This window comes from Rhodococcus sp. B10, from assembly GCF_011770055.1.
GTDB lineage: Bacteria > Actinomycetota > Actinomycetes > Mycobacteriales > Mycobacteriaceae > Rhodococcoides > Rhodococcoides kyotonensis_B.
In genome coordinates this window covers 1-56,795 of sequence record NZ_JAAFYV010000012.1, presented here as the reverse complement: position 1 = coordinate 56,795, position 56,795 = coordinate 1, and the positions used below count along the sequence as shown (strand labels likewise).

General features: G+C 65.4%; 56 protein-coding genes and 1 tRNA gene (1 of these 57 running past the window's edge). 39 read left to right on the top strand and 18 right to left on the bottom strand.

Annotated elements, in window-relative coordinates; all coding sequences use genetic code 11:
- Positions 1-585, top strand: partial view of a dihydroxyacetone kinase family protein gene (locus RhoFasB10_RS10265; RefSeq protein ID WP_167676289.1) — the final stretch only. The gene continues 1,146 nt to the left of window position 1, outside the view; 585 of the gene's 1,731 nt are visible here — the last part of the coding sequence; its start codon lies beyond the left edge, outside the window; its stop codon occupies positions 583-585.
- Complete coding sequence (locus RhoFasB10_RS10260; RefSeq protein ID WP_167676287.1) at positions 582-1,082, top strand: ribose-5-phosphate isomerase; 501 nt, start codon at positions 582-584, stop codon at positions 1,080-1,082. The genes RhoFasB10_RS10265 and RhoFasB10_RS10260 overlap by 4 nt, the downstream gene beginning before the upstream one ends.
- A 1-nt stretch (position 1,083) precedes the next feature.
- On the opposite strand, the gene RhoFasB10_RS10255 is transcribed toward RhoFasB10_RS10260, so the two are convergent.
- The 3 genes from RhoFasB10_RS10255 to RhoFasB10_RS10245 all read right to left on the bottom strand — a co-directional run bounded on the left by RhoFasB10_RS10255 (position 1,084) and on the right by RhoFasB10_RS10245 (position 3,602).
- Positions 1,084-1,899 carry a shikimate 5-dehydrogenase gene (locus tag RhoFasB10_RS10255; protein WP_167676285.1) on the bottom strand — a complete coding sequence of 272 codons (816 nt, stop codon included), beginning with the start codon at positions 1,897-1,899 and terminating at the stop codon, positions 1,084-1,086.
- A gap of 16 nt (positions 1,900-1,915) precedes the next feature.
- Positions 1,916-2,584: an HNH endonuclease family protein gene (locus RhoFasB10_RS10250; protein WP_167676369.1), complete on the bottom strand. Its 669-nt coding sequence runs from the start codon at positions 2,582-2,584 to the stop codon at positions 1,916-1,918.
- 112 nt (positions 2,585-2,696) lie between these two features.
- Positions 2,697-3,602, bottom strand: a complete 906-nt coding sequence (locus tag RhoFasB10_RS10245) for an NADP-dependent oxidoreductase (RefSeq protein WP_167676283.1) — start codon at positions 3,600-3,602, stop codon at positions 2,697-2,699.
- A gap of 127 nt (positions 3,603-3,729) precedes the next feature.
- Between RhoFasB10_RS10245 and RhoFasB10_RS10240 the strand changes: the two genes are divergently transcribed.
- From RhoFasB10_RS10240 to RhoFasB10_RS10210, 7 genes are all read left to right on the top strand, one after another.
- Complete coding sequence (locus RhoFasB10_RS10240; protein ID WP_167676368.1) at positions 3,730-6,540, top strand: DEAD/DEAH box helicase; 2,811 nt, start codon at positions 3,730-3,732, stop codon at positions 6,538-6,540.
- Positions 6,540-7,292 (top strand): SWIM zinc finger family protein, encoded by a 753-nt coding sequence (locus RhoFasB10_RS10235; protein ID WP_068426958.1) that lies wholly within the window; start codon positions 6,540-6,542, stop codon positions 7,290-7,292. Before RhoFasB10_RS10240 ends, RhoFasB10_RS10235 begins: the two co-directional genes overlap by 1 nt.
- 139 nt (positions 7,293-7,431) lie before the next feature.
- A complete protein-coding gene (locus tag RhoFasB10_RS10230) occupies positions 7,432-8,940 on the top strand; it encodes a CoA-acylating methylmalonate-semialdehyde dehydrogenase (RefSeq protein WP_068426956.1) in 1,509 nt (502 codons plus the stop codon).
- A gap of 3 nt (positions 8,941-8,943) precedes the next feature.
- Positions 8,944-10,083: an isobutyryl-CoA dehydrogenase gene (locus RhoFasB10_RS10225; protein ID WP_068426954.1), complete on the top strand. Its 1,140-nt coding sequence runs from the start codon at positions 8,944-8,946 to the stop codon at positions 10,081-10,083.
- Positions 10,080-11,159: an enoyl-CoA hydratase/isomerase family protein gene (locus tag RhoFasB10_RS10220; protein ID WP_068426951.1), complete on the top strand. Its 1,080-nt coding sequence runs from the start codon at positions 10,080-10,082 to the stop codon at positions 11,157-11,159. The genes RhoFasB10_RS10225 and RhoFasB10_RS10220 overlap by 4 nt, the downstream gene beginning before the upstream one ends.
- Entirely contained in the window at positions 11,156-12,064 is a 909-nt protein-coding gene (gene mmsB / locus RhoFasB10_RS10215; RefSeq protein WP_068426948.1) for a 3-hydroxyisobutyrate dehydrogenase, read from the top strand. The genes RhoFasB10_RS10220 and mmsB overlap by 4 nt, the downstream gene beginning before the upstream one ends.
- Positions 12,061-12,837 carry an enoyl-CoA hydratase gene (locus RhoFasB10_RS10210; protein ID WP_068426944.1) on the top strand — a complete coding sequence of 259 codons (777 nt, stop codon included), beginning with the start codon at positions 12,061-12,063 and terminating at the stop codon, positions 12,835-12,837. Before mmsB ends, RhoFasB10_RS10210 begins: the two co-directional genes overlap by 4 nt.
- Positions 12,838-12,907: 70 nt before the next feature.
- Here the strand turns inward: RhoFasB10_RS10210 and RhoFasB10_RS10205 are convergent, their stop codons facing one another.
- Both RhoFasB10_RS10205 and RhoFasB10_RS10200 read right to left on the bottom strand, forming a co-directional pair.
- Complete coding sequence (locus RhoFasB10_RS10205; protein WP_068427079.1) at positions 12,908-13,441, bottom strand: MarR family transcriptional regulator; 534 nt, start codon at positions 13,439-13,441, stop codon at positions 12,908-12,910.
- A 66-nt stretch (positions 13,442-13,507) separates the two neighbouring features.
- Entirely contained in the window at positions 13,508-13,729 is a 222-nt protein-coding gene (locus RhoFasB10_RS10200) for a hypothetical protein (RefSeq protein WP_167676281.1), read from the bottom strand.
- Between the two features lie 92 nt (positions 13,730-13,821).
- Here RhoFasB10_RS10200 and RhoFasB10_RS10195 point away from each other — a divergent pair, with 92 nt between their 5' ends.
- Positions 13,822-14,598, top strand: coding sequence for a VOC family protein (locus RhoFasB10_RS10195; RefSeq protein WP_167676279.1), 777 nt, complete (start codon positions 13,822-13,824; stop codon positions 14,596-14,598).
- On the opposite strand, the gene RhoFasB10_RS10190 is transcribed toward RhoFasB10_RS10195, so the two are convergent.
- Positions 14,589-15,023, bottom strand: a complete 435-nt coding sequence (locus RhoFasB10_RS10190) for a DUF1707 domain-containing protein (RefSeq protein WP_167676277.1) — start codon at positions 15,021-15,023, stop codon at positions 14,589-14,591. The two genes, RhoFasB10_RS10195 and RhoFasB10_RS10190, sit on opposite strands and share 10 nt — an antisense overlap.
- A gap of 104 nt (positions 15,024-15,127) precedes the next feature.
- Between RhoFasB10_RS10190 and RhoFasB10_RS10185 the strand changes: the two genes are divergently transcribed.
- On the top strand, positions 15,128-15,652 hold the full coding sequence (locus tag RhoFasB10_RS10185; protein WP_308115252.1) for a helix-turn-helix transcriptional regulator: 525 nt from the start codon (positions 15,128-15,130) through the stop codon (positions 15,650-15,652).
- Positions 15,653-15,659: 7 nt separating this feature from the next.
- Here RhoFasB10_RS10185 and RhoFasB10_RS26635 read toward each other — a convergent pair whose 3' ends face one another.
- The 6 genes from RhoFasB10_RS26635 to RhoFasB10_RS10160 all read right to left on the bottom strand — a co-directional run bounded on the left by RhoFasB10_RS26635 (position 15,660) and on the right by RhoFasB10_RS10160 (position 20,136).
- Positions 15,660-15,998, bottom strand: coding sequence for a GvpL/GvpF family gas vesicle protein (locus RhoFasB10_RS26635; RefSeq protein ID WP_308115253.1), 339 nt, complete (start codon positions 15,996-15,998; stop codon positions 15,660-15,662).
- Positions 15,973-16,377 carry a GvpL/GvpF family gas vesicle protein gene (locus RhoFasB10_RS26630; RefSeq protein WP_308115254.1) on the bottom strand — a complete coding sequence of 135 codons (405 nt, stop codon included), beginning with the start codon at positions 16,375-16,377 and terminating at the stop codon, positions 15,973-15,975. Before RhoFasB10_RS26630 ends, RhoFasB10_RS26635 begins: the two co-directional genes overlap by 26 nt.
- A 63-nt stretch (positions 16,378-16,440) precedes the next feature.
- Positions 16,441-17,019 carry a class I SAM-dependent methyltransferase gene (locus RhoFasB10_RS10175; protein ID WP_167676273.1) on the bottom strand — a complete coding sequence of 193 codons (579 nt, stop codon included), beginning with the start codon at positions 17,017-17,019 and terminating at the stop codon, positions 16,441-16,443.
- Positions 17,020-17,042: 23 nt separating this feature from the next.
- Positions 17,043-18,188 carry a sulfotransferase gene (locus RhoFasB10_RS10170; RefSeq protein ID WP_167676271.1) on the bottom strand — a complete coding sequence of 382 codons (1,146 nt, stop codon included), beginning with the start codon at positions 18,186-18,188 and terminating at the stop codon, positions 17,043-17,045.
- 8 nt (positions 18,189-18,196) lie between these two features.
- Positions 18,197-18,979 (bottom strand): SDR family oxidoreductase, encoded by a 783-nt coding sequence (locus RhoFasB10_RS10165; RefSeq protein WP_167676269.1) that lies wholly within the window; start codon positions 18,977-18,979, stop codon positions 18,197-18,199.
- Entirely contained in the window at positions 18,976-20,136 is a 1,161-nt protein-coding gene (locus RhoFasB10_RS10160; protein ID WP_167676267.1) for a hypothetical protein, read from the bottom strand. The genes RhoFasB10_RS10165 and RhoFasB10_RS10160 overlap by 4 nt, the downstream gene beginning before the upstream one ends.
- A 132-nt stretch (positions 20,137-20,268) precedes the next feature.
- Between RhoFasB10_RS10160 and cysD the strand changes: the two genes are divergently transcribed.
- The 3 genes from cysD to RhoFasB10_RS10145 are packed head-to-tail and all read left to right on the top strand — an operon-like array spanning position 20,269 to position 24,103.
- Positions 20,269-21,174: a sulfate adenylyltransferase subunit CysD gene (cysD, locus tag RhoFasB10_RS10155; RefSeq protein ID WP_346764376.1), complete on the top strand. Its 906-nt coding sequence runs from the start codon at positions 20,269-20,271 to the stop codon at positions 21,172-21,174.
- Positions 21,174-23,012 (top strand): adenylyl-sulfate kinase, encoded by a 1,839-nt coding sequence (cysC, locus tag RhoFasB10_RS10150; RefSeq protein WP_068429424.1) that lies wholly within the window; start codon positions 21,174-21,176, stop codon positions 23,010-23,012. The genes cysD and cysC overlap by 1 nt, the downstream gene beginning before the upstream one ends.
- Positions 23,013-23,020: 8 nt before the next feature.
- Positions 23,021-24,103 carry a 3'(2'),5'-bisphosphate nucleotidase CysQ gene (locus RhoFasB10_RS10145; RefSeq protein WP_068429454.1) on the top strand — a complete coding sequence of 361 codons (1,083 nt, stop codon included), beginning with the start codon at positions 23,021-23,023 and terminating at the stop codon, positions 24,101-24,103.
- Here RhoFasB10_RS10145 and RhoFasB10_RS10140 read toward each other — a convergent pair.
- Both RhoFasB10_RS10140 and RhoFasB10_RS10135 read right to left on the bottom strand, forming a co-directional pair.
- Positions 24,087-24,983 (bottom strand): hypothetical protein, encoded by an 897-nt coding sequence (locus RhoFasB10_RS10140; protein WP_167676263.1) that lies wholly within the window; start codon positions 24,981-24,983, stop codon positions 24,087-24,089. The genes RhoFasB10_RS10145 and RhoFasB10_RS10140 overlap by 17 nt on opposite strands.
- Before the next feature lie 35 nt (positions 24,984-25,018).
- A tRNA-Arg gene (locus RhoFasB10_RS10135) sits at positions 25,019-25,091 on the bottom strand.
- A 98-nt stretch (positions 25,092-25,189) separates the two neighbouring features.
- Between RhoFasB10_RS10135 and RhoFasB10_RS10130 the strand changes: the two genes are divergently transcribed.
- Positions 25,190-27,580, top strand: coding sequence for a phosphoketolase family protein (locus tag RhoFasB10_RS10130; protein WP_068429418.1), 2,391 nt, complete (start codon positions 25,190-25,192; stop codon positions 27,578-27,580).
- On the opposite strand, the gene RhoFasB10_RS10125 is transcribed toward RhoFasB10_RS10130, so the two are convergent.
- The gene (locus RhoFasB10_RS10125) at positions 27,573-28,256 is read right to left on the bottom strand and encodes a DUF305 domain-containing protein (RefSeq protein ID WP_068429416.1); all 684 of its coding nucleotides are present in this window, start codon (positions 28,254-28,256) and stop codon (positions 27,573-27,575) included. The two genes, RhoFasB10_RS10130 and RhoFasB10_RS10125, sit on opposite strands and share 8 nt — an antisense overlap.
- A complete protein-coding gene (locus tag RhoFasB10_RS10120; protein WP_068429413.1) occupies positions 28,256-29,161 on the bottom strand; it encodes a DUF3105 domain-containing protein in 906 nt (301 codons plus the stop codon). Before RhoFasB10_RS10120 ends, RhoFasB10_RS10125 begins: the two co-directional genes overlap by 1 nt.
- Positions 29,162-29,348: 187 nt before the next feature.
- Between RhoFasB10_RS10120 and argS the strand changes: the two genes are divergently transcribed.
- From argS to RhoFasB10_RS10005, 22 genes are all read left to right on the top strand, one after another.
- Positions 29,349-31,001: an arginine--tRNA ligase gene (argS, locus tag RhoFasB10_RS10115; RefSeq protein ID WP_068429410.1), complete on the top strand. Its 1,653-nt coding sequence runs from the start codon at positions 29,349-29,351 to the stop codon at positions 30,999-31,001.
- Complete coding sequence (lysA, locus tag RhoFasB10_RS10110; protein ID WP_068429407.1) at positions 30,998-32,419, top strand: diaminopimelate decarboxylase; 1,422 nt, start codon at positions 30,998-31,000, stop codon at positions 32,417-32,419. Before argS ends, lysA begins: the two co-directional genes overlap by 4 nt.
- Positions 32,416-33,717: a homoserine dehydrogenase gene (locus RhoFasB10_RS10105; protein WP_068429404.1), complete on the top strand. Its 1,302-nt coding sequence runs from the start codon at positions 32,416-32,418 to the stop codon at positions 33,715-33,717. The genes lysA and RhoFasB10_RS10105 overlap by 4 nt, the downstream gene beginning before the upstream one ends.
- Positions 33,714-34,781: a threonine synthase gene (gene thrC, locus RhoFasB10_RS10100; protein WP_068429402.1), complete on the top strand. Its 1,068-nt coding sequence runs from the start codon at positions 33,714-33,716 to the stop codon at positions 34,779-34,781. Before RhoFasB10_RS10105 ends, thrC begins: the two co-directional genes overlap by 4 nt.
- A 17-nt stretch (positions 34,782-34,798) precedes the next feature.
- Entirely contained in the window at positions 34,799-35,731 is a 933-nt protein-coding gene (gene thrB, locus RhoFasB10_RS10095) for a homoserine kinase (RefSeq protein ID WP_068429452.1), read from the top strand.
- 308 nt (positions 35,732-36,039) lie between these two features.
- Positions 36,040-38,094 (top strand): transcription termination factor Rho, encoded by a 2,055-nt coding sequence (rho, locus tag RhoFasB10_RS10090; RefSeq protein WP_167676261.1) that lies wholly within the window; start codon positions 36,040-36,042, stop codon positions 38,092-38,094.
- Between the two features lie 203 nt (positions 38,095-38,297).
- Positions 38,298-38,531 (top strand): 50S ribosomal protein L31, encoded by a 234-nt coding sequence (rpmE, locus tag RhoFasB10_RS10085; protein ID WP_068429399.1) that lies wholly within the window; start codon positions 38,298-38,300, stop codon positions 38,529-38,531.
- A gap of 91 nt (positions 38,532-38,622) precedes the next feature.
- Positions 38,623-39,702 (top strand): peptide chain release factor 1, encoded by a 1,080-nt coding sequence (gene prfA / locus RhoFasB10_RS10080; RefSeq protein ID WP_068429396.1) that lies wholly within the window; start codon positions 38,623-38,625, stop codon positions 39,700-39,702.
- Between the two features lie 22 nt (positions 39,703-39,724).
- Positions 39,725-40,624 (top strand): peptide chain release factor N(5)-glutamine methyltransferase, encoded by a 900-nt coding sequence (gene prmC / locus RhoFasB10_RS10075; RefSeq protein ID WP_068429393.1) that lies wholly within the window; start codon positions 39,725-39,727, stop codon positions 40,622-40,624.
- A 55-nt stretch (positions 40,625-40,679) separates the two neighbouring features.
- Entirely contained in the window at positions 40,680-41,348 is a 669-nt protein-coding gene (locus RhoFasB10_RS10070; protein ID WP_167676259.1) for an L-threonylcarbamoyladenylate synthase, read from the top strand.
- On the top strand, positions 41,345-42,628 hold the full coding sequence (glyA, locus tag RhoFasB10_RS10065; protein ID WP_068429387.1) for a serine hydroxymethyltransferase: 1,284 nt from the start codon (positions 41,345-41,347) through the stop codon (positions 42,626-42,628). Before RhoFasB10_RS10070 ends, glyA begins: the two co-directional genes overlap by 4 nt.
- A complete protein-coding gene (locus RhoFasB10_RS10060; protein ID WP_167676257.1) occupies positions 42,625-43,833 on the top strand; it encodes an MraY family glycosyltransferase in 1,209 nt (402 codons plus the stop codon). The genes glyA and RhoFasB10_RS10060 overlap by 4 nt, the downstream gene beginning before the upstream one ends.
- A gap of 31 nt (positions 43,834-43,864) precedes the next feature.
- Entirely contained in the window at positions 43,865-44,317 is a 453-nt protein-coding gene (locus RhoFasB10_RS10055; RefSeq protein WP_068429381.1) for a hypothetical protein, read from the top strand.
- A gap of 279 nt (positions 44,318-44,596) precedes the next feature.
- A complete protein-coding gene (gene atpB, locus RhoFasB10_RS10045; RefSeq protein WP_174551474.1) occupies positions 44,597-45,418 on the top strand; it encodes a F0F1 ATP synthase subunit A in 822 nt (273 codons plus the stop codon).
- A 73-nt stretch (positions 45,419-45,491) separates the two neighbouring features.
- On the top strand, positions 45,492-45,743 hold the full coding sequence (locus tag RhoFasB10_RS10040) for an ATP synthase F0 subunit C (RefSeq protein WP_019667280.1): 252 nt from the start codon (positions 45,492-45,494) through the stop codon (positions 45,741-45,743).
- 6 nt (positions 45,744-45,749) lie between these two features.
- Positions 45,750-46,313: a F0F1 ATP synthase subunit B gene (locus tag RhoFasB10_RS10035; protein ID WP_068429375.1), complete on the top strand. Its 564-nt coding sequence runs from the start codon at positions 45,750-45,752 to the stop codon at positions 46,311-46,313.
- A 7-nt stretch (positions 46,314-46,320) separates the two neighbouring features.
- Positions 46,321-47,148 carry a F0F1 ATP synthase subunit delta gene (locus tag RhoFasB10_RS10030; RefSeq protein WP_068429447.1) on the top strand — a complete coding sequence of 276 codons (828 nt, stop codon included), beginning with the start codon at positions 46,321-46,323 and terminating at the stop codon, positions 47,146-47,148.
- A 91-nt stretch (positions 47,149-47,239) separates the two neighbouring features.
- Positions 47,240-48,883: a F0F1 ATP synthase subunit alpha gene (atpA, locus tag RhoFasB10_RS10025; RefSeq protein WP_068429372.1), complete on the top strand. Its 1,644-nt coding sequence runs from the start codon at positions 47,240-47,242 to the stop codon at positions 48,881-48,883.
- Positions 48,884-48,938: 55 nt separating this feature from the next.
- Positions 48,939-49,913, top strand: a complete 975-nt coding sequence (locus RhoFasB10_RS10020) for a F0F1 ATP synthase subunit gamma (RefSeq protein ID WP_068429369.1) — start codon at positions 48,939-48,941, stop codon at positions 49,911-49,913.
- Between the two features lie 3 nt (positions 49,914-49,916).
- The gene (atpD, locus tag RhoFasB10_RS10015; RefSeq protein ID WP_068429366.1) at positions 49,917-51,365 is read left to right on the top strand and encodes a F0F1 ATP synthase subunit beta; all 1,449 of its coding nucleotides are present in this window, start codon (positions 49,917-49,919) and stop codon (positions 51,363-51,365) included.
- A gap of 30 nt (positions 51,366-51,395) precedes the next feature.
- Positions 51,396-51,755, top strand: a complete 360-nt coding sequence (locus tag RhoFasB10_RS10010; RefSeq protein ID WP_068429363.1) for a F0F1 ATP synthase subunit epsilon — start codon at positions 51,396-51,398, stop codon at positions 51,753-51,755.
- A 32-nt stretch (positions 51,756-51,787) separates the two neighbouring features.
- On the top strand, positions 51,788-52,225 hold the full coding sequence (locus tag RhoFasB10_RS10005) for a DUF2550 domain-containing protein (protein WP_068429360.1): 438 nt from the start codon (positions 51,788-51,790) through the stop codon (positions 52,223-52,225).
- A gap of 33 nt (positions 52,226-52,258) precedes the next feature.
- Here the strand turns inward: RhoFasB10_RS10005 and RhoFasB10_RS10000 are convergent, their stop codons facing one another.
- Complete coding sequence (locus tag RhoFasB10_RS10000; RefSeq protein WP_068429357.1) at positions 52,259-52,840, bottom strand: cob(I)yrinic acid a,c-diamide adenosyltransferase; 582 nt, start codon at positions 52,838-52,840, stop codon at positions 52,259-52,261.
- Between the two features lie 55 nt (positions 52,841-52,895).
- On the opposite strand from RhoFasB10_RS10000, the gene murA reads away from it, so the two are divergent.
- On the top strand, positions 52,896-54,149 hold the full coding sequence (gene murA / locus RhoFasB10_RS09995) for a UDP-N-acetylglucosamine 1-carboxyvinyltransferase (RefSeq protein WP_068429353.1): 1,254 nt from the start codon (positions 52,896-52,898) through the stop codon (positions 54,147-54,149).
- A 54-nt stretch (positions 54,150-54,203) separates the two neighbouring features.
- Here the strand turns inward: murA and RhoFasB10_RS09990 are convergent, their stop codons facing one another.
- On the bottom strand, positions 54,204-55,610 hold the full coding sequence (locus RhoFasB10_RS09990; RefSeq protein WP_167676255.1) for a PLP-dependent aminotransferase family protein: 1,407 nt from the start codon (positions 55,608-55,610) through the stop codon (positions 54,204-54,206).
- 90 nt (positions 55,611-55,700) lie between these two features.
- Between RhoFasB10_RS09990 and RhoFasB10_RS09985 the strand changes: the two genes are divergently transcribed.
- Positions 55,701-56,390 carry a pyridoxamine 5'-phosphate oxidase family protein gene (locus RhoFasB10_RS09985; protein ID WP_254303586.1) on the top strand — a complete coding sequence of 230 codons (690 nt, stop codon included), beginning with the start codon at positions 55,701-55,703 and terminating at the stop codon, positions 56,388-56,390.
- The last annotated feature ends 405 nt before the right edge of the window (positions 56,391-56,795 follow it).

The following is a 56,795-nucleotide window of genomic DNA, read 5'->3' as shown; positions in this document are numbered from 1 at the left end:
GACGAGCTCGGACGGATCGACGCCGTGGCCGGTGACGGCGATCATGGCCGCGGAATGGTCAAGGGCACAGCTGCGGGAAGCAAGGCGGCCGACGAGGCTGTCTCGCGTCGGGGTGGAGCCGGTTCTGTTCTGGCCGCGGCCGGATCCGCGTGGGCTGCGAAAGCCGGAGGCACATCCGGCGTCTTGTGGGGCGCCGCCCTGACCGCCATCGGAAACCGACTCGGCAACAAGGGAACTCCCGACGACCGTGCCGTCGCCGAGGCGCTCCGAGCAGGCTACGACGCGCTGACGTCGCTCGGTGGGGCGGCGCTCGGAGACAAGACGATGCTCGACGCGTTCGACCCGTTCGTGGGCGCGATCGAGAAATCGGTGGCCGGCGGAAACGAGTGGCGAACCGCATGGACCGATGCAGTTGTCGTGGCGCGAACGGCAGCCGACGACACGGCCGAACTACGCCCGAGGGTAGGACGGGCACGCCCGCTCGCCGAGAAAAGCGTCGGTACACCCGACGCGGGCGCGATCTCACTGGCGATGTGTGTAGCCACCGTCGCCGAACTCTTCACGACACGAGGACTCCGATCATGAACAAACTCCGCATCGTCGTCGGCTGTGACGACGCAGGTCTCCAGTACAAGCAGGCACTGCTGGCCGATCTTCGGAACGACGAGAGAGTCGAATCGGTCGCCGATGTAGGCGTCGGCGACGACGAGCACACGGCGTACCCCCATGTCGCGGTCACGGCAGCCCGCATGATCGCCGACGGTACTGCCGACCGTGCGCTGCTCGTCTGTGGTACCGGCCTCGGAGTTGCGATCAGCGCCAACAAGGTACCCGGTGTTCGGGCTGTGACGGCCCACGACAGTTTCTCGGTCGAACGCGCGGTGCTCAGCAACGACGCCCAGGTGTTGTGCATGGGACAGCGCGTGATCGGTATCGAGCTCGCTCGACGTCTGGCCAAGGAATGGCTCGGCTACACGTTCGACCCGGCGTCGGCGTCCGCGGCGAAGGTCGCGGCGATCGGCGAGTACGAGTCCGGCGCACTCGCGACCGCCGAGGACGAGGCCAAGGCGGTCTGCGACTGAGCTAGCGTCGCGAGAATTCCGACGCCCGTCGCACCTGCTCGTCGGTCGGCCGGACCCCGGTGTACAGGTGGAATTGCTCGGCCGCCTGCAGCGCGATGACCTCGGCGCCGGTGACGACGGGTTTGCCGGCCGCACGAGCCGCGACGATCAACGGTGTCTCCGACGGCATGGCGACGACGTCGAACACGGCCTGCGCGGCGGAGATTCGATCGTCCGAGAACGGGGATGCGTCGGCGTCGGGGCCGCCGTCCATGCCGATGGGGGTGACGTTGACGAGGAGGTCTGCGTCGACGGTGTCCTGGGAATAGGCGTATCCGTACGCGTCGGCCAAGGCTCGTCCGGTGTCGGTGTTGCGGGCGACGACGGTTCCGTCGGTGAAGCCCGAATCACGAAGTGCGGCAACGACGGCCTTGGCCATTCCTCCGCTTCCGGTGACGGCGACGGACCAGTCGGTCGCGAACCCGGACGACGCGAGCAGATTCGCGACGGCCTGATAGTCGGTGTTGTAGGCGTGCAGTACGCCGTTCTCGTTGACGATGGTGTTGACCGAGTCGATGGCGCTCGCCGAATCGTGCATCACGTCGACGAGTGCGATGACGTCCTCCTTGAACGGCATCGACACGGCGCACCCGCGGATGCCCAGTGCGCGAACTCCACCGATCGCGGCGGAAAGATCGGTCGTCGTGAATGCCTTGTAGACGAAGTTCAGGTCGAGTTCGTCGTACAGGTAGTTGTGGAATCGCGTACCGATGTTGCTCGGTCGTCCCGACAACGACATGCAGAACTGAGTTTCACGGTTGAGGAAGCTGCGCGACATCGTCAGTACTTTACGCTCAGCACTTCTCGGAGATCGACGCCAATGCTCGCTGGTCGGCCTGGGTGATCGACAGCCCGTACTGGGCCGCGACGGACAGGTATTTGCCTGCATAGAAGCAGTGGTACGCCGCATTCGGCGGAAGCCACTGTGCCGGAGTGCTATCGCTCTTCGACTGGTTGTCGGTACCGCCGACCGCCAACAGATTGAAGTCGATGTCGTTGGCGAACTGGACGCGCTTCTCGGGCAGCCATCCGTTGGCTCCCATGTCCCACGCCGCGGACAACGGGTAGACGTGGTCGATCTGGACCTTGCTCGCGTCGGACTTGCTGAACTTCATGACGGTGCCCGAATAGGGATCGGCGAGAGTGCCTTCGAGCACGACGCAGTTACGCGTGCCCGGCTTGAACACGAGGTCGGTCATGTCCTTGGCGAGAACGTTGTCTCGGGTACCGCAGCCGTCGTGACCGCCGGGGCCGTCGTAGTCGTCGGTCCATGCAGGCCCGAACACGCACCCCTGACCGCTCTTGCATCCTCGCTCGTAGCCGACCGCGTCGGGGCGTGCCGCGACGACGTGCACTCGACCGAGAAGCTCGTCTATCTGTGCGCGCGTGGGGCTTCCGGGCGCAGGAGGGGGCGCGGAAAAACCGGGGATGTTCGACGTGTCGCACGACCCGAACGCCGACATCGCCAACGTGACGACCACCAACAGCAGCGCAATACGCAGCTTCTTCACACACACCCAATCGTCGGCGATTTCGAACCTTCGGCAAGAAGTGTGCCGTACGGGTCCGACACGGTCAGCTCACCTCGACGACGACCTTGCCCGTCGCGTGTCCGCTCTCGACGGCTGCCAGTGCCTCGCCTGCACGCTCGAGCGGGAACGTCGATTCGATGTGCGGCCGAAGAACTCCCGACGCGACCAGTTCGGCGAGCCGGGTGAATGCCGCGGCGCTGCGATCGCGTGCGACTCCCGATCCTCCGAGTGACGCGGCGAGCACCGGATCGGCGACGCTGATGATCGGTGCGCCGGGCGTGGTGTGCGCTGCGGCGGCGCGCAGGGTATCTCCTCCGACCAGGTCGAAGATTCCGTCGACGGCACGGTCGAGCGAGTCCGTGAAGTTCTCGCCGGATTCCACGAACGTCGCACCGAGGCTGTTCACCCAGTCCTTCTTGCGCGCACTGGCGACGCCGATGGTCGAGATGCCGTCGGCGCGTGCCAGTTGCAGCGCCGCCGAGCCGACGCCACCGCCCGCACCCAGAACGAGCAGCGTGTCCTTCTTGTGCAGGGCGAGTTGGTCCAACGCGTCGTACGCGGTACCTGCCGCGACCGGCAACGTGGCGGCGACGGCGAACGACACGGATTCGGGCTTGGCGGCCGCGTTCGCGGCGTTGAGCACGGTGTACTGCGCGTATCCGCCGTGTCCAGCTGCGGTCGACCCGAACACCTCGTCGCCGACCGAGAAGCCGTCGGTGTGGGTGCCGACCTGAACGACCGTTCCTGCTACCTCGCGGCCGAGGACCGCGGGCAACTGCGTCTGCACGGTGTCCTTGCGATTGCCGGATCTGACTTTCCAATCGGCGGGATTGACGCCCGCGGCGTGGACCGCGATCAGGAGCTGACCCTGTCCAGGATCCGGGATCGGAATGTCGAGAAAATACTCGGTTTCGGGCCCGCCGTACTCGCTGAATCCATACGCGATCATGCATCCACTGTGCCAAAAGCAAGCAAAGGATGGGCATGGTGTTCCACTTTCGCGTGTCTCGGAGCGGGAATCCGCACCCCGCGGGTCACCACTGGAACACCATGCCCAACCTGATTGGATGGACACCATGCTGCACGGTCTCTGGTCCACGGAAGAGGGCCTGATGCTGTGGAACGACGAGCTCTCCACCGGACACGAGCCCGAACTTCCCGCTGCACATGCACGCGCGCTGACCAGGACTTTTCGCGCTCGTGCAACCGTCGCGTTCCCGTCGGCTTCCGGTCGGGCCGACACAGCGCAGATCCCGGCCATCGCTCTTGCTCCCATGAATGCCGCGGAATTGCTGCTGCGCACTCCGTCGTCGCACTCCGGAATCTCCGGGGACCTGCGCTACCTCGGTCACGTCGCCCGCGGAATCGAAGCGTGGGCGAAGGCCGGGCGCGTCGTCCCCACACTGACGCGCGCCGACGGCCAGTGGTGGCCACGATGGACGCTCGTCGGTGGGGAGCGTCAGCGCGCCTGGCTCAGCGAACTCGCTGTCGCGATGCCGCCCGCGCTGCGTGCCACGGGTCGACCGAGGCAGCTGCTCGGCAGCATTGTCGACGAGCTCACCGACCCGATCGTGAGATCGATTCTCGGCAAACCGAATACGGAACATCCGATGTGGCAGGCGCTCGTCGACGACGAGCCCTACCTCGAGGGCGTTCAACAGACTGCGACGCTGCTGGACACCTGGCGAGCCAGCCTGACCGTCGACGAGCCGTCGCTCGTGCTGCGGCTGCTCGAGCCCGACGACGACGAGGACACCGAGGACACCGAGGACGAGCTTCTCTGGACTCTCCAGGTGTGCCTGCGTGTCGGCGACGACGCGCCCATGCCCGTTCCGATGAACCGACGCGTCGACGCGTCGCTGCTCAGCACGGCCGTCCGCAAGGTGGGTGAGGCCGTCGCCGCGTATCCGCGCCTGCGGGATCTGCCGAACGCCCCGAACTCGCTCGACCTGTTGCTGCCGACGTCGGTCGTCATCGACCTGGTCGAGCACGGTGCGACCGCGCTGCAGTCCGCGGGCGTCGCCGTGCTGCTGCCGCGCGCGTGGACACGTCTCGATCCGTCGATGCGGTTGCGCGTCGACGTACCCGTCAGCAAGGCCGCGGACAATCGGGCCGTCGGGATGGACGAACTCGTGTCGTACGACTGGCAGCTGCAGCTCGGCGACATGGTTCTGACCGAGGCCGAGATGAATCGGCTCGCCGTGGCCAAGGGAGATCTCGTTCGTCTCCGGGGCACCTGGGTCATGGCCGATGGAAGCCAGCTCGCGCGGGCCGCGAGGTACGTGGCCGAACACCATGGCGACGGCACCCCGTTCGGCAAATTGGTGCGAGAGATGACGATCGCGGAACCGCCGCCGGTGCCCGTCGGGGAGGTGCAGGCGTCGGGTTGGGCGGCGACGCTGCTCGAACCCGGCGCGTCCCCGGAGCAGATTCCGACGCCCGAGACCGTCGACGCCGTGCTGCGGCCGTACCAGGAGCGGGGCCTGTCCTGGCTTGCGTTCATGAGTCGTCTCGGCCTCGGTGCCGTGCTCGCCGACGACATGGGCCTCGGTAAGACACTGCAGGTCCTGGCCCTTCTCGCGCACGAGAGCAGCCCGTCGCCGACGCTTCTCGTCGCGCCGATGTCCGTGGTCGGAAACTGGCAACGGGAGGCGGCGAAGTTCACCCCGCACCTGCGTGTGATGGTCCACCACGGGCCGACGCGGCTGCGGGCCGACGACTTCGACAAGGCCGTCGGCGAGCACGATCTCGTCGTCACCACGTATGCGCTGATGGCGAAGGACCGTGAGCGGCTCGCAGCGCAGACCTGGCGCCGGATGGTGCTCGACGAAGCCCAGCACATCAAGAACTCGACCACGTCCCAGGCCAGGGCCGCCCGGGCGATTCCCGCCGAACACAAGCTCGCGCTGACGGGCACACCCGTCGAGAACCGACTGGACGAGCTGCGATCCATCCTCGATTTCGCCAACCCGGGGATGCTGGGAAAGCCGTCGGATTTCCGGAACCGCTTCTCGGTGCCGATCGAGCGGGAGGGCGACGAGGGTGCGGTGACGCGGCTGCGGGCGATCACGTCGCCGTTCATCCTGCGACGCGTCAAGACCGATCCGGCGGTGATCTCGGATCTGCCGGAGAAGAACGAGATGACGGTGCGGTCGAATCTCACGGCCGAGCAGGCGGCGTTGTACAAGGCAGTCGTCGACGAGATGATGGCGCAGATCGCCGACAAGAAGGGCATGAAACGCAAAGCCGCGGTGCTGGCGGCAATCACGCGACTCAAGCAGGTGTGCAATCACCCCGCGCATTTTCTGTCCGACGGGTCGCCGGTGCTGCGGCGCGGGCAGCATCGTTCGGGGAAAGTCGGACTGATCGAAGACATTCTCGACGCGGTGCTCGGCGACAACGAGAAAGCGTTGCTTTTTACGCAGTTTCGCGAGTTCGGTGACATCGTCGCCCCGTACCTCGCCGAACGGTTCGGTACCGAGGTTCCGTTCCTGCACGGGGCGGTGACCAAGTCGAAGCGTGACCGCATGGTCGAGAACTTCCAGCGCGACGACGGTCCGCCGATCATGATCCTGTCGCTGAAAGCCGGTGGTACGGGCCTGAACCTGACGAAGGCCAACCACGTCGTGCACATGGATCGATGGTGGAACCCGGCGGTGGAGAACCAGGCGACCGACCGTGCCTTCCGTATCGGTCAGCGCAAGAACGTGCAGGTCCACAAGTTGTTGTGCGTCGGCACGATCGAGGAGCGCATCGTCGGAATGCTCACGTCCAAGCAGGAATTGGCCGACATGACCGTCGGCACGGGGGAGAACTGGGTCACCGAGATGGACACCGGTGAGCTGCGCGAGCTGTTCCGGCTGGGTGACGACGCGGTGGGTGAGTGATGGCCGACTTCAGTCAGTACGGGAAACGTCGACAAGCCAAGGGCGGCATCGAAGCTCGCAACAAGCGAGGAGCATTCGGGCAGACGTGGTGGGGCCGTCATTTCGTGACGGCGATGGAAGAACTCGCCGACCCGGGGCGCATCGCGCGCGGCCGAACGTACGCGCGTGGGGGACAGGTGCTGAACCTCGGCGTCGAGCGCGGGCAGATCTACGGCGAGGTGCAGGGCAGTCAGCTCGAGCCGTTCTCGGCGTCGGTGATGGTCGATCCACTGTCCTCGGGGCAGATCGACGCGCTGGTGGATCGAGTGTCGTCGAATCCGGGGATGCTCGCGGAACTCGCATCCAACGCGATACCGCAGGCGTTGGCGTCGACGTTGCTGCCGCACGACAAGGGGCAACTCGACTTCGACTGCACCTGCCCCGACGACGGGTGGCCGTGCAAGCACGCGGCCGCGCTGATGTACATCGCGGCCGAGCACATCGACGCGTCCGCGACGACGATCCTGACGCTGCGCGGGGTGGATCTCGACCAGTTGATCGAGGGAGTCGGTGAGGCGGAGGTCGAGGTCGGGACGGACGACTGGTTCGGCGACGAGATGGAGTTCCCGGCGCTGCCGAAACCCGACTTCGCACCCGCCGTGGACGACCTCGACATGATGGTGCTCAGGCGGGCCCTGCGGTCGACGGGATCGGACGAGCACGAGGTCACGCGGGGTGTCGAGGATCTGAGGGCGTTCTATCGACGGCTGTAGGGGGCTTCGCCCCACGTGCGCGCGAATGTATAGCCCGCTATACATTCGCGCGCACGTAGCGAGACCCCTCGACATACATGGAAGTCCGACTATAGGATGAGCACACTTCACCTTCTCGTACCTGTTAGGACGGATTTCAATGGCTCGCGAACTCACGCATTTCATCGGCGGCAAGCATGTCCCCGGAGAGTCGGGCAACTTCGGCGACGTCTACGACCCCAACACCGGTGAGGTTCAGGCCAGGGTGCCTCTCGCCAGTGATGCCGAGGTCGAGGCCGTCATCGCCGACGCCGAGCAGGCGCAGGTCGAGTGGGCGCGCTGGAACCCGCAGCGCCGTGCCCGCGTGTTGATGAAGTTCCTGCAGCTGATCAACCGCGACATGGACGAGCTGGCACGTTTGCTGTCGTCCGAGCACGGCAAGACCATCGCCGACGCCAAGGGCGACATCCAGCGTGGCCTCGAGGTCGTCGAGTTCGCGACCGGTATCCCGCACCTGCTCAAGGGCGAGTTCACCGAGGGCGCGGGCGGCGGCATCGACGTCTACTCGATGCGTCAGCCTCTCGGCGTCGTCGCGGGTATCACCCCGTTCAACTTTCCGGCGATGATCCCGCTGTGGAAGGCAGGCCCGGCCATCGCCTGCGGTAACGCGTTCATCCTCAAGCCGTCCGAGCGTGACCCGTCCGTGCCCCTGAAGCTGGCCGAGCTGTTCCTCGAGGCAGGTCTGCCCCCGGGCATCTTCAATGTCGTCAACGGCGGCAAGAACGCCGTCGACGTGCTGCTGAACGACGACCGTGTCAAGGCCATCGGCTTCGTCGGCTCGACGCCGATCGCGCAGTACATCTACGAGGAAGCCGCCAAGAACGGCAAGCGCGCCCAGTGCTTCGGCGGTGCGAAGAACCACGCTCTCGTCATGCCCGACGCCGACATGGACCAGGTCGCCGACGCTCTGCTGGGGGCTGCGTACGGCTCGGCGGGCGAGCGGTGCATGGCCATCTCCGTCGCAGTGCCCGTCGGCGAGGAGACCGCTGATGCGCTCGTCGCCAAGCTGAAGGAACGCGTCGCGACGCTGAAGATCGGTCGCAGCGACGACGAGGACGCCGATTTCGGTCCGCTCGTCGGAGCCGACGCGTTGAAGCGAGTCAACGACTACACGCAGATCGGTATCGACGAGGGCGCCGAGCTCGTCGTCGACGGCCGCGACTTCCGTCTCGAAGGCCACGAGAACGGATTCTTCGCCGGTGCAACGCTGTTCGACAAGGTCACCACGGACATGCGCATCTACAAGGAAGAGATCTTCGGCCCTGTCCTGATCGTGGTGCGCGCCAAGGACTACGAGGACGCGCTGCGTCTGCCGACCGAGCACGAGTACGGCAACGGTGTCTCGATCTTCACCCGCGACGGTGACACCGCCCGCGACTTCACGACGCGTGTGCAGGTGGGCATGGTCGGCGTCAACGTTCCGATCCCGGTGCCGATCGCGTACCACACCTTCGGTGGCTGGAAGCGTTCCGGCTTCGGCGATCTCAACCAGCACGGCCCCGACTCGGTGCGCTTCTACACCAAGACCAAGACCGTCACGCAGCGGTGGCCGTCCGGCACCAAGGAGGCAGCTGCCTCGAACCACTTCGTCATCCCCAACATGGACTGATCCATGTTCACATTGACCGAGGACGAGAAGGCCATCAACTCCACGGCGAGGGATTTCGCCGACGAGTTCCTGGCGCCGAATGCCGTCGAGTGGGATCAGAACAAGCACTTTCCGGTGGACGTGTTGCGTAAGGCAGCGGGTCTGGGAATGGGCGGAATCTACGTCGACGAGGAAGTCGGCGGGTCGGGTCTGACACGTGTGGACGCGGCCAGGATCTTCGAGCAGTTGGCGACGGGTGATCCGTCGCTGGCGGCGTACATCTCGATCCACAACATGGTGACGTGGATGATCGACACCTACGGCACCGACGAGCAACGTCGTCAGTGGGTGCCGGGGTTGTGCTCGATGGACGAGCTCGGCAGCTACTGCCTCACCGAGCCGGGGGCGGGCTCCGACGCATCGGCCCTGTCCACCAAGGCTGTTCGCGACGGCGACGACTACGTCCTCAACGGGGTCAAGCAATTCATCTCCGGTGCGGGAACGTCGGATGTCTATGTCGTGATGGTGCGTACCGGGGATGCGGGTCCGAAGGGGATCTCGGCGATCATCGTGCCGAAGGATTCGGCGGGCCTGTCGTTCGGTGCGAACGAGAAGAAGATGGGCTGGAACGCGCAGCCGACGCGTCAGGTCATCTTCGAGGACGTCCGAGTGCCTGCGGCGAATTTGCTCGGCGGTGAGGGCGAGGGCTTCCGCATCGCGATGAACGGCCTCAACGGCGGCCGTCTCAACATCGCGGCGTGTTCGATCGGTGGCGCGCAGAGCGCGCTGGAGAAGGCTGTCGCGTATCTGTTGGACCGTAAGGCGTTCGGTAGCAGACTGCTCGATCAGCAGGCCTTGCAGTTCCGGTTGGCGGACATGAAGACCGAGCTCGAAGCAGCACGCACCATGCTGTGGCGTGCTGCGGATGCTCTGCAGAACAACGCGCCGGACAAGGTCGAACTGTGCGCGATGGCAAAGCGATTCGCCACCGACACAGGCTTCGAGGTCGCCAACGATGCGCTGCAACTGCTCGGTGGCTACGGGTATCTTGCCGAGTACGGTGTCGAGAAGATCGTCCGCGATCTCCGCGTGCACCAGATCCTCGAAGGAACCAACGAGATCATGCGAGTCGTCGTGGCTCGCTCGATAGTAGGAGCAGCATGACAGCAGTAGAGCCGGCGGAACGACCAGGGGGCACAGAGCCCGAAGTTCTGTTCGACGTCCGCGGCGGCGTCGGCCGGATCACGCTGAACCGACCGAAAGCCATCAACGCGCTCAATCATGCGATGGTGCAACAGATTGCGCCGAAGCTCGACGAGTGGGCATCGAACGACGAGGTCGAACTGGTGCTCCTCGTCGGCGCCGGCGAGCGTGGGCTGTGCGCGGGCGGCGACATCGTGTCGATCTATCACGACGCCAAGGACGGCGGTAGCGGGTCCAAGGACTTCTGGCGCGACGAGTACGTCCTCAACGCGGCGATCGCGCGCTTCGACAAGCCTTACGTCGCCATCATGGACGGCGTTGTCATGGGTGGAGGCGTCGGATTGTCGGCGCACGGCAACACCCGCATCGTCACCGAACGCTCGAAGATCGCGATGCCCGAGGTCGGGATCGGCTTCGTTCCCGACGTCGGTGGCACGTACCTGCTCTCGCGTGCCCCCGGCGAGCTCGGAACACATCTCGGTCTGACGACCGCTCGCATGGATGCAGGCGACGCCATCGCCGCCGGCTTCGCCGATCACTACATGCCGTCGGAGAACCTCGAGAAGTTCTACGACGCGCTCGAGACCGGCTCGTTGTCGGCGGCGCTCGAGGAGTTCACCGACGAGGCTCCGGCGTCGTCGCTCGCCGCGTCGCGCGAATGGATCGACCGCTACTACGGTGCGGACATCGTCGAAGCGATCGTGGAAGGGCTGCGCGGCAGTGGAATTCCCGACGCGGAGAAGGCGGCGTCGGACATCGAGTCGAAGTCGCCGGTGTCTTTGAAAGTGACGCTGAAGTCGCTGCGGCGTGCGGCCGCGGCGTCGTCGCTCGAAGAGGTACTGAACGACGAGTACCGCGTGTCTCTCGCATCGCTCGAGTCGCACGATCTCGTCGAAGGCATCCGTGCGCAGGTGGTCGAGAAGGACAGAAATCCGAAGTGGTCGCCTGCAACACTCGCAGACGTGACCGACGCCGACGTCGATCGGTACTTCGCGCCGTTGGGTGACACCGAACTAGGTCTGGAGAAGAACGCATGAGTGGGAAGACGATCGGCTTCGTCGGCCTCGGCCACATGGGTGGCCCGATGGCAGCGAATCTCGTCGAGGCCGGATATACGGTCCAGGGCTTCGATCTCGTCGAAGCTGCTTTGACGCAGGCGAAGTCGGACGGGGTGACCGTCGTCGATTCGGCTGTCGCGGCCGTGCAGGGTGCGGACATCGTCATCACGATGCTTCCGAACGGGCGTCTCGTCCTCGGTCTCTACGAGGAACTGCTGCCTGCTGCGACACCTGGGACGCTGTTCATCGACAGCTCCACCATCGACGTCGCCGACGCCCATGCCGCACACAAGCTGATCGAGGCAGCGGGCCACCGCGGTCTCGACGCGCCCGTGTCGGGTGGCGTCGGTGGTGCCGCGGCGGGAACGCTGACGTTCATGGTCGGCGGTTCCGAGGAGGACTTCGCGTCCGCTGCAGAGGTTCTCGACGTCATGGGACGCAAGGTCGTGCACTGCGGTCAGGCGGGCAACGGCCAGGCCGCGAAGATCTGCAACAACATGATTCTCGGTGTCTCCATGATCGCGATCAGCGAGGCGTTCGTACTCGGCGAGAAGTTGGGCCTCAGCAACCAGGCGCTGTACGACGTGTCGTCGACGGCGTCGGGTCAATGCTGGGCGTTGACCACCAACTGTCCTGTCCCTGGCCCGGTTCCGACGAGCCCCGCCAACAACGACTACAAGCCGGGCTTCGCGGCCGCGTTGATGGACAAGGATCTCGGTCTGGCGGCGAACGCGTTGCGCGCCAACGGCGTCGAGGGAGTTCTCGGCCTGCAGGCGGCGGAGATCTACTCCAAGTTCAAGGAAACCTCCGGCGGCGGAACCGATGTCGACTTCTCCGGCATCATCAACGACATCCGCGAGCGTTCGACGGGGGCGGCCGAATGACCGACTTCGAGACGATCCTGCTCGAGCGTCGCGGCCGCGTCGGCATCATCACGCTGAATCGGCCGAAGGCCCTGAACGCGTTGAACTCCCAGCTGATGCGTGAAGTCGTCGGAGCCGTCGAGGATCTCGACGCCGACGAAGGCATCGGTGCCATCCTGATCACGGGTTCGGAGAAGGCGTTCGCGGCAGGCGCCGATATCAAGGAGATGCAGCCGAAGTCGTACATGGACGTGTACCAGGACGACTTCTTCAGTGCTTGGGATCGACTCAGCGCCGCACGCACTCCCATCGTTGCCGCTGTGTCGGGCTACGCGCTCGGTGGCGGGTGCGAACTTGCCATGATGTGCGACGTGCTGATCGCGTCGGATACCGCAGTGTTCGGTCAGCCCGAGATCAAGCTCGGTGTCATTCCGGGAATCGGTGGATCGCAACGCCTTACGCGTGCCGTCGGCAAGGCCAAGGCGATGGAGATGGTCTTGACCGGCCGCAACATGAAGGTCGACGAGGCCGAGCGCGCCGGTCTCGTGTCTCGCATCGTGCCCGCTGCGGAACTGCTCGACGACGCACTCGAGACTGCGACGACGATCGCCGAGATGTCGCTACCGGTCGCGATGATGGCGAAGGATGCGGTCAACCGGTCCTTCGAATCGACTCTCGCAGAGGGTGTTCGGTTCGAGCGTCGTCTGTTCCATTCGACGTTCGCCACCGACGATCAGAAGGAAGGCATGACCGCGTTCATCGAGAAGCGGCAGGCGAAGTTCACCCACCGCTGAGCCACGACTAAGGGGCTGCTCTCGCGCGTTCACGCGAGCGCAGCCCCTTCGTCATGAGCGCTCTACCGAATTACCAGGCAGAACCGGTGCCTGCGTCGTCGAAATCGCCCGCGGCACGACGCAGTTCGGCGAGAATGCGTACCAGCGACGTCAGGCGTTCCTTGGCCAGTCCCGGCTTGCCGAACACCTGGTCGTTCAGTTTCTCGGTGGCATCCACAGCGAGCGCGCGACCTGACTCGGTGATCTCCACGAGTGTCGTGCGGCGATCGCTGGGATGCGGTGTGCGCTGGACGTATCCCGCAGCCTCCAGTCGGTCGACGGCATTGGTGACGCTCGTCGGGTGAACCTGGAGGCGGGCGCTGGCCTTCGCCATCGGCAGCGCGCCGTTCTTCGTGAACGTGAGCAGTGTCAGTAATTCGTAGCGCGAGAACGTAAGTCCTGTGGGCTTGAGCACTTCCTCGACGCGGGCGAGCATGATCTGTTGCGCGCGCATCAGCGATGTGACGGCAGCCATCCCGTCGGCCACGTCTCCCCATCCATGCTTGGTCCACTGACGGTGGGCTTCTGCGATGGGATCGAGCGGGAGAGGCGACGATGCAGACATGCGTTCCATCTTCCCACGTATGTGCGGCTACGCCGCCCGTGCGCGAAAAGTTGTAGCGGAGTCCGACTAAGCGCGCACCGGTGGCGCAGTCGCGGCCCGGTGCGCACCCGAGAATCGGTGCTCCCATCCGGAGTCGTCGAGCCGGAAGCCTTCCCATCGTCGGCCGTCGAGCGCGCGACGGTTGACGGTGGCTGCCGAGACCATCCACGCCATCGCGCGGGTGTCGGAGGGCAGTTCGGTCTGCGCGAGTACGGCGTCGTCTGCGCCGCGTAACTGGTATGTAGCCATGCTCGAGACATTCCACGGATCGGCTGTGAGGAAACATGCATTGCCCCTGCCGATGTGCTGTGAGTGTCGTACCATCCGCGTACCTTGTGTGCATGCCTGCCAAGGATTACCTGGTCGATGCTCCGTGCTGGGTCGATCTGACCAGTTCGGATCCCCGCACCGTCGTGTCGTTCTACAACGGCCTGTTCGGATGGGAAGCCGATGTCAGCAAGGAAGCCGAGTACGGCGGGTACACCACGTTCCTGAAGAACGACGTGCCGGTGGCGGGTCTCGGCGGGCAGATGCCCGGCGCCACGATCACGAACGTGTGGAACACCTACATTGCGTCCGCCGACGCGAAGGCGAGCGTCGACAAGTCCGTCGACGCGGGCGCGCAGGTGCTGTGTCCTGCCATGCAAGTCGGTGATCAGGGCGCCATGGCGCTGGTGGTCGACGCCGGGGGAGCGGTCACCGGCATCTGGCAGGCCGACCGGCATCGCGGCTACGGGCTGTGGGGTGAGCACGGCACACCCGTCTGGCACGAGCAATTCACGCACCACTACGGCGCTGCACTGGAGTTCTACGAGTCGGTGTTCGGATGGACGTACGGCGTTCTGGGAGACACGGACGAGTTCCGGTACTCCCAGGGCTTCGTCGCTGGTGACATGGTGGCGGGCATCATGGACGCCGACAGATACCTGCAGGCCGACGTCCCGTCGCACTGGCGGCTCTATTTCGGAGTCGACGACACCGATGCTGCAGTCGAGAAAGTGACCGCACTCGGAGGGACGGTCGTCGACGCCGCAAAGGACTCCCCGTTCGGACGCATCGCGGGCATCGCGGACCCGCTGGGTGCACGGTTCCAGATCGCGTCGATCGTTCAGTCGTAGACCCGACGCCCCGCGCAGCCCATCGGCATCCGTATGCCGGTCACGCGTTGCAGCGCCAGCATTGCTCCCCACGGCCCGATCACCCACATCGGCCAGAAGTACAGAACGCCGCCCGTCGCAACCGACGTGACAGCCCAGATGACCAGGCACAGCACGCCGACGCCTGCCCACGCCGCGATCTCGTGATCACGCCGGACCGGCTTCGCGGAGACCTCAGGATCAGTTGCCTGCGGCAGGTCGTCGAACACCGACGTCAGATCCGCGCGCGTCACGGCCGAGTAGACACGTGCGGCACGGGCGTCGAAGTCGTCGATCGACAGCCGACCCGTCGACACGTGGCCGGTGAGGGCCTCGACTGCCGAATCGCGTTCGGCGTCGGACACGCGTGACGCAGGTGAGTGGGACGTGGACGGTTGATAGGACATCGCAGACTCCAGACCGTTCGGAGCTGACATTCCACTGTGGAATGTCATCGGTTTCAAGCTTCGACCTACCACTGTGGAATGTCAAGGTGTGTGACGATGAATTCGTGACCGACACCCCACTGAACGCCACCGCCGCGTCGCTGCTCGGGTTCCTGCACGACGGCCCGATGACCGGATGGGACCTGCATGCGACGGCCGAGGCCTGCATCGGCGGCTTCTGGACGGTGACGCGTAGCCAGGTCTATCGCGAGCTGACCAGTCTGTCGTCGCGCGGATTAGTCGCTCCGGGCGCCCAGGGTGCACGGGCGCAGAAGCCGTTCACGATCACCGACGAGGGTAGGGCTGCGTTCGCTCGGTGGATCGACCGCGATCCCGGCGAAGCCACCATTCGGCACCCGCTGCTGCTCACCATCGCGTTCGCTGCGCACCTCGATCCGACCCGGCGTGCCGAGATTCTCGAAGAACACCGCCGGCGTCACGAGGAGGTGCTTGCGCGATACCGCCAGGAGTGGGCCAGGAGCAAGGATCACCGGTCCGTATTCGATTCCGCCACTCTGGATTTCGGCATCCGCTACGAACAGGCGACGCTGGACTGGTTCGACGCGCTACCGGACGCGGTGACCGAGTGATCGTGCATCACGACGGGCCCGGGTCCTCGTCGATGCCGGTGAACGAGTACGGCGGCCACGGACCCGTCAGTTCTAGTTCGAGGCGTGCGTAGGTGCGATTCAGAAACGACACCGCCGCGGCGAAATCACCCGTGCGGCGCCGTTCGACGAGGTATGTGCTGACGAGCGGCATCCACGGACGGGAGCCGGCGAGCTCGGGCGCCGCGGGCTCTCGCCGGCGACCAGCCACCGCTGCCTCCAGCAATGCGGCGTACACGTCGTTCGCGTCGGCAGCGACGGAAAGCTCGATGTCTGCGCGCGAGGACGGCTCGTCGTCGTTGTCACGAGGCAACGACGTATCGGCCACGCACACCCCACTCGGCCCGGCCTGCAATTCGGCGTAGGGCGGTGTCGAACGCGGTTCGACGTGCGCTCAGCGTCGCCCGCACGTGGTCGTCGTCCGAGTAGACGGTCGCGAGTCGCATCGGAACCGTGTCGGCCGTGTGTGCCACAGCGCCGACGACGCCGTCGTGTACGCGAGCGACGTCGTCGAGCCAGTCGGCTTTCTCCAGATTGCGATGCAGCGCCTCGTCGCCGAACGTGTCGAAGGGGACGGACCCCACCACCGCAGTCAACCCGGCTGCCTCGATCACGCGGACGCGTTCGCCCGCGACGCCGGGTGGAAGGTCGGCGTCGATCGGGCCGTCTCCGACGACGGCGTACACCCACGTGCCTGTGTTCGTCACGATCGTCCTCATGCGAGGTCCTACCCTCCCACGCTAGGACGCGTCGGAGACGAGAAGAAGTGGCTAAAGACCCAACCGGGCGACCGTGACCGCCCAGTCCGCGCCGGGGTGCCAGGGACGGAGGTCCCACGTCGCAAACCGCTGTTCGACGCGTAAGCCCGCGGCGGCGAGGTCGTCGTCGAACTGCTCGACGGTGTACTGCCGGTCCGTCGCGAAACCGGCGACGAACACACCTGTCGGTTTCATATGTGCGACAACACGTTCGAGTGCCGTCCGTTCGGTTCCCGGTGTCATGAACACCATGACGTTGCCGGCTGCGACGACCGCGTCGAACGTCTGCCCGAGGTCGAAGTCGGTGAGGTCGGCGAGGTGCACGCTGATGTTCGGATGTGTGCGGGCTTCTTCGACCAACACCGGATCGAGGTCGACGGCCGTGACGGTGTGACCCCGGCGCGCGAGTTCGGCGCCGAGACGTGCGGTACCGCACCCGGCGTCGAGGACGGAACTTGCGGGAGACAGGAGCGCGTCGACCATTCGCGCTTCGCCGTGCAGGTCGACGCCCTGTGCCGCGAGTCGGTCGAAACGTTCGATGTAGCGTCGCGAGTGGTCCGGGGTGTTCTCGTTCTGCCAGCGCGTCGCCATGGGAGCAACGATAGAGCGTGTGCTCAGCAGGCCCCCAACCGCCGCTCCACTTCGCGTCTGTCCAGGCCGAAGTCGCTGAGAGCGTAGCGGTGTGCGGGTCTGCGGTTGCCGCTACGGCTTTCGGCGTGCAGGGTCGACATCCGCGTACGCGCCTCCGCAGTGAGGCGGAGTCCGAAGTGGCGATAGAGCGATTCGACAGTGCCGAGAGGGTCGGCGACGAAGTCGTGATAGTCGACGTCGTGGAACTGCGTCGGATCGGCCGTGGCCCGCGCGGCCGCGAACACCTCGAGCCCACGCTCCCACAGGTCGAGTTGTGTGCGCCCGATGACGTCGCCGGTGAACTTCTCGCTCCAGCCGGCGGTGGCCTGTTCGGCGAGACTGCACATCGACGGCATGATCGTGGCCGGTTCGCGGTGCATCTGGACGACGAGCGCGTCCGGGTAGACCTGCAGCAACTCGTCGAGCGCGAACAGGTGGCTCGGGTTCTTCAGCACCCATCGGCGGTCGGTGTCGTGCAGTCCGATGAGCTGCAGGTTGCGGCGGTGCCGCCGGTACGCGCCGAGCCAGCTCTGTTGGGCGAGCCACGACGAGTACGTCGGCAGATAGGCGAGGCACTCGTACGCGATCGACTGCACGGACTGCCGCAGCAGCTGCCAGCATTCTTCGACCTCGGCGGCCGACATGTAGTGCACACCCATGAATTCGGGATGGTCGACGTGATGCTGCGCGAAGCCTCTCTCCAGTGCGGCGAACACGGGATTCGCGTCCCACGTCTCGCGGGGTGGACGCGGCCCAGGTACCTCGGTCAGCCACATCTCCAACCCTTGATGCGACGGGTCGACGGTCAGAAGTCGATGCAGCGCAGTGGTTCCCGTGCGAGGCAGGCCCGTGACGAAGATCGGCCGCTCGATCGGCACCGACGCGTACTCCGGGTGTTGTGCCCACGCCTGCTCGCTCAGCAATCGGGCGATCAGCGCGCCACGCAGGAAGTAGCGGTGCATCTTCGAACCGGCGGCGGTCAGTTCGGCGTCCCGCCGATACGATTCGAGCAGCACGGCGAGCGCCTCGCGATAGTCGTCGGAGCCGAAGTCGGACAAGCCGGTGGCCTTCGTCGCCGACGCGTGCAGATCGGCGACGGTGCCGACGTCGGTGCGTTCCGTGCTGGTCATCGCCGCTCCTAGTGGTGGTATTCGCCGCAGTTCACGTCCAGACACTGGCCGGTGATCGCCCGTGCGCGCGACGACGAGAGGAACACGACGGCGTCGGCGATCTCGTCGGGTTCGGGCAGCCGTCGTAGATCCATGGTCGACGCGGTCTGCCGATAGATCTGTTCGCTCGTCGTGCTGTACTTCTGGGCCAGATGCTCGAAGTAGCTCTTCAACGTCGAACCCCAGATATAGCCCGGCGCAACGGTGTTGACGCGGATCCCCTGCGGTCCGAGTTCACTCGCCAGGGTCTGCGACATCGCCAGCAGCGACGCCTTGGCGATCTTGTAGCCACCGTACTTCGGCTGGGAGTGTCGGATGACCGCAGAATTGATCATGACGATCGAACCGCGGGACTTCGTCAATGCGGAAGTGAACAGCTGCGACAGGCGCAGTGTCCCGAACAGCGACAGTTCGAGCCCTGCCCTGATGCTCGCGGGCTCGGTGTGCGCGAGGTCCTTCATCGACGGGATCGCGAAAGCATTGTTGATCAGCGCGTCGACGTGCCCGAACGCGTCGACGGCCTTGACGACCAACCTCGTCGCCGACGCCTCGTCGGTGATGTCGGTGGGCACGGCGACCGCCTGCCGACCGAGACCGGCGACCTCCTTCGCGACGTCGTCGAGGTAGCTCGCGGTGCGGGCGGCCAACACCAGATCGGCGCCTTCGGCTGCACACCGCAGCGCGATGGACCTGCCGAGTGAGGGGCCGATGCCGGAGACGACGACGACGGAGCCGTCGAGCAGACCGGTCATCCGAGCATCCGTCGTGCGACGGCATCGCGGCGTGCGGCGATCCGCCGGGCGAAGTCGTCGTCGGAAATCTTGTTGAGTTCGTGGAACGGCAGCCGCGAGGCCACTTGGTCGAAGTCGACCACCTCGATGATCGGTCCGTCGGCTGCGGTCATGGCTCGGGATACGCGCTGCCACCGAAACTGTGCGTACCCGCGCGAGTGCCCTGTGGTCTCGATCCAGTTGGTCACGTGGGGATTTCGTTCGCTCACGACCAGTCGGATGTTGCCGTCGGGGTCAACCTGTGCCTGCTCCGACGTCAGCGACGTCTGATGATCGATGTAGTCGAGCGAGATGTACCAGAGACTGCCGAGTTGGAATCCCTGATAGGGCGCATCGGATTTCGGGACGGTGATGATCATCGCCTGGTCCGCGCCGAGCTCGTAGTGTCCGGCCGACGAGTACTGGGTGCTGAGTCCTCCTGGCGTGAGCCGCGGCTCGGTCATCGTGTTGACGTCGAGGTTCAGGTAGTACCACTGCGGAAACTGGAGAAATGTGCGCAGCCGGCCGACGAGCATCTTGCCTGCCGTCGAATACCGTTTCGCGACAGCCTCTTTGGAGTGCGGCGGTGGTGCGTCGCCGTCGCTCCCGACGCGACGGATGGTCAGGGTGCCGCGCTCGGCGGACCAGTCGCCGTAGACCTCGCGCACGACCAGCATCGACGATCCCGGGCCCAGCGTGAAGTGGTTCGGTAGGTCCGACGCCGGGCCGAAGTGGAGTTCGAAGCTACCGTCGGGTGAGATCTCGATCTGTCGATCGTCGAATGCGGTGAGGCTGTCCGGGACGTCGACGGGCGAATAATCGCCCTTCAGTATCTGAAAGCTCAGATCGGTTGTGGTCCCGCGCCTTCCGGAGACGATGTACTCCTCGTCGTCGCGGATGTTCGCGTGGAAGTACAGCGTGTCCGGGTTGTCCAGGCCCATCTTGGTGTACGGGCCGGTGGACGACGCGAAGTGCGGAAAGTCGGGATCGTATGCCCACGCCATCTGGATCGACGCCTGAATGTTGCCGGCCAGATAGTCGAGGCCCTCGGCGAGATCGCGCTCGTCGCGTGCGTGTGGCGCCTCCTCGACGATCTTCTCGGCCGCCGCGATCGCGTCGGTGAATGCCTCGGTGAGCACGCGCATCTCCTCGTTCCGATTGTCACGATCAAATGTAGAACAGGTTCTAGTATATGAGGATATGGTGCATGGTGTTGCTGGTCAATGACCAGAAGGGCAGTTGCAACGGGTTCCATTGCGAAGGAGTGTGCCGTGGCATCGACCGAGTACGCACTGTCGCACCTCGGCGCGCTCGAAGCCGAGGCCGTGCACATCTTTCGGGAAGTGGCGGCCACCGCGGAACGACCGGTGCTGCTGTTCTCCGGCGGCAAGGACTCCGTCGTCATGCTGCATGTCGCAGCGAAGGCGTTCTGGCCCGCCCGAATCCCGTTCGCGGCGTTGCACGTCGACACCGGCCACAACTTCGACGAGGTCATCGACTTCCGGGATCGTACGGTCGCCCGCCTCGGCATCCCGCTCATCGTCGCGCGAGTGCAGGACGACATCGACGCGGGCCGGTCGATTCCGGATCCGGGCGGCTCTCGGAATCGTCTGCAGACCAGAACGTTGCTGCGTGCGATCGAGGAGAGGAACTTCGACGCGGTGTTCGGGGGAGCGCGCCGCGACGAGGAGAAGGCGCGCGCGAAGGAACGCGTGTTCAGTTTTCGCGACGAGCACGGGCAGTGGGATCCACGCAAACAGCGGCCGGAACTGTGGCAGCTGTACAACGGTCGTCACCAACGCGGTGAGCACTGTCGGGTGTTCCCTCTGTCGAACTGGACCGAGCTCGACATATGGCAGTACATCGCGGCCGAAGGCATCGCGCTGCCGAATCTGTACTACGCGCACCGGCGGCAGGTCGTGTCGCGTGACGGAATGCTGTTGGCAGCAACACGGTTCGTCGACATACGGGACGACGAGCCGTTCGACGCGCTCGTCCGCTTCCGCACCGTCGGCGACGCCACGTGCACCGGGTGCGTCCGCTCGACAGCCGACGATCCCGCTGCCGTCGTCGCCGAGATCGCATCAACACGCACCACCGAACGCGGTGCAACGCGCGCCGACGACCGAATCTCGGACACCGGCATGGAAGATCGCAAGAAGGAAGGCTACTTCTGATGTCCGAGTTGCTCAGGGTGGCCACGGCAGGAAGCGTCGACGACGGCAAGTCGACGCTCATCGGCCGGTTGCTGTACGACTCGAAGGCGATCTTCGACGACCAGTGGGATGCCGTCGAACGAACGTCGCGCGCCCGCGGCGGTGACGACGTCGACCTCGCCCTGCTCACCGACGGGCTGCGCGCCGAGCGTGAACAGGGCATCACCATCGACGTCGCCTACCGCTACTTCTCCACGCCGAAAAGAAAATTCGTCGTCGCGGACACGCCGGGCCACGTGCAGTACACGCGCAACATGGTGACGGGCGCGTCGACGGCCGACCTCGCATTGATTCTCGTCGACGCCAGGGCCGGGGTACTCCAACAGACCAGGCGTCACGCGTTCCTGGCGTCGTTGCTCGGCGTCGCGCATCTGGTGTTGTGCGTCAACAAGATGGACCTCGTCGACTGGTCCGAGGATCGATTCGAGGAGATCAAGGCCGACTTCTCCTCGTTCGCAACCAAACTCGACGTGCACGATCTGACGTTCGTTCCGATGTGCGCCTTGGGCGGCGACAACGTGGTGCACCGAACCGAGTCGATGCCGTGGTACACGGGTGGTTCTCTGATGCACGTTCTTGAGGAGGTGCACGTCGCGTCGGACCGCAACCTCATCGACGCACGGTTCCCGGTGCAATACGTGATCAGGCCGAAAGACGACGGTGAGCATCGCGACTTTCGGGGGTTGGCGGGCACGGTCGCCGGAGGTGTGTTCGCGCCGGGCGACGAAATCGTGGTCCTTCCGTCGGGTTTTCGGACGCGGATCTCGGCGGTGTGGGGACCGGGCGGAGCGAAGATCACCGAGGGATTCGCATCGTCGGCAGTCTGTCTCGAACTCGACGATCCGCTCGACGTCGGCCGTGGCGACATGCTGTGCCGTCCGAACAATCGTCCCGACATCGGCACGGACATCGACGCGATGGTGTGTTGGCTCGCCGAGGGCGCGGAACTGCGGCCCGAAGATCGCTATCTGATGCTGCACACCAGCAACTCCACGATCGCGCATGTCACCCGACTCGACTATCGACTGGACGTCGACACCCTGCACCGAGACAGGTCGGCAGAGTCGTTGTCGCTCAACGACATCGGCCGCGTCCGCATCCGCACGCAGAACCCGCTGTTCTTCGACCCGTATCGCCGCAACCGCGTGACCGGAAGCTTTCTGCTCGTGAACGAGAGCACCGGCGCCACCGTCGCAGCGGGGATGATCGGCGGGCCGGCTCTGACGGCATCGAACGTCGTGTGGCACGCTGCGCGAGTCGAACGCGAGAGTCGCGCGACCCGAGGGGCGACCGTGTGGCTGACCGGGTTGTCGGCGTCGGGAAAGTCGACGATCGCGGCGGAACTCGAGCGGATTCTGGTGGCGTCGGGTAGGCCCGCGTATCGGCTCGACGGCGACAACCTGCGGCACGGACTCAACTCCGATCTCGGATTCGGTCGGACGAGCCGCGCCGAGAACGTGCGACGCGTCGGCGAGGTCGCCGGACTGATGGCCGACGCGGGGCTCGTCGCCATTGCCTGCCTCATCAGCCCGTATCGCGCGGACCGCGACGACGCGAGACGTGTCCACGACCGTGCGGGCCTGCCGTTCTTCGAGGTCCACGTCGACACGCCGCTCGAGGTCTGCGCACAGCGTGACCCGAAGGGCATGTACGCCAAGGCGCGTGCCGGTGAGATCACGGGGTTCACCGGCGTCGACGATCCCTACGAGGCGCCCGAGCACCCCGACCTCGTGCTGCGGCCGTCGGACGGCGATCCCGCGGCGCAAGCGGCGCGAATTGTGGAATTGTTGAGCGCGTGACGTATTCGCTGGAGGACGACGCCCACTTCGCCGCCGACGTCGCGCGCGCTGCGGGGGAGTTGCTGCTGGAGATTCGGGACGGCGCGAGCGTGACGGGACGCGAACTGGGCCGTCTCGGCGACGCGCAGGCCAACGACCTGATCCTCGCGCGGCTGAAGACCGACCGTCCGGACGACGCGGTGCTTTCGGAGGAGTCGGTCGACGATCGCGCCCGCCTCGACGCCTCACGCGTCTGGATCATCGATCCGCTCGACGGATCACGCGAATACGGCATGAGCGACCGCGCCGACTGGGCCGTGCACGTCGGTCTGTGGGAAGCAGGGAAGGGGATGACGGCGTCGGCCGTCGCGCAACCGGCTGCAGGCGTCATGTATTCGACTGCGGACGTGAGCCTGCCGGCGCGGTCGGACCGCAGACCGCAGCTCGTCGTCAGCGACAGCCGCCCGCCGTATTACATGGACGCGCTCGCGGCCGACGTCGGCGGCGACGTCGTCACGATGGGGTCCGCCGGAGCCAAGGCGATGGCCGTCGTGCGCGGGGACGTCGACGCGTACGTCCACTCCGGTGGGCAGTGGGAATGGGACTCGGCCGCGCCCGTCGGTGTTGCGCTGGCGGCCGGGCTGCACTGCTCACGAATCGACGGAACGCCGTTGACGTACAACAACTCTCATCCGTACGTGCCGGATCTGCTGATCTGTCGGCCGGAACTTTCCGAGCCGCTGCTGCGCGGAATTGCCGCGCATGCGACGCGCGACGCCGACTCCGGACGGGTCGCGATGGCACGCGAGTACATCAAGGCTCTCGTCAGTCACGACGCCACCAAACTGCGACTTGCCGACGCGTGCCGACGCGTCGAGAACGGAAACAGCACCGGCGACACCGGCCAGTTCATCCGCGACGACCTGGAACAAGGACAGCAGTACAAGCCCATCGTCGCGGTGCGTGATCTCGCCTTCCGGGAGTGGGGCACCAGCGTCGTCGGGCGCTATCTGCTCGACCTGGACGGCGGCGTGACCGTGTCCGTCACCGAGCACTTCGAGATCCCGGCAGGGGACATCACCACCATCACCGCCATCATCGAGCCTGCCTAGCGCGGTCGAGCGCGTTCTGCGCCTCCTCCGTCCGCGCCTCTGCGTCGGTGAGCACTCGCTTCAGGCGCCTGGCTTCACGATCGGCCGACTTCACGGTCCGACGCGCTTCGGCTTCCTGCTCCTCGGCTTCGTGTAGTTCGCTACGCAGTCGAGCGAGCCGCTCCTTGACCTCGGCGAGGTTCTCTTCGGCGGATTCTGCATCGGCGCGGGCGGATTCGGCGTCGGCGCGCGCCGACGCCTCGTCCTCCTTCGCTTCCTCCAATTGTTCCCTGGCCTCGTCGAGGGCTTTCTGGTCGACGGTTTCGGGCTCTTCGTCGGCGGTCTCCTCGTCGGTGGTCTGCTCTGCGCCCGGCTCCTCTTCCTCGTCGGGAAGCTCCGGTGCCAACGCAAGCATCGCGGGACCGAACCCGCTGTACGACTCGGCCGTGACGACGCGGCCCGCCCTGACCCGCTCGCCGACGTCGGGATCTGCGAGAGCCGCGTTCAGGGTCTGACCGATTTCACGTTCCGCGTCGTCGGCGCCTGGTTTGCCGTGCTCGGCTGCGATCTTCACGGCGCGACGCGTCAGCGCCCGGATCGCCTGCTGGCGTGCCCCGGACAGTTCCTTGAGCTCGTCGGCGGCCGAACGTCTTTGAGCCTCGCGCAGACTGTCGCCGAGGTCGAACAGTTCGGCGACGTCCTCGGGTTCCTCGCGGACCAGCAGATTGACCATCCACGCGACGACGGTGGGTTTGCGCAGCGCTCCGATGGTGGTGGCAGTTTTTCGGTCGCCGGCTTTACGGGCGCGGGCGACGGCGTCCTTGCGCGCGGCGACGAACTCGGAGGGGTCGAGCGAATACAGTTCGTCGGCTACGTCGTCGAAATCGACTTGATCGGGCACACAGCCATACTCGCATCGAGTGATGGAAGAAGGTGTGCCCCCGGCAGGATTCGAACCTGCGGCCTTTCGCTCCGGAGGCGAACGCTCTATCCCCTGAGCTACGGGGGCCAGGGCGGGTCCAAGACTAGCGCATCACCCCCGGCAGCCGAAATCGACCTAGTGTCGTGGGTACGGGGGACAGTCAAGACCAGCCGAAAGGATGATCGGTGACAGCACAGGACTACTCGACGGACGACCTGGATCTCGACTTGAAATGGTGGGCGGCGGCAAACTATCTGACCGTCGCTCAGATCTATCTGCAGGACAACACTCTCCTCGGTGAGCCGCTGACCGCGGCCCACATCAAGCCTCGCCTCCTCGGCCACTGGGGGACGAGCCCGGCGCTGTCGATGATCTATGCGCTGCTCAACCGGCATATCAAGAACACCGACTCGGATTGGCTGTACGTGACCGGACCCGGTCACGGAGGGCCTGCGCTGGTGGCGTCGACCTATCTGGAAGGCACGTATTCGGAGGTCTATCCGCACGTTTCCCGCGACACCGAGGGCGTTCGACGGCTCTGCCGTCAGTTCTCGTCGCCCGGCGGCATCCCTAGCCATGTCAGCGTCCAGACCCCCGGCAGCATCCACGAAGGCGGCGAACTCGGGTACGCGCTCGTGCACGCGGGCGGCGCGGCGTTCGATCGGCCCGATCTGACCGTCGCGTGCGTCATCGGTGACGGGGAGGCGGAAACGGGCCCGCTCGCCGGATCGTGGAAGCTACCGGCGTTCCTGAATCCCCGCCGGGACGGCGCGGTGCTGCCGATCCTGAATCTCAACGGCGCCAAGATCGCGGGGCCGACGGTGTTCGGCCGCAGCAGCGACGAGGACGTCGACGCATTCCTGCGCGGGCAGGGATGGGATCCGGTCGTCGTATCGGGAGACGATCCGCGGCAGGTGTTCCCGGCTCTCGAACGGGCGATCCGCGAGTCACACAACACGATTCGTGCGATACAGAGCACTGCCCGTTCCGGCGGGAAGCCAGACTTGCGTTGGCCCGCGATCGTTCTGCGCACCCCGAAGGGATGGACCGGCCCGCACACCGTCGACGGCACACTCGTCGAGGGAACCTTTCGCGCGCACCAGGTTCCGCTGTCCGGGGTTCGCACCGACCCCGACCACCTCGCGCAGTTGGAATCCTGGATGCGGTCCTACGAGCCGCAGAACCTGTTCGACGACGACGGTGCCCTGGTGAAAGAGCTTGCGGCACTTGCTCCGTCGGGAGACAAGCGCATGGGGTCGACGCCGTACGCGAACGGCGGCAGGCTTCTACGACCGCTACGAATTCCGCCGCTCGAGAAGTACGAGATCCCGATCGAGGCACCCGGCGCCGGATTCCACGAGACGACGCGTGTGCTCGGCGAGCTGATGCGCGACATCTATGCGGACAACACCCGCGACGACGGTGGCGGTGACTTCCGGCTGTTCTGCCCGGACGAGACGGCCAGCAATCGCCTGGCGGCGGTGTTCGACGCGACCGACCGGTGCTGGCAGCTGCCGATCGAGGAGTGGGACGACCACCTCTCGCCCGACGGACGCGTCATGGAGGTGCTGAGTGAACATCTCTGCGAGGGCTGGCTGGAAGGCTATCTGCTGGCGGGCGGACACGGCGTGTTCGCCAGCTACGAGGCGTTCGCGATGGTCAGCGTCTCGATGATGATCCAGCACGTCAAGTGGCTGCAGCACGCCGCGGACCTGCCCTGGCGTGAGCCGGTGGCGTCGCTCAACGTGTTGCTGACGAGCACGTGCTGGCGCAACGATCACAACGGCTTCAGCCACCAGGGGCCGGGCATGATCGACGCAGTCATCCCGCTGGCACCCGACGTCGTGCGTGTCTGGTTGCCGCCGGACTCGAACACGCTGTTGTCGATCTCCGATCACTGTCTGCGCAGCCGCGATCACGTCAATCTGATCGTCGTCGACAAGCAGCCGCACCTGCAGTACCTGACGTTGGAGCAGGCTCACGAGCACTGCGCGGCCGGCGCGTCGATCTGGGAATGGGCAGGCACCGAGACCGACACGGCCGGGACGCCGAGCGAGCCGGACATCGTGCTCGCGGCGGCCGGTGACGTGCCGACGCAGGAGATTCTCGCGGCCGCGCAGATTCTGCGCGAATGGGTCCCGTACCTGCGGGTGCGCGTCGTCAACGTCGTCGATCTGATGGGGTTGCTGACGCCGGAGGAGCATCCGCACGGCTTCCCGGAGACGAAGTTCGTCGATCTGTTCACCGCCGATGCAGACGTCGTCTTCGCCTTTCACGGCTACCCGCGTGCCGTGCACGAGCTTCTGCACGGACGCACGGGTGCCGATCGGTTCCACGTCCGCGGCTTCAACGAACAGGGCACGACGACGACACCGTTCGACATGGTCGTGCTGAACAAGATGAGCCGCTACCACCTCGTGCTGGAGGCGCTACGGCGGTCGCGTCGCGTACCCGAGAAGGGCGGAGAGCTGATCGACTACTGCACGTCCCAGCTCGCGCGGCACGAGAAGTACGTCGTCGAGCACCTCGAGGACATGCCCGAGGTGGCCGACTGGACGTTCTCGGTCTCTAGCTAGGCGCCAAGGGTTGGGCGCCACGCTCGGCGAGCATCTGCTTCATGAGCGTGGCCTCGCTCTCCTGCGTGGAGATCATCGATTCGGCGAGCCGCTTCAGAGCGGGAGTCTCGGCGTGGTCGACGGCGTACTCCATCATCGACAGGCCGCCCTCGTGGTGCCGCAGCATCAACTGCAGGAACATCACGTCGACGGCCGGGCCGGTTGCTTGGCGCAATGCTGCGAGCTCGTCGGCCGTCGCCATGCCCGGCATGGCCGCAACCGATCCTGTCGGCTGTGAGGCCATCGACATCGTGTGGGAGTGGCCTTCGTCGTCCTTCATCCAGCCCATGTAGCCGTTCGATCCGACGGGAGCGCGGTCCCAGATGGCCAGCCAGCCCTGCATCTGGCCCACCTGGTTCTGCTGCGAGGTCAGCATGTCGAACGCGAGCGTTCGCACGGGCTGGTCGGCTGCGTTGGTCAGTGCGATCGAGGACATGTCGATGGCCTGGTTGTGGTGCACCGACATGTCCTGGGCGAAGCCGACGTCGACCGAATCCGCTGCAGGCACGGAGTCGTCGCCACCGAGCACGGTGGTCCTGGCGAGGAATCCGAGGGCGAATCCGACGGCGACGGCCGCGATCAGTCCCAGGATCGCCAGCGCGGCGACCTGGGACTTCTTACGGGGTTGATCCGACATCAGGACGCGGGCGCCGGTTCTGCCGGAGCTTCGGTCGGGAGTTGGAGATCGGAGGGAAGCTGCATGCCATCGGGCAGACCACCGGTAGCGCCGGTCTCGCTGGCGTCGGGCGTGATGCCCGCGCCGTCCATCGGCACGGCGTCGGCCCCGGGAGCCGACGCGTCGAACGGCGGCGGGTTGTCGGGATCGAACGAGCCGGGCACGGTCGAGCAGCTGGCACCGACCTCGGGGTATGCGTAGCGGTTCAGGCGCAGCGCAGCGATGAAGTGATCGATGCGCTCGTCGTCGACGCTGTCGAGCTTCAGCTGGTGGCCCCACGACTGCAGCGACACGGCGGAGTCCTGGCCGGGGTACGGCGACATCAGCATGTAGGACTCACCGTCGACCTTGTCGGCGAGAGTGGAGATCTGATCCTCGCCGAGTTCGTCCGGGTTGTACGTGATCCATACGGCGCCGTGTTCGAGCGAGTGCACGGCGTTCTCGGTACGGATGGCCTCGGGGTAGACGACGCCGGTGCACGTGGCCCACACCGCATCGTGCGGTCCACCGAACGGGGGAGTCTGGTCGTACGCGACGCGCTGGGTCGGGCTGACGTGCAGCGCCGCCGGGTACTCCATCTTCACCACGTCGGCGATCTGCGACGACGGGTCCTGATTGCTCTCGCTCGGCTCCCACTTCTGGGTCTCGGCGCGCTGCTGGTACTTGGGAACGAGGTTGATCGCGAGAATCGCGATGAGACCGACCACGACGACGATCGCTCCGACCGTCAGCCAGGGAATCTGCCGACCCGGACGTCCGGATTTGGTCGCCGGGACGCCGCTCTTTCTCTTGGCGGCCTTGATGGCCTTGTTGGCCTTGGCGGCCGACTTCTTGCTCTGACCGCCGCTATCGGAACCCGTGGGCATCGCTGTCGTCGCTCTTTCGGTTGTGGGAGGTGCGACGTGTCCGCGCACCTGGTTGCAAGATCGCAGGGCGCCATTACTGTACGTTCTCATTCTGAGCGCATGCTTTGAGGCCGTCCGGGGGTGACGCCTGCCCTCATGAGGTACTGGCTGCCGACCGACCCTGCCCTAGACCATAGGATAGCTACCTGTGACTCCAGCCGACCTTGCCGAACTGCTACACGCGACCGCCGCGAAGGTGCTTGCCGAACGCGGTCTCGACGCGTCCGTGCTGCCCCAGAAGCTGACGGTCGAACGACCCCGCAACCCCGAGCACGGTGACTACGCGACCAACGTCGCACTTCAGGTCGCCAAGAAAGCCGGCGCCAATCCGCGCGATTTCGCCGGTTGGCTCGCCGAAGCCCTCGCCGCCGACTCCGCGATCGCCAGCGCCGACGTCGCGGGCCCCGGATTCCTCAACATTCGCCTCGCGGCGGACGCGCAGGGCGCGATCGTCGCCCAGGCGCTCACCGCGGCCGCGTCGTACGGCCACGGAACTGCGCTCGCAGGCCGCAAGGTGAACCTCGAGTTCGTCTCCGCGAACCCGACCGGCCCGATCCACCTGGGCGGCACCCGGTGGGCAGCCGTCGGCGACGCGCTGGGCCGGATCCTGACTGCTCAGGGAGCCGAGGTGGTACGCGAGTACTACTTCAACGATCACGGTGCGCAGATCGACCGCTTCAGCCGCTCGCTCATCGCCGCCGCGAAGGGTGAACCGGCGCCCGAGGACGGCTACGCGGGCGCCTACATCGGTGAAATTGCACAGGCTGTGCTCGCGAAGAGCCCCGAGGCGCTCGCGATGGCACCCGAAGCACAGGCCGAGACCTTCCGGTCCATCGGCGTCGACCTGATGTTCGCGCAGATCAAGAAGAATCTGCACGAGTTCGGCGTCGACTTCGACGTGTACTTCCACGAGAACTCGCTGTTCGAATCCGGTGCGGTCGAGAAGGCCGTCGACTACCTGAAGAACTCGGGAAGCCTCTACCACGAGGACGGAGCCTGGTGGCTGCGCAGCACCGACTTCGGTGACGACAAGGATCGCGTCGTCATCAAGAGCGACGGCAACGCCGCGTACATCGCCGGTGACATCGCGTACTTCCAGAACAAGCGCCAGCGCGGCTTCGACCTGTGCATCTACATGCTCGGCGCGGACCACCACGGTTACGTGGGTCGCCTCAAGGCCGCCGCGGCAGCGTACGGCGACGACCCCGACACCGTCGAGGTGCTCATCGGCCAGATGGTCAACCTGGTGCGCGACGGCGCCCCGGTCAAGATGAGCAAGCGCGCGGGCACCGTCATCACGCTCGACGACCTGGTCGACGCCATCGGCGTCGACGCGGCCCGCTACGTGCTCGTGCGCTCGTCGGTCGACTCGAGCATCGACATCGACCTCGAACTGTGGGCCAGTGCGAGCAACGAGAACCCGGTCTACTACGTCCAGTACGCGCACGCGCGGCTCGCGTCGCTGGCACGGGGCGCGGCCGAACTGGGCCTGTCCGCCGAGAACCCGGACCTGTCCCTGCTGACGCAGGAGCAGGAGGGCGACCTGATCCGGACGATCGGCGAATACCCGCGCGTCGTAGCCAGTGCGGCGAATCTGCGTGAGCCGCACCGCATTGCGCGGTACCTCGAAGAACTGGCCGGTGCCTACCACCGGTTCTACGGTGCATGCCGTGTACTTCCCCAAGGAGACGAGGAGCCAGGCCCCGTGAACATCGCACGTTTGGCGTTGGGCAACGCAACCCGGCAGGTGCTGGCCAACGGCCTCGACCTGCTCGGCGTCAGCGCACCGGAGCGGATGTGAACGCGCATCCCGCCGGTCCGAAGCACGCCGACGTCGCGACCAAGGAGTCGTGGACGGAACGACCCGCCTCGGCGTCGGAGATGACAACGCTTCCCGCGCATGTCTTCCCGCGCAACGCCGCTCGCGGCGACGACGGCGTGGTCCGCCTCGCCGGAGTGCCGGTCACCGAACTGGCCGAGCAGTACGGCACCCCGCTGTTCGTCATCGACGAGGACGACTTCCGTTCGCGGGCACGGGAAATGGCGTCGGCGTTCGGTGACCCGGCACGAGTTCACTACGCGTCCAAAGCGTTCCTGTGCGGAGAGATAGCGCGCTGGATCGCCGACGAGGGACTCTCGCTCGACGTGTGCTCCGGCGGTGAACTGGGCATCGCACTCGCCGCGGGATTCCCGGCGAACCGAATTGCCATGCACGGCAACAACAAGTCGATCGACGAGCTGACCGCAGGCGTGCGAGCCGGGGTCGAACACGTCGTACTCGACTCGAGCATCGAGATCGACCGACTCGACGCCGTCGCCGGAGAACTCGGTGTCGTTCAGGACGTCCTGGTGCGCGTCACCGTCGGGGTCGAGGCACACACGCACGAGTTCATCGCGACCGCGCACGAGGATCAGAAATTCGGATTCTCGCTGGCCGACGGCTCGGCGCTGGACGCGGTTCGCCGTGTCTTCGCCGCCGACAACCTGCGACTCGTCGGACTGCACAGCCACATCGGCTCGCAGATCTTCGAGGTCGACGGTTTCGAACTCGCCGCGCACAAGTTGCTGGGCCTGCTGCGAGACGTGGTGTCGGAGTTCGGTACCGACAAGACTGCGCAGATCTCGACCATCGATCTCGGTGGCGGCATGGGCATCTCGTACGTGGCCAGTGACGACCCGCCCGCGGTCGAGGACCTCGCCGCGAAGTTGAAGTCCATCGTCGCAAGCGAATCGGCGGCCGTGGGCCTGCCGGTGCCTCGTATCGACGTCGAGCCGGGACGCGCCATCGCCGGTCCTGGCACGGTCACGCTGTACGAGGTCGGCACCACCAAGGACGTGACGGTCGATGCGAAGACTCGTCGCCGCTACATCAGCGTCGACGGTGGAATGAGCGACAACATTCGTACGTCGCTGTACCAGGCCGAGTACGACTGCAGGTTGGTCTCGCGTGACAGCGAATCGGATGCGGTGCTCGCTCGGGTCGTCGGAAAGCATTGCGAGAGCGGCGACATCGTTATCAAGAACACGTGGATGCCGAGCGACGTCGGACCGGGCGACCTGTTGGCCGTCGCCGCGACCGGTGCGTACTGCTACTCGATGTCCAGTCGGTACAACCTGTTGACTCGACCTGCCGTCGTGGCAGTGAAAGACGGAAAGTCCCGCCTCGTTCTGCGCCGGGAGACATTGGAAGATCTGCTCAGCTTGGAGGTGCAGCCGTGACATCGAAGCCGTTGGGTGTGGCCGTTCTCGGTCTCGGAAACGTCGGAAGCGAAGTCGTTCGCATTCTGACCGAGAACGCAGCCGACTTCGAGGCGAGAGTAGGTGCGCCGCTGGAGATTCGGGGCATCGCAGTGCGTCGCATCGACGGTGATCGTGGCGTCGACGCCTCGTTGCTGACCGACGATCCGGCGTCGCTCGTCGAGCGCGAGGACGTCGATCTCGTCGTCGAGGTGCTGGGCGGCATCGACGTTCCTCGCAAGCTGATCTTCTCGGCCCTCGAGAAGGGCAAGTCGGTCGTCACCGCGAACAAGGCGTTGCTCGCCGAGTACGCGGGCGAGCTCAACGACGCGGCCGAGAAGTCCCGCGCCGACCTGTATTTCGAGGCTGCCGTCGCGGGCGCCATTCCGGTCGTGCGCCCGCTGATGCAGTCGCTCGCAGGCGATCGCGTCAACAAGGTCGCCGGAATCGTCAACGGCACGACCAACTTCATCCTGTCCGCGATGGACGACACGGGTGCCGACTACGCCGAGACGCTCGCCGAAGCGGGACGTCTCGGGTACGCCGAAGCGGATCCCACCGCCGACGTCGAGGGTTACGACGCCGCGTCCAAGGCTGCGATTCTCGCGTCGATCGCGTTCCACACCCGCGTCACCGCGGGCGACGTCTACCGCGAGGGCATCAGCAAGATCACCGGGGAGGACCTGCAGACGGCACGGTCGCTCGACTGCACCATCAAGCTGCTCGCCATCTGCGAACGCATCACGACGCCGAAGGGCAAGGAGCGTATCTCCGCTCGCGTCTACCCGGCGCTCGTTCCGCGGAACCACCCGCTGGCGACGGTGAACGGCGCGTTCAACGCCGTGGTCGTCGAAGCCGAGGCTGCAGGACGTCTCATGTTCTACGGACAGGGTGCAGGCGGTTCGCCGACGGCGTCTGCCGTGCTCGGCGACCTGGTGATGGCCGCACGCAACAAGTTCTACGGCGGACGCGGTCCGCTGGAGTCGAAGTACGCCAAACTCAAGGTTGCGCCCATAGGAGACATCCCCACTCGGTACTACGTGAGCATGCAGGTGGCCGATCGCCCGGGCGTTCTGGCGACGGTCGCGGCCGAGTTCTCCAAGCGTGACGTCAGTATCTCGACAGTCCGTCAGCAGGATGCGGGCGACGGCGCCCGCCTCGTCGTCGTCACCCACGTCGCCGCGGATTCCGCACTCTCCGAAACCGTCTCGGCGCTCGAGAAGCTCGACGTCGTCACGTCAGTCGCAAGCGTTCTCAGATTGGAAGGCACCACCGAATGACCGTTCACACGCCGTGGCCAGGGCTGATCGAGGCGTACCGCGATCGCCTCGCTCTCGGACCGGACTGGAAGACCGTGACCCTGCTCGAGGGTGGCACGCCGCTGATCCACGCGGAGCACCTGTCCGAGATCACCGGATGCGACGTACATCTGAAGGTGGAGGGGCTCAACCCGACGGGGTCGTTCAAGGACCGCGGTATGACGATGGCCGTCACCGACGCGCTCGCTCGCGGCCAGGAAGCTGTGCTGTGCGCGTCGACGGGCAACACGTCGGCGTCCGCCGCTGCGTACGCGGCCAAGGCCAAGATGGGCTGCGCGGTGCTCGTGCCGCAGGGCAAGATCGCAATGGGCAAGCTCGCCCAGGCAGTCATGCACGGCGCGAAGATCATTCAGGTGCAGGGCAACTTCGACGACTGCCTCGAGCTCGCCCGTAAGACCACGGCCGAGTTCCCGACGATCGGCCTCGTCAACTCCGTCAACCCCGTGCGTATCGAGGGACAGAAGACGGCCGCGTTCGAGGTGTGCGACGCACTCGGCAAAGCGCCTGACGTGCATGCACTTCCGGTCGGCAACGCCGGAAACATCACCGCGTACTGGCGTGGATACTCCGAGTATTTCCGTGACGGCATCACGTCGGTCAAGCCGCGCATGCTCGGTGTCCAGGCCGCGGGCGCAGCACCTCTCGTCAGCGGTGCACCGGTGAAGGATCCGGAAACCATCGCCACCGCGATCCGCATCGGTTCGCCCGCGTCGTGGAACGGTGCGGTCGCAGCCAAGGAAGAGTCGGGCGGCGCGTTCCGTGCGGCCACCGACGACGAGATTCTCGAGGCCTACCGCCTGGTCGCCAGGACCGAAGGTGTCTTCGTCGAGCCTGCGTCGGCGGCAAGCATCGCCGGCCTGCTCGCCGCACGTAAGGAAGGCTGGCTGGACAGCGGACTGACCGTCGTCTGCACCGTGACCGGCAACGGCCTCAAGGACCCCGACACCGCACTGTCGGGAATGCCTGTCGTCGAACCCATCCCGGTCGATCCCGTCGCTGTGGCGTCTGCGCTCGAGCTGGCGTAGTGACAGAATCCGCGACCATGACGACAACGCTGCCGACCGGTCTGACCGTGACCGCCCGTGTGCCTGCGTCGAGTGCCAATCTCGGCCCGGGGTTCGACACCCTCGGTATCGCACTGGGCCTGTACGACGAGGTCACCGTCACCACGACCACGTCGGGTCTGAGCATCCACGTTCAGGGCGAAGGTGCCGACGACGTCCCGTGGGGGCCGACGCATCTCGTCGTACGGGCGATCGAGCGTGGGCTGGAGGCGGCAGGCGTCTGGGCCGACGGCCTGGATGTGGTGTGCAACAACGTCATTCCGCATTCGCGTGGTCTCGGATCATCGGCGTCGGCGGTCGTCGGAGGACTGGCGGCCGCCAACGGTCTCGCGGCGAAACTCGATCCGTCGCTCGCGCTGAGCGACGAGCAACTCGTGCAGTTGTCGTCCGAATTCGAAGGTCATCCGGACAACGCGTCGGCCAGTGTGCTCGGCGGTGCCGTCGTGTCGTGGAGCGAGCCGGCAAGCGCGAGCATCACGCAACGCACCTATTCGGCCGTGCGTCTTGCCGTGCATCCGGACATCCGCGTCGTCGCGCTCGTACCCTCGGAGCGATCGTCGACGTCGCATACCCGTGGTCTGCTACCGGAATTGGTCCCGCATCGCGACGCGGCGTTCAATGTCAGCAGGGGAGCGCTCGCGGTCGTCGCGCTGACACAGAGGCCCGATCTGTTGATGGCCGCGACCGAGGACCTGTTGCATCAAGGTCAGCGTTCGAGTGCGTTGCCGGACGCGACGAAGTGGATCTCGTCACTGCGCGCGCGCGGCATCGCGGCGGTGTTGTCTGGCGCCGGGCCGACGGTACTGGCTCTGTGCACGGAACCGTTTCCGCAGGACATGAAGGAACAGGCAGACAGCGAAGGACTGAAAGTTCTCGAGCTCGAGGTCGCCGACGGCGTCCGAATCGGGTGACTCGCCGGTAACCGGTTCTTGCCGACTGTGTCGAACAGGGCTATTCTGAGGTTCGTCCGTACATCGTGCGCTTCAGACGCCGGTTTTCACCAGGGCATTCAAGTTGCTGCATCCGGGGGATTCCACGTCCGGGGTGGTTGACGTTCCTGGCTCGATTCCCATCCGCAACACACACGCGGCATCGGAATCGGTCGTCTGTCCGAAGCGTGTCGATCGTGAACGGCTACATCCGGGTTCGATACGAGATTCGAGCTGCGGAACGAACCCTCGACTGCGCAGACTGCGAGCGAGGGAAGGAAAGGACCTCCGTGACCGATACGGAACTGATCTCTGCGCCCGAGAAAACGCGCCGCGGAGCTGGCCTGTCCGGAATGGTGCTCACCGAGCTGCGTAGTCTCGCGGGAGAACTCGGCATCAAGAGCATCTCGGGCATGCGCAAAGGCGACCTGATCGCCGCAATTTCTGCACGTCAGGCAGGCGGTGCCGCGCCTTCGAAGATCGAAGCGCAGCCGAAGGCCGAGGCGGCACCCAAGACATCGCGTCGCGCTGCGGCCGTAGCGGACAAGGCTCCCGTCGACGACGCTCCGGCGGCCGCGCCTGCGGCGACCGACGATGCGGCCGAGGCGCCGCGTCGCACGCGGGGACGTCGGGCTTCCGGTCGTCGTGCCGGTGCACCCGACCAGCTTCCGCTCGACGACACGGCTTCCTCCGAGTCGGCTTCCGAGTCCAGCGCTCCTGTTGCCGACAAGGAACAATCCGACAACGCAGCCTCCGAGCGTCCGCGTCGTGGCCGCGGAAACCGTGCCGACGGCGGCGCTCGCACCGAAGCTTCGGACAACGACACCGCGACGCGCGGCGACGGCAACCGTTCGGAAAACCGCGGCGACAACACGCGTTCCGAGGGCCGTGGGTCCGACAACGGCCGCGGCGACGGCAACCGGTCCGACGGTCGTGGCGACGGTCGTGGTGAGAACAACCGGAACCGTGGTCGTAACCAGGGTGACAACCGGGGCGAGAACCGAGGCGACAGCCGCAACGACAACCGTGAAGACCGCAACAACGGTCCGCGGTCCGATCGTGACAACCGCGACAACCAGGACGACGACGGAGAAGGTCGTGGTCGTCGGGGTCGCCGGTTCCGCGAGCGTCGTCGTGGACGCGACCGTGACGGCGGCGGCAGCGAGGGACGCGAGCGCGAGCCCGAGATTCGCGAGGACGACGTTCTCCAGCCCGTAGCGGGCATCCTCGACGTTCTCGACAACTACGCGTTCGTGCGTACGTCCGGGTACCTGGCGGGTCCGAACGACGTCTACGTCTCGATGAACCTGGTGCGCAAGAACGGACTTCGTCGCGGCGACGCGATCACCGGTGCCGTTCGAGTCGCGCGTGAAGGCGAACAGTCGAACCAGCGCCAGAAGTTCAACCCGCTCGTTCGTCTCGACACCGTCAACGGCGGCGACGTCGAATCGGCGCGCAAGCGTCCCGAGTTCGGCAAGCTGACGCCGCTCTACCCGAACCAGCGTCTGCGTCTCGAGACCACGCCGAACATCCTGACCACGCGCATCATCGACCTGGTCATGCCGATCGGTAAGGGCCAGCGTGCGCTGATCGTGAGCCCGCCGAAGGCCGGTAAGACCAGCGTTCTGCAGGCCATCGCCAACGCCATCTCGGTCAACAATCCCGAGTGCTACCTGATGGTCGTCCTCGTCGACGAGCGTCCCGAGGAAGTCACCGACATGCAGCGTTCGGTGAACGGCGAGGTCATCGCCTCGACGTTCGACCGTCCGCCGGGCGACCACACGTCGGTGGCCGAGCTCGCCATCGAGCGTGCGAAGCGTCTCGTCGAGGCCGGCCAGGACGTCGTCGTGCTGCTCGACTCGATCACGCGACTCGGCCGTGCGTACAACAACAGCTCGCCTGCATCGGGACGCATCCTGTCCGGTGGTGTCGACTCGACCGCGCTGTACCCGCCCAAGCGTTTCCTGGGTGCTGCGCGCAACATCGAGAACGGCGGATCGCTCACCATCATCGCCACCGCGATGGTCGAGACCGGTTCCACCGGTGACACGGTCATCTTCGAGGAGTTCAAGGGCACCGGTAACGCCGAGCTCAAGCTCGATCGCAAGATCGCCGAGCGACGCGTCTTCCCGGCCGTCGACGTCAACCCGTCCGGTACGCGTAAGGACGAGCTGCTGCTCAGCTCGGACGAGGCAGCGGTGCTGCACAAGCTCCGCCGCGTGCTGTCGGGCCTCGACTCGCACCAGGCCATCGATCTGCTGATCGACCGGCTCAAGAAGAGCAAGAACAACCTCGAGTTCCTGATCCAGGTGTCGAAGACCGCGCCCGGCGCGCTCGACGACTAGGCACCCGTGCGTGCGAATGTACAGCCCGCTGTACATTCGCACGCACGACTGGGAACAAGAGTCGAAGTGCCCGTGTTGAAGCACCTGTCAGTGAGCGATTAGCAGGTCAACCGCTCTCTCTGGCATACTGAACGGCCGAGTCCGGTTCCGGTTCACGTCCTCGAACGGCGAGGTCGACCCGGCGACCATTGGAAAGGGACACCATGAAGGCAGGAATCCACCCCGACTACACCACCACCACCGTGGTCTGTGGTTGCGGAAATACTTTCGAGACGCGTAGCACCACCGACAAAGAGCGCATCAACGTCGAGGTCTGCTCGCAGTGCCACCCGTTCTACACGGGCAAGCAGAAGATTCTCGACACCGGTGGTCGCGTTGCACGCTTCGAGGCTCGCTACGGAAAGCGCGCCGGCAAGAAGGCTGCAGCCGACAGCTAGCTGTTTCGCCGACGCCCGCCCTGTGCAGTTTGCAGGGCGGGCGTCGGCTTTTTTCATACCTATCGAGGATTCACGAGAGCGGAGCACACCCATGGCGAGGATGACGAAGCCTTCGGCCATCGACGACATTCTGGCCGAACACTCGGGCCTCGAGCAGCAGCTGGCGGACCCGGCGCTGCACAACGACCCCAGTGCTGCACGTCGTGCGGGTAAACGCTTCGCAGAGTTGGCGCCGATCATGTCCGTGCACGGCAAACTCGTCTCGGCACAGGACGATCTGGCCGCCGCCCGCGAACTGGCCGCCGACGACGCGTCGTTCGCCGCCGAGATTCCCGACCTCGAACAGTCGGTGGAGACGCTGGAGCAGACGCTCGCCGATCTGCTGGCTCCCCGCGATCCGCACGACGGCGACGACATCGTCCTCGAGGTGAAGTCCGGTGAGGGTGGCGAGGAATCGGCTTTGTTCGCCTCCGATCTGGCTCGCATGTACGTCCGGTACGCGGAACGACGCGGCTGGCGCGTCGAGATCCTCGACGCCAACGTTTCCGACCTCGGTGGATACAAGGATGCGACGCTGTCGATCAAGACCAAGGGCGATTCGCTCGACGGCGTCTGGGCGCGGCTGAAGTTCGAAGGCGGCGTGCACCGCGTACAGCGTGTGCCGGTCACCGAGTCGCAGGGACGCGTGCACACCTCCGCGGCAGGCGTTCTCGTCTATCCCGAGCCCGAAGAGGTCGAGGAAGTCCAGATCGACGAGACCGATCTGCGTATCGACGTATACCGCTCGTCCGGCAAGGGTGGCCAGGGCGTCAACACGACGGACTCCGCGGTTCGCATCACGCACCTGCCCACCGGAATCGTCGTCACCTGCCAGAACGAACGATCTCAGCTCCAGAACAAGGCACGTGCCATGCAGGTGCTCGCCGCGCGCCTGCAGGCCGCGGCCGAGGAAGCTGCCGACGAGGAAGCCGCAGCGGGGCGGGCCAGCCAGGTGCGGACCGTCGACCGCTCCGAGCGCATTCGCACGTACAACTTCCCCGAGAACCGAATCACCGATCACCGCATCGGATTCAAGGCACACAACCTCGACGCGGTCCTCGACGGCGAACTCGACGCGTTGCTCGACGCGCTCGGCAAGGCCGACCGCGAGGCTCGCATGCAGGCGGAATGACACTTCGTGGCACGCTGTACTCGTGACTCGTAAACCACTGCGCCTGGCCATTCTCGACGCCACCGGCAAGTTGGAGGCCGCAGGTGTCCCGAGCGCTCGCGTCGACGCCGAGTTGTTGGCGTCGCACATCGTCGGTGTCGAACGCGGCCGTCTCGGGCTCGTCCCCTTGGTCGAGCCCGAGATCATCGACGCGTACATGAAGACCGTCGAGCAACGCGCGAAGCGTATTCCACTTCAATACATCACCGGCACAACGGCTCTCGGCAACATCGACGTGGAAGTCGGTCCGGGAGTGTTCGTTCCACGCCCCGAGACCGAGCTGTTGCTCGGCTGGGCTCTGGCGTTTCTCGAACGCGTCGATACCAAGCCGCCCGTCGTCGTCGACTTGTGCACCGGCTCAGGCGCTTTGGCGCTCGCCGTGGCGAATGCCCGGCCGGACGCCGAAGTTCACGCCGTCGAAATCGATCCACCTGCTCTGGCGTGGGCGCGTCGCAACGCGGATCTGCGTGCGGAACAAGGGGATACGCCGATCACGCTGCATCACGGCGACGTCACCGACCGAACGCTGCTCACCGACCTCGACGGGCGCGTCGACCTCATCGTGTCCAATCCGCCGTACATTCCGCTCGGTGCGGAACTCGAACCGGAAGTCGTGGACCACGACCCGCATCGTGCACTGTTCGGTGGCGCGGACGGACTGTCGGTCATCGAGCCCATGATCGGGACGATCGCACGTCTGCTGCGCGTCGGGGGAGCGGCGGGCGTCGAACACGACGACTCCCACGGGCGCCAGGTGGCCGAGTTGTTCGAGCGCCGACGCATCTTCGCCGGGGTCGAGGAACACCCGGATCTCGCAGGACGGCCGCGGTTCGTCGTCGCGTCCAGAGCGGCCGTGTCGAAAACGGACGTGTCGGGCCACTGACGCACTCCCGCGAGCCATCTGCCGTCTCGCGGGAGGTGAGTGACAGGATAGGGGAGTGAGCACCGTCTACGACTGCCAGCAAGCCGATTCCCGGGCCGCCGGACTGACCGCTGCCCGAGGCGCCCTCAAGTCCGGTCGACTCGTCGTCATGCCGACGGACACTCTCTACGGCCTGGCTGCCGACGCCTTCGACAGCAGCGCGGTCACCGACCTTCTGCGCGCCAAAGGCCGCGGTCGCGACATGCCGGTACCGGTGCTCGTCGGATCCTGGAACACCATCGACGGACTCGTCCAGGGCGTCCGTCCGCGCACGCGCGATCTGATCAAGGCGTTCTGGCCGGGCGCGCTGAGCGTCGTCGTGCAGCAGGCACCGTCGCTGGCCTGGGATCTCGGCGACGCACAGGGCACCGTCATGTTGCGTATGCCGCTGCACCCGGTTGCGCTCGAGTTGCTGCGCGAGGTCGGGCCCTTGGCGGTCTCGAGCGCCAACATCTCCGGTCAACCGCCTGCGACGACGGTCGTGGAGGCTCGTGATCAGCTCGGGGGTTCCGCCGCGGTGTACCTCGACGGTGGACCGGCCGAGCACGCCGTCGCATCGACCATCGTCGACCTGACGTCGGAGAGCCCGCGCATCCTGCGCGAGGGCGCCATCTCGGCCGACGCCGTCGGTGAGGTTCTCGGCGTGACGGCGGACAGCCTGCGGCAGGGGAGTGCTGCCACGTGACGACGCCCGACTTCTTCGGCCCCGACTTCACCGAGTTGGAGGCTGCCGATCCAGAGATCGCCGACGTCCTGCTCGGTGAACTCGGCCGTGTGCGTTCCGGCCTGCAGTTGATCGCAAGCGAGAATTTCGCGAGCCCCGCGGTCCTCACGGCACTGGGGAGCGTGCTCGGCAACAAGTACGCCGAGGGCTATCCGGGCAACCGTTACTACGGTGGCTGCGAGGTCGTCGATCGCGCCGAGAACCTCGCGATCGAGCGGGCGAAGACGCTGTTCGGCGCCGATCACGTCAACGTGCAACCGCATTCGGGTGCCAACGCGAACCTCGCGGTCTACGCCGCGTTCGCGCAGCCCGGTGATGCGATTCTCGCGATGAGCCTGCCGCACGGCGGACACCTGACACACGGTTCGAAGGTCAGCTTCTCCGGCCGGTGGTTCACGCCGATCCCGTACCACGTGCGACGAGACACCGAACTGATCGATTACGACGAGGTCCGCGAGCTCGCCCTCGTCCACCGCCCCCGAATCATCGTCGCAGGGGCTACGGCCTACTCGCGCCTGATCGACTTCGCCGCCTTCCGTTCGATCGCCGACGAAGTCGGTGCAATCCTGTGGGTCGACGCGGCTCACTTCATCGGTCTCGTTGCCGGACAAGCGATCCCATCGCCCGTACCGTATGCGGACGTGGTCTCGGCGACCACGCACAAGGTGCTGCGCGGACCCCGAGGCGGGATGCTGATGTGCCGTGCGGAACACGCGCGCGCCATCGACAAGGCGGTCTTTCCGTTCAGCCAAGGCGGTCCGGCGATGCACACCGTCGCGGCGAAGGCCGTCGCGTTCGCCGAGGCATCGACCGTCGCGTTCAAGCGTTACGCGGCCGACGTCGTGTCCAACTCGGCAGCCCTTGCGTCCGGTCTGGTCGAGAACGGCATGCGTGCCGTCTCCGGCGGAACCGACACGCACCTCGCGCTGCTCGACCTACAGAACCTCGGAGTCGACGGCCGAACGGCCGAGGCGCGATGCGAGGCGGCAGGCATCACGCTGAACAAGAATGCGATCCCGTTCGACCCGGCTCCGCCCGCGGTCGCGTCGGGAATTCGTGTCGGCTCGGCAGCAGTGACGACGCAGGGGTTCGACGCGTCGGACATGCAGGCGGTGTCGTCGCTCGTCGCGCGCGCTGTTCGCGCAGAGATGGGTACCGAGGCCGGTGACCGCGAGATCGCGTCGATCCGGGACGACGTCACGAGCCTCGTGACCCGCAAGCCTGCGTACCCTCGCGCATGACGGTCGACGTAGTGGCACAGCCGGGGCAGGGAGCAGGCGTCCCGATCAGGGAGTTGCTGCTGGTCTTCCTGACCGCGGCCGTCGTGACGTTCCTCGCCACCGGCGGAGTTCGCGTCCTCGCGATCAAGTTCGGAGCGGTCGCAGCGCCTCGCGAACGCGACGTGCACGTCACCCCGACGCCGCGGCTCGGCGGCACCGGCATGTACCTCGGCATGCTGGTCGCGCTGCTGTTCGCGTCGCAACTTCCGGCGTTGGCGCGAGGATTCGACTCGGAGTACACCCAGGACATTCCCGCTGCGCTGCTCGCCGGGTGCGTCATCGTCGTCGTCGGCATCATCGACGATCGATGGGGTCTCGACGCTCTGACCAAGTTCGTCGGCCAGGTGACCGCCGCCGGTGTGCTCGTCGTGATGGGCGTGAGCTGGTACATCATCTACGTTCCGTGGTCCGACGTGCAGACGGTCGTGCTCGATCAGCTCCAGGCCGGACTGGTCACGGTGCTGGTGACGGTCGTGATGGTCAACGCGATGAACTTCGTCGACGGGCTGGACGGGCTCGCTGCCGGACTCGGGTTGATCGCGTCCATCGCCATCTGTGTCTTCTCGGTGGGCCTGCTGCACGAGCAGGGCGGCGACGTCGGCATCTATCCGCCGACCGTCATCGCAGCAGCGTTGGCGGGCGCGTGCCTGGGATTTCTCCCGCACAACTTCCAGCCCGCCCGCATCTTCATGGGCGACTCCGGGTCCATGCTCATCGGCCTGATGCTCGCGACGGTGTCGACGAGCGCGTCCGGCCGGATCCCGCTCGTCGCGTACGGCCCACGTGACCTGCTCGGTCTGTTGTCGCCGATTCTGCTCGTCGGTGCGGTCATGTTCATTCCGATCCTCGACCTGCTGCTCGCCGTGGTTCGGCGCACCCGCGCCGGTCGCAGCCCGTTCAGCCCGGACAAGATGCACCTGCATCACAGGTTGCTGCAGATCGGTCACTCGCACCGACGCGTCGTGCTCGTGATCTACCTGTGGGTGGGCGTACTGGCGTTCGGAGCTGTCGGGTCGTCGCTCATCGACCGTCGCGTCGTCGTGCTCCTGGTGGCGGCCGGCCTCGTGTTCGCGCTGGTGGTGACGGCCGTCCCCTCGGTCCGATTGGATCTCGCCCGACAGCGACGGCGCTCGCGCGCCGCTGGTCGAAGAGGGCGTCGGGCGTGACGTCGCGCGCCACTGGGTAGTCTGTGCGCCTGTGAGCTTCTCTCCAACGCCCGTGCCCGATCAGTCCGACACGATGCGCGCCGCGGTTCGCTACGGGGTGATCGGTCTCGTGGTGCTCGCCGTCGTCGGCGCAGTCGTCGCAACGCTGGTCGCGGGGCTCCCCGGGTTGTGGGGAGCGCTCATCGGAGCCGCTCTCGGCGGCGGTTTCATCCTGACGACAGCGTTGTCCATCGCGTTGACGTCGAAGTTCCCACCGACCATGGCGGGCGCGGTTCTGCTCGGCGGGTGGATCGTCAAGATGCTGCTGGCCGTGGTGGTTCTCGCTGTCCTGAAGGACATGGATTTCTACAGCAAGGGCGCACTCGCAGGCGTCGTCATCGCGGCACTGGTTCTGGTGCTGGGTGCCGAGGTGTACGGCGTCGTGCGCACCAAGGCCCCCTATGTGGACGAACCGCCTGCGACACCGGGGTCCGACGAGAAGTAGTACGACGATGTGTCGTAATCGGTCAAGAATCGGCCCCACCTACACATCGTCGTAGTTGTGTTGATAAAGTTCCGACCAAGTAAGTGGTGGACTGCCGCGAATGGGACATTTCGCGTGCACGAAGGCGCTTGCAGGTAACGAGAAGTTACCGAGTCGACGTGAGTCGCCGACACCCGACAGACGCTGGCCGACCTGAAAATCTGCCTCAGCTGCTGACGACCTCGAGCCGATATCGTCGACTTGATAGATCGTCAATGTCCGATCGAACCGCAGTCGTAGATGTCTGCGGCCCGAACACGGGAGAGACCGCTGAGCGTCACCAACTTGGCTGCGGAGTTCCACCCGCCGTCACTAACCGACTTCTTTCCTCCCGCTGTGTTGTTCGAAGGCACCCCCTTCGAACTCGACCGGCTGATGCTGATTCGCATTCTCATGACCCTCGTGCTGGTCGTGTTGTTCGCGTTCGCGATGCGAAGCCCGAAGGTCGTTCCGCGGGGTCTGCAGAACGGTGTCGAGTACATGCTCGACTTCGTCAAGGTTCAGATCGCCGACGAGATCCTCGGCAAGGAGCAGGGAAAGCGCTTCCTGCCGATCATCATGACGATCTTCTTCGCCGTGTTGTTCATGAACCTTTCCGGAATCATTCCGTTCCTGAACATCTCGCCCAACGCGCGAATCGGTATGCCGATCGTCCTCGCAGCGATCGCCTACGTCACGTTCAACTACGTGGGCATCAAGAAGTACGGCTTCTTCAAGTACGTGAAGAGCAGCATCGTGGTTCCGAACGTTCCGCCTGCCCTGCACATAATTCTGATCCCGATCGAGTTCATCTCGACCTTCATCCTGCGGCCGTTCACGCTGACCGTTCGTCTCATGGCCAACATGCTGGCCGGCCACCTCATGCTCGTGCTGTTCTTCAGCGCGACCCAGTTCTTCTTCTTCCAGGCCGCGGCGGGAATGAAGATTTTCGGCGTGTTCTCGCTTGCAGCGGGCTTCGGCTTCACGCTGTTCGAGATGCTCGTCATCGGTCTGCAGGCGTACGTGTTCGCCCTGCTGACCGCGGTGTACATCGATCTCGCGCTGCACGCCGACTCTCACTAGACCGCTCGACCGACAGATCTACCTGACCCACGCACCGACCGGTGATGGGCAACAGAAAGGGAACGGAAATCAAATGAGCCTCGCGTACCTGGCACAGGAAGTCACCGAGACCACCGTTACGGGTGGCGGCTACGGCGCCATCGGTTACGGCCTCGCAGCCATCGGACCTGGCATCGGTGTAGGCATCGTGGTCGGCAAGGCCATCGAGGGCATCGCGCGTCAGCCCGAGCTCCAGGGCACCATCCGTACCAACATGTTCCTCGGTATCGCGTTCACCGAAGCTCTCGCGCTGATCGGTATCGTCGCCGGCTTCCTGTTCGGTTAATTCGACATGGCAACCAACATCGCGATCTTGGCCGCGGAGGAAGGCGAGGACATCAATCCTCTCCTCCCCGCGACATACGACATCGTTTGGTCTTTGGTCTGCATCGCTGTCATCGGCTTCGTCTTCTGGAAGTACATCCTCCCGAAGTTCTCGGCCGTCCTGGCGCAACGTAGCGATCTGATCGAAGGCGGCATCAAGAAGGCCGAAGAGGCGCAGGCAGAGGCCAAGGCTGCTCTCGAGCAGTACCAGAAGCAGCTCGCCGACGCTCGGTCCGAGGCAGCGGCGATCCGTGAGGACGCACGCAGCCAGGGACAGGCCATTCTCGCCGAAATGAAGACGAAGGCGCAGGAAGAGAGCGACCGGATCGTGGCCGCAGGCCACAGCCAGCTCGTCGCGCAGCGTCAGCAGATCGTCACGGAACTCCGTGCCGATCTCGGACGCACGGCAGTGGAACTCGCCGAGAAGGTCATCGGAGAGCAGTTGTCCGACGAGGCGAAGCGCGCAGGCTCGATCGATCGTTTCCTGAGCGAACTCGACTCCGTCACGGCTGACTCTGCAGCCGGAAAGTGAGATGACCATGTACGCAACTTCTCGTGAGGCTCTTGCCCGCACGCGTTCGGTTGCGAACGATGCGCTGGGGTCTGCGTCGGCAGGTGCGGAAACTGCTGCTGCCGCGCAGACCGGTGCAGAGCTCTTCGCTGTCGTCGAGTCCCTCGACGGTCAGCGCACGTTGCGTACCGCGCTGGCCGACGCGTCGGTTTCGGCGACTCGTCGCAGCGCTCTCGTGGAGGAGCTGTTCGCCGGACAGGTCTCCGAGATCACCGCTCGCATTCTGAAGAGCGCTGTCTCGGAGAGCTGGTCCAAGGCATCGGACCTGCTGAACTCATTGGTCGAGCTGGGACGTGAAGCGCTGCTTCGCGCCGCGGCAGATCAGAACCAGCTCGATACGGTCGAGGACGAACTGTTCCGCCTCGGCCGCATCGTCGCAGCCAACCCGTCGCTCGAGCAGGCTCTGTCGGATCTCGGCAAGCCGGTCCAGGCGAAGCGTGAGCTGCTCGGACGCCTTCTCTACGGCAAGGTGACCGCGGTCACCGAGGCCCTGGCGATCCAGGCAGTCAGTCGTCTGCGCACGACGGCTCCGGCCGACGCGCTCGACGCGCTGGCTGGGCAGGCGGCGAAGGTCCGTGACCGAGCTGTCGCTCATGTGCGGAGTGCGGCGCCGCTCAGCGACAGTCAGCTCGAAAAGCTGACTGCGACACTGACACGTACGTACGGCAAGCCCGTCACCGTGCACGTCGAGGTCGATACCGAACTGCTCAGCGGACTCGTGGTCCGGATAGGCGACGAGGTCATCGACGGTAGTGGGGCAGGACGCCTCGCTGCATTGCGAAAGACACTCAAGTAGTCCGAGTACGGACACCACAGTCCGAGGAAAAGCGTTTCGACGTTTCGAAGCGTTTGATACCGCGAACATCGAAGGAAGAGCAGGAAACAATATGGCGGAGCTGACGATCTCCTCCGACGAGATCCGTAGCGCGATCGAGAACTTCACCGCGAGCTACTCACCGGAGTCTTCCCGCGAGGAGGTCGGCACGGTTACCGACACGAGCGACGGAATCGCGCACGTGTCCGGGCTGCCGTCGGCGATGTCCAACGAGCTGCTGGAATTCCCCGGCGGCGTGCTCGGTGTGGCGCTGAACCTGGATGCCACCGAGATCGGTGCGGTCATCCTCGGTGACTACGAGCACATCGAAGAAGGCCAGGAAGTCAAGCGCACGGGTGACGTTCTGTCCGTGCCGGTCGGCGACGGCTACCTCGGCCGCGTCGTCAACCCCTTGGGCCAGCCCATCGACGGCCTCGGCGACATCGAGTCGACCGAGAACCGCGCACTCGAACTGCAGGCAGCGACCGTGCTCGAGCGTCAGCCGGTCGAAGAGCCGCTGCAGACCGGTATCAAGGCCATCGACGCCATGACCCCGATCGGCCGCGGACAGCGCCAGCTCGTCATCGGCGACCGCAAGACGGGCAAGACCGCCGTCTGCATCGACGCCATCCTGAACCAGAAGGCCAACTGGGAGTCCGGCGACGAGAAGAAGCAGGTTCGCTGCATCTACGTCGCCATCGGCCAGAAGGGCTCCACGATCGCAGGCGTCAAGGCCGCGCTCGAAGAGCAGGGCGCACTGGAGTACACGACCATCGTCGCGGCTCCCGCCTCCGACTCCGCCGGCTTCAAGTGGCTCGCTCCGTACACCGGCTCGGCCATCGGCCAGCACTGGATGTACCAGGGCAAGCACGTCCTCATCGTGTTCGACGACCTGACGAAGCAGGCCGAGGCATACCGTGCCATCTCGCTGCTGCTGCGTCGCCCGCCGGGCCGCGAGGCTTACCCCGGTGACGTCTTCTACTTGCACTCCCGTCTGCTGGAGCGCTCGGCGAAGCTGTCCGACGAGCTCGGCGGTGGATCGCTGACGGCTCTGCCGATCATCGAGACCAAGGCCAACGACGTCTCGGCCTACATCCCGACCAACGTCATCTCCATCACCGACGGCCAGGTCTTCCTGGAGTCGGACCTGTTCAACAAAGGTGTTCGCCCCGCCATCAACGTCGGTATCTCCGTGTCCCGAGTCGGTGGCGCAGCGCAGACCAAGGGCATGAAGAAGGTCTCCGGTTCGCTGCGTCTCGAGCTCGCTCAGTTCCGTGAGCTCGAAGCCTTCTCGGCTTTCGCTTCCGACCTCGACGCGGCCTCCAAGGCACAGCTCGAGCGTGGCGCTCGCCTCGTGGAGCTGCTGAAGCAGGACCAGTACGCACCGGTTGCCGTCGAAGATCAGATCGTCTCGATCTGGCTCGCCGGCCAGGGCACGTACGACTCGGTTCCCGTCGGCGACGTTCGTCGCTTCGAGAGCGAGCTGCTCGAAGATCTGCACCGCAACGCCACCGGCGTCTACGACAGCATTGCCGGCGGCAAGGCTCTCGACGAGGACGCGCAGAAGGCACTGGTCGAGGCCACCGAGAAGTTCAAGGCAGGATTCCTGGACTCCGAGGGCAACCGCGTCGTCAACGAGGCAGAGGCGGACACGCTGAACCCGGACGAGGTCAACCAGGAGCAGGTCAACGTCACTCGCAAGACTGTCAGCAAGTAGGTCTGCGAGAGATGCCCAGTGTCGTTACGAGTAGAGAAGGGAGCGTGAACAGCTGATGGCAAGCATTCTCGAGCTGCGTTCCCGGATCAAGTCGGTCAACTCGACCAAGAAGATCACCAAGGCGCAGGAGTTGATCGCGACATCGCGAATCACCAAGGCGCAGGCGCGTGTTGCTGCATCGAAGCCGTACGCGGAAGAGATCACCAACGTGCTCTCCGCGTTGGCCAGTGCGTCCGGTTCGCTGGACCACCCGCTGCTGAACGAGCGGCCCGAACCCAAGCGTGCTGCAGTCCTGGTCGTCACCAGTGACCGCGGTATGTGCGGTGGTTACAACTCCAACGTGCTCAAGGAAGCGGAGGAGCTGTTCCAGCTCCTGCGTTCCGAGGGCAAGGATCCGGTCATCTACGTGCTCGGTGCGAAGGGACTCACGTACTACACCTTCCGCGAGCGCGACGTGAAGGGCGCTTGGACGGGCTTCTCCCAGGAGCCCGGCTACGCCGACGCAGCGAAGGCCAGCAAGCACCTGGTCGAGCTCTTCATGGCGGGATCCGGTTCGGATGTCGATGCACCCAACGGTGAAGGCACCGTCGAGGGCGTCGACGAACTGCACATCGTCTACACGCGATTCGTGTCGATGCTGACGCAGAAGCCCGAAGTTCGTCGCATGGCTCCGCTGGAGATCTCCTACACGGACGAAGAGATCGAACTGGGTGCCGACGCACTCACCGACTCACCGTCCGCTTCGGAAGTCCAGGCGCAGTACGACTTCGAACCCGAGGCCGGAACCCTCCTGTCGGCTCTGCTGCCGAAGTACATCAGCACGAGGATCTACTCCTCGCTGCTCGATGCGGCTGCATCCGAGTCGGCCGCGCGTCGTACCGCCATGAAGGCCGCGACGGACAACGCGAACGAATTGGTCGAGAACCTGAGCCGTCAGGCGAACCAGGCTCGGCAAGCCCAGATCACCCAGGAAATCAGCGAAATCGTTGGTGGCGCGAACGCGTTGGCTGACAGCGCAGGAAGTGACTAAGCAATGACCGCAGCAGTAACCCAAGAGAACGCGAGCGGAGCGGACACTCAGTCCGGCCGTGTCGTTCGGGTCATCGGCCCCGTTGTGGACGTCGAGTTCCCGCGCGGCGCCATCCCCGCCCTGTTCAACGCACTGCACGCAGAGATCACGCTGCCGACGGTGGCGAAGACCCTGACGCTCGAGGTTGCGCAGCACCTCGGCGACAACCTGGTCCGCACCATCTCGATGCAGCCGACCGACGGTCTGGTTCGTGGCACCTCGGTGGCCGACTCGGGCAAGCCGATCTCGGTTCCCGTCGGCGACGTCGTCAAGGGCCACGTGTTCAACGCCCTCGGTGACTGCCTCGACACCCCCGGACTGGGTCGCGACGGCGAGCAGTGGGGCATCCACCGCAAGCCACCAGCCTTCGATCAGCTCGAAGGCAAGACCGAGATCCTCGAGACGGGCATCAAGGTCATCGACCTTCTGACCCCGTACGTGAAGGGTGGAAAGATCGGTCTGTTCGGTGGTGCCGGCGTCGGCAAGACCGTTCTGATCCAGGAAATGATCACGCGTATCGCTCGCGAGTTCTCGGGCACCTCGGTGTTCGCAGGCGTCGGTGAGCGCACTCGTGAGGGCACCGACCTTCACCTGGAAATGGAAGAGATGGGCGTCCTTCAGGACACCGCCCTCGTCTTCGGCCAGATGGACGAGCCGCCGGGCACGCGTATGCGCGTCGCCCTGTCCGCACTGACGATGGCGGAGTACTTCCGCGATGTTCAGGGCCAGGACGTTCTGCTCTTCATCGACAACATCTTCCGCTTCACGCAGGCAGGTTCCGAGGTGTCGACCCTTCTGGGACGTATGCCTTCTGCCGTGGGTTACCAGCCGACGCTGGCGGACGAGATGGGTGAGCTCCAGGAGCGCATCACCTCGACCCGTGGACGTTCGATCACCTCGCTGCAGGCGATCTACGTCCCCGCCGACGACTACACCGACCCGGCGCCTGCGACGACGTTCGCCCACCTCGACGCCACGACCGAGCTCTCGCGTCCGATCTCGCAGATGGGTATCTACCCCGCTGTGGACCCGCTGAGCTCGACGTCGCGAATCCTCGAGCCCGGCATCGTCGGTGCAGAGCACTTCCGCGTTGCCAACGAGGTCAAGCGAATCCTGCAGAAGTACAAGGAACTGCAGGACATCATCGCCATCCTCGGTATGGACGAGCTTCAGGAAGAGGACAAGGTTCTGGTCGGCCGCGCACGCCGTCTCCAGAAGTTCCTCGGCCAGAACTTCATCGTCGCCGAGAAGTTCACCGGTGAGGCCGGCTCGGTCGTCTCGCTGGCGGACACCATCGAGGCGTTCGACAAGGTCACCAAGGGCGAGTACGACCACCTTCCCGAGCAGGCCTTCAACAGCTGTGGTGGTCTCGACGACGTCGAGGCTGCAGCGAAGAAGATGGCCGGAAAGTAGCCCGACGTGACATCTGCGGAAACGAACGGCATGGAGGTCGCTCTCGTCGCGGTCGAGCAGAAGCTGTGGTCCGGCAACGCGACCCTGGTGAGCGCTCAGACGACCGAGGGCGAGATCGGCATCATGGCCGGCCATGAGCCCGTACTGGGCCAGCTCGTCGAGGCAGGGACGGTGTCCATCACGACGACCGACGGGGAGAAGATCGTGGCTGCAGTTCACGGTGGATTCCTGTCGGTCACGGGCAAGACCGTCACCGTTCTGGCGGAGTCCGCGGACTTCGCGCAGGACATCGACGTCGAAGCAGCTCGTGCAGTATTGGACGCAGGCGGTGACGACAAGGAAGCTCTCGCAATCGCGAAGGGCCGAATTCGCGCTGCCGAGCGCGCCTAGGTATTCGACAGCAAGCCGCGACGAGGTCTGTGATGCACATCGGAGTGATCGTTCTGATCCTTCTGGTAGTGCTGCTCGCAGGCCTCGTCGCGGCTTTTCTGTACCGTCTGAACGTGCTGCGGCGCGGTGGTACCGCGGCCATCATGCGCGTGACGCCGGTCGTGGGTGGCAGTGGCTGGCGTCACGGCGTCATCCGCTACGGCGACAACACGATGGTCTTCTTCAAACTGTCGAGCCTGAAGCTCGGGCCCAACCATCGGATGGCACGTCAGGGCATCGAAGTGGGTGCCAGGCGCACGCCCCGCGACAACGAGTTCGACATCATGTCCGACGAGATCGCAATCCTCGAACTCTCGGATCGAGGCAGGACCTACGAGATCGCTCTCGACCGCGGTGCGTTGACCGCGTTCATGTCGTGGCTCGAATCCCGGCCGTCGGACCGCTCGAAGCGCGGCCGGCCGGCTGCGTAGGTCGCTCCTGCAGGTTCCGCTCCTGCCCCGTAATTATTCGGTAGAGCGCGACGCTCCCGGAACCCATTGGACGTCTCCGTCCGGATTCGCATACCTGCTCAGGATGAACAGCAGGTCCGACAATCTGTTCAGATACTTCGCCGGCAGTGCGTTCGTCGTGTCGGGGCTCGCGTCGACCGCGGCCCACGCAGCGCGTTCTGCGCGACGGCACACCGTGCGTGCGGCGTGCAGGAGAGCTCCCGACGGAGTGCCACCGGGGAGGATGAACGACGTCAGCGGCTCGAGATTCTCGTTGAACTCGTCGCACCATGCTTCGAGGCGATCGATGTAGCTCTGGTCGATACGCAGCGGTGGATATTTCGGGTCTTCGACGACCGGAGTGGACAGGTCCGCACCCGCGTCGAACAGATCGCTTTGGATAGTGCGAATCACGTCGACGACCTGCTGCGGCGGATTACCAAGAGCTAGAACAACTCCCAAGCTTGCGTTGGTCTCGTCGCAGTCGGCGTAGGCGACGAGACGTGGGTCGTTCTTGGTGACGCGCGAGAAGTCGCTGAGTCCTGTGGTGCCGTCGTCGCCGGTACGCGTGTAGATGCGGGTGAGGTGCACAGCCATGAAGTCACGGTACCGCTCGGATGCCGTCGCGCTTCCCTGGCTACGCTGTCGAATTGTGAGTGAACGCTTTTTGGTATCCGGAGGAAACCGACTCGTCGGCGAGGTGTCGGTCGGGGGCGCCAAGAACAGCGTTCTGAAACTGATGGCGGCTGCGCTGTTGGCGGAGGGCACGAGCATCATCACCAACTGCCCGGACATTCTCGACGTGCCGTTGATGGCCGAGGTGCTGCGCGGCCTCGGCTGCGATGTCGAGCTCGAAGGTGACGTCGTCCGCATCACGACGCCTGCCGAACCGAAACATCACGCGGATTTCCCGGCTGTGACGCAGTTCAGGGCGTCGGTGTGCGTGCTCGGCCCGCTCGTCGCGCGGTGCAGGCGCGCAGTGGTTGCGCTTCCGGGTGGTGACGCCATCGGCTCGCGGCCTCTGGACATGCACCAGTCCGGCCTGCGGTTGCTCGGCGCCCACAGCGAAATTCAGCACGGCTGCGTCGTCGCGGAGGCCGACGAGCTGCGGGGCGCCAACATTCGCTTGGCTTTCCCGTCCGTCGGCGCGACCGAGAACATCCTGATGGCGGCTGTGCTCGCCAAGGGGGAAACGGTCATCGACAATGCCGCGCGCGAGCCGGACATCGTCGACGTCTGCAACATGCTCAACGAGATGGGAGCCAACGTCACCGGAGCGGGCACGTCGACACTGACCATCAAGGGTGTCGAATCGTTGAAGCCGACCACCCACCGTGTCATCGGAGACCGCATCGTCGCGGCGACGTGGGGTATCGCGGCGTCCATGACGCGTGGCGACGTCCGTGTGCGCGGCGTGAACCCGAAACATCTGTCTCTGGTACTCGACAAGCTGCGCGCGGCCGGGTCCGAGGTGACCTCCGAGCCCGACGGTTTCCGCGTCGTCCAGCACGAGCGTCCGACTGCCGTGAATTTCGCGACGCTGCCGTTCCCCGGATTCCCGACGGATCTACAGCCGATGGCCATCGGTCTTGCGGCCGTCGCGAACGGTACGTCGATGATCACCGAGAACGTATTCGAAGCGCGCTTCCGGTTCGTCGAGGAAATGATTCGACTCGGCGCCGACGCGAGAACCGACGGTCACCATGCGGTCGTGCGGGGGGTGCCGCAGTTGTCGAGCGCGCCGGTGTGGTCGTCGGATATTCGAGCAGGCGCGGGCCTCGTCCTCGCGGGTCTGTGCGCCGACGGCGTCACCGAGGTGCACGACGTCTATCACATCGACCGCGGCTACCCGCGGTTCGTGGAGAACCTGACCGCCTTGGGCGGCAACATAGAACGCGTCAGCTGACGCGTTCTATGGGCTCCTCCCTCTGAAACTGGCTGCGACAACGGGTATTTCGAGTCAGCGGTTCACTGAGTCGAGGGCATTCGTGAGCACGTCGAGGCAATAGACGAGGTCCTCGTCGGACAGGGACCCGTAGCCGACGAGCAAACCGGTGATCGGGGACGGGCTTCTGGTCGACCTCGCGAGCGTGTCGACGTCGACGCCCTCCTCGGACGCCATACGGGCAACGTCGGTCGCGGTGTGTTCGGGTAACAGCAGCGTCGTGTGCATCCCGGCGCCGACGCCGCGCAGTTCGCCGTAGGGCGCGAGTGCCTCGGTGACGCGGCGGTCGCGCTCGCGGTAGCGGCGGCGCGCCGCGCGGACCGTCCGATCCCACTCGCCGTCGCGCAGCAGCGACGCCATCGCGTTCTGAACCGGCACGGAGGGGTAGTCACCGGTGTCGGCGCGCACCGACGCGATCGTCTGGACGATGTGCGGCGGTGCGACGAGCCACCCGAGTCTGATGCCGCCGCCGAACGTCTTCGCGACGGTCCCGAGATAAATCGTGCGATCCGGTGCGAACTCCGCAATCGTCGGCAAAGGTGCTACGTCGTAACGGAATTCGGAGTCGTAGTCGTCCTCGATGATCATGACGTCACGCGTTCGCGCGAAGTCGGCGAGGGCTCGTCGACGGCCCACCGGAAGCAGTCCTCCCGTGGGATGTTGGTGCGACGGCGTGACATACACGGCGCGTGTCTGCCCTGGCGCGGAATCGAGGTGGTCGGTCACCATTCCGTCGGCGTCGACGGGGACGTCGAACAGCGACCACCCGGCGCGACGAGCGGTCGTCGTTGCGACGCGATAACCCGGATTCTCATGAGCGAGCACGGGAGAGTCGTCGACTCCGGGGTCGGCAAGCGCGGCCAGTGCGAGGCCGAGACCGTGCATGCTGCCGGTGGTGACGACGACCGAGCTCGAGTCCGTGTGCAGGCCGCGCGCCCTGGCCAGCAGGTCGACGACGGCGTCGCGCAACCGCGGCTCACCGAGTGGGTCGGGATAGATCTGCGGGTGTGGAGCAGCGCCGGCGTCGCGCCATGCACGCTTCCACGCTGTAGGGAGTCGAGGCGGGATCCACGGGGTGCCCGTCCCGAGTCGTATCCGACGGCGGTGGGTGGTGGCGGTGGGCGGGGGAGAGGACGCTGTCCTCCCAACTCGGGTCCCGGTGGACGAGGAGATGCGGCGCACGTATGTACCGGACCCGCGACGCGCTTCGATCCACCCTTCGGCGATCAATTGTTCGTAGGCCTGCTCGACGACGCCTCGAGCCACGCCGATCTCGCCGGAAAGCGCTCTGCTGCTGGGCAATCGAGTGTTACCACGGATCTCGCCGTCGCTGATCGCGGACCGAATTCGATCGGCGATCTGGACCGGCAAGGTACGCGTACCTGACCGATCGAGCGTGATCGTGAGCGAAGACGGCAACATCGGATGCTCCCAACACCTGCACAGTGGCCTATGGAAAATCGCGTTCAGTGGATCATGACATCGGGCCACTTGTCGACAAGGATCGACGAGGTGAGCATCTACGAGACCCCGTTGTCGCCGACGCCCAGAACGACGATCAAGCGTGGCCGAGCCCGTGCCCGTAGCGATCGCGCGGACCTGATCGACGTGCTGGCGTCGTCGCGCATCTGTCACATGGGGGTAGTCGTCGACGGCTCCGTGCGCGTCCTACCCACTGCATACGGCGTCGATCTCGAAGGCCCGGACCGTGGTGGAAGCCTGTATCTCCACGGATCGGTCGCGGCCAGAAGCCTGGTCGACGCACCCGCTGGAGAAATTTGCGTGACGGTGACGGCGCTCGATGGGCTCGTACTGGCGAGGTCGGCGTTCCATCATTCGATGAATTACCGGAGTGCGGTGGTGGTCGGAACGCCGCGAGTCGTCACCGACCACGCCGAACGCGTGCGTGCATTGAACGCGATCGTCGATCAGGTCGTCGAGGGGAGAAGCGCCCATCTCCGTCCCCACACACGCAAAGAGCTGGCGGCGACGGCGGTATTGGCGCTTCCTCTGCACGAGGCGTCGGTCAAGTCGCGGGCCGGTGATCCGGTCGACGACGCCGCCGACATCGAGGTGGGGGGAGTGTGGGCCGGCGTCGTCCCGATGGTCGAAACGGCGGGCACACCGCGGACTGCTTCGGACGTCGAGCCGAATGTTGCTGTGCCGGAGCATGTTCGAGCGATATCAGTGCGCCGAAGGTAGAGGTATGTCCGGCGTCACAGTCGACGGTTTCCTTCAGTGAGGGCTGGAGAACGCCACTCGCGCATCCGCTACCTGCGTAAACGTGGGGAGTTGTCGACGCGACCTGGGGATTTGCGTGGTGCAGTCTGCTCGCGTAACTTTTGTCGAGTCAGAGCGACACGGACACCGACTCCGAGCCGAGAGGCCGGAGACAACGAGGTTGTACGGAGTGCCTGACATAGTGTGTCCCCCAAGAGTCGGAAGTTTGCTTCCGAGACCAAGCTGGGATAGGCTGGAACAGTTGCCCTTGATGCTGGCAGGCGTGAGTCTGTGGGTGGATGGTGTGCGCGTGTTCTTTGAGAACTCAACAGTGTGTCGATGAATGTCAGTGCCGAATGTTTTTGGCGCTCATGCCTTTTGGGGTGT

Coding starts and splice junctions, on each gene's coding strand:
- RhoFasB10_RS10205 (WP_068427079.1), bottom strand. CDS start 13,441: ATGTCTGCATCGTCGCCTCTCCCGCTCGATCCCATCGCAGAAGCCCAC.
- RhoFasB10_RS10120 (WP_068429413.1), bottom strand. CDS start 29,161: ATGCCCACGGGTTCCGATAGCGGCGGTCAGAGCAAGAAGTCGGCCGCC.
- rpmE (WP_068429399.1), top strand. CDS start 38,298: ATGAAGGCAGGAATCCACCCCGACTACACCACCACCACCGTGGTCTGT.
- RhoFasB10_RS10210 (WP_068426944.1), top strand. CDS start 12,061: ATGACCGACTTCGAGACGATCCTGCTCGAGCGTCGCGGCCGCGTCGGC.
- mmsB (WP_068426948.1), top strand. CDS start 11,156: ATGAGTGGGAAGACGATCGGCTTCGTCGGCCTCGGCCACATGGGTGGC.
- RhoFasB10_RS10260 (WP_167676287.1), top strand. CDS start 582: ATGAACAAACTCCGCATCGTCGTCGGCTGTGACGACGCAGGTCTCCAG.
- RhoFasB10_RS09990 (WP_167676255.1), bottom strand. CDS start 55,610: ATGTTGCCGTCTTCGCTCACGATCACGCTCGATCGGTCAGGTACGCGT.
- prfA (WP_068429396.1), top strand. CDS start 38,623: ATGGCGAGGATGACGAAGCCTTCGGCCATCGACGACATTCTGGCCGAA.
- RhoFasB10_RS10000 (WP_068429357.1), bottom strand. CDS start 52,840: ATGGCTGTGCACCTCACCCGCATCTACACGCGTACCGGCGACGACGGC.
- RhoFasB10_RS10250 (WP_167676369.1), bottom strand. CDS start 2,584: ATGTCGGCGTTCGGGTCGTGCGACACGTCGAACATCCCCGGTTTTTCC.
- RhoFasB10_RS10195 (WP_167676279.1), top strand. CDS start 13,822: ATGCCTGCCAAGGATTACCTGGTCGATGCTCCGTGCTGGGTCGATCTG.
- atpB (WP_174551474.1), top strand. CDS start 44,597: ATGTCTGCGGCCCGAACACGGGAGAGACCGCTGAGCGTCACCAACTTG.
- RhoFasB10_RS10225 (WP_068426954.1), top strand. CDS start 8,944: ATGTTCACATTGACCGAGGACGAGAAGGCCATCAACTCCACGGCGAGG.
- RhoFasB10_RS10020 (WP_068429369.1), top strand. CDS start 48,939: ATGGCAAGCATTCTCGAGCTGCGTTCCCGGATCAAGTCGGTCAACTCG.
- RhoFasB10_RS10170 (WP_167676271.1), bottom strand. CDS start 18,188: ATGACCAGCACGGAACGCACCGACGTCGGCACCGTCGCCGATCTGCAC.
- RhoFasB10_RS10245 (WP_167676283.1), bottom strand. CDS start 3,602: ATGATCGCGTATGGATTCAGCGAGTACGGCGGGCCCGAAACCGAGTAT.
- RhoFasB10_RS10220 (WP_068426951.1), top strand. CDS start 10,080: ATGACAGCAGTAGAGCCGGCGGAACGACCAGGGGGCACAGAGCCCGAA.
- RhoFasB10_RS10240 (WP_167676368.1), top strand. CDS start 3,730: ATGCTGCACGGTCTCTGGTCCACGGAAGAGGGCCTGATGCTGTGGAAC.
- RhoFasB10_RS10200 (WP_167676281.1), bottom strand. CDS start 13,729: ATGGCTACATACCAGTTACGCGGCGCAGACGACGCCGTACTCGCGCAG.
- atpD (WP_068429366.1), top strand. CDS start 49,917: ATGACCGCAGCAGTAACCCAAGAGAACGCGAGCGGAGCGGACACTCAG.
- RhoFasB10_RS10005 (WP_068429360.1), top strand. CDS start 51,788: ATGCACATCGGAGTGATCGTTCTGATCCTTCTGGTAGTGCTGCTCGCA.
- RhoFasB10_RS10040 (WP_019667280.1), top strand. CDS start 45,492: ATGAGCCTCGCGTACCTGGCACAGGAAGTCACCGAGACCACCGTTACG.
- thrB (WP_068429452.1), top strand. CDS start 34,799: ATGACGACAACGCTGCCGACCGGTCTGACCGTGACCGCCCGTGTGCCT.
- RhoFasB10_RS10165 (WP_167676269.1), bottom strand. CDS start 18,979: ATGACCGGTCTGCTCGACGGCTCCGTCGTCGTCGTCTCCGGCATCGGC.
- RhoFasB10_RS10190 (WP_167676277.1), bottom strand. CDS start 15,023: ATGTCCTATCAACCGTCCACGTCCCACTCACCTGCGTCACGCGTGTCC.
- RhoFasB10_RS10035 (WP_068429375.1), top strand. CDS start 45,750: ATGGCAACCAACATCGCGATCTTGGCCGCGGAGGAAGGCGAGGACATC.
- RhoFasB10_RS10255 (WP_167676285.1), bottom strand. CDS start 1,899: ATGTCGCGCAGCTTCCTCAACCGTGAAACTCAGTTCTGCATGTCGTTG.
- RhoFasB10_RS10230 (WP_068426956.1), top strand. CDS start 7,432: ATGGCTCGCGAACTCACGCATTTCATCGGCGGCAAGCATGTCCCCGGA.
- RhoFasB10_RS10030 (WP_068429447.1), top strand. CDS start 46,321: ATGTACGCAACTTCTCGTGAGGCTCTTGCCCGCACGCGTTCGGTTGCG.
- RhoFasB10_RS10010 (WP_068429363.1), top strand. CDS start 51,396: ATGGAGGTCGCTCTCGTCGCGGTCGAGCAGAAGCTGTGGTCCGGCAAC.
- thrC (WP_068429402.1), top strand. CDS start 33,714: ATGACCGTTCACACGCCGTGGCCAGGGCTGATCGAGGCGTACCGCGAT.
- RhoFasB10_RS10175 (WP_167676273.1), bottom strand. CDS start 17,019: ATGGCGACGCGCTGGCAGAACGAGAACACCCCGGACCACTCGCGACGC.
- RhoFasB10_RS10235 (WP_068426958.1), top strand. CDS start 6,540: ATGGCCGACTTCAGTCAGTACGGGAAACGTCGACAAGCCAAGGGCGGC.
- RhoFasB10_RS10125 (WP_068429416.1), bottom strand. CDS start 28,256: ATGTCGGATCAACCCCGTAAGAAGTCCCAGGTCGCCGCGCTGGCGATC.
- RhoFasB10_RS10060 (WP_167676257.1), top strand. CDS start 42,625: ATGACGGTCGACGTAGTGGCACAGCCGGGGCAGGGAGCAGGCGTCCCG.
- atpA (WP_068429372.1), top strand. CDS start 47,240: ATGGCGGAGCTGACGATCTCCTCCGACGAGATCCGTAGCGCGATCGAG.
- cysC (WP_068429424.1), top strand. CDS start 21,174: ATGTCCGAGTTGCTCAGGGTGGCCACGGCAGGAAGCGTCGACGACGGC.